Source organism: Tenacibaculum caenipelagi, assembly GCF_004363005.1.
Lineage (GTDB): Bacteria > Bacteroidota > Bacteroidia > Flavobacteriales > Flavobacteriaceae > Polaribacter > Polaribacter caenipelagi.
This window is the reverse complement of sequence record NZ_SNYH01000002.1, coordinates 519,044-576,714: the sequence shown is the minus strand read 5'-3', so window position 1 is coordinate 576,714 and position 57,671 is coordinate 519,044. Positions and strand designations below refer to the sequence as shown.

Annotated in this window: 52 protein-coding genes and 1 tRNA gene (1 of these 53 cut by a window edge); 15 read left to right on the top strand and 38 right to left on the bottom strand. The window is 31.1% G+C overall.

All coding sequences use genetic code 11. The features are described 5' to 3' along the window. A protein-coding gene (gene ruvA, locus DFQ07_RS06110; protein WP_133535378.1) for a Holliday junction branch migration protein RuvA crosses the window boundary here: on the bottom strand, positions 1–169 show its start. 413 nt of this gene lie to the left of the window's left edge; only the first 169 of its 582 coding nucleotides appear in the window; its start codon is at positions 167–169; its stop codon lies beyond the left edge, outside the window. Between the two features lie 72 nt (positions 170–241). Beyond that, a complete protein-coding gene (locus DFQ07_RS06105; RefSeq protein WP_133535377.1) occupies positions 242–2,530 on the bottom strand; it encodes an NADP-dependent malic enzyme in 2,289 nt (762 codons plus the stop codon). Between the two features lie 134 nt (positions 2,531–2,664). Between DFQ07_RS06105 and DFQ07_RS06100 the strand changes: the two genes are divergently transcribed. Both DFQ07_RS06100 and DFQ07_RS06095 read left to right on the top strand, forming a co-directional pair. Next, the gene (locus DFQ07_RS06100; RefSeq protein WP_133535376.1) at positions 2,665–3,282 is read left to right on the top strand and encodes a PAS domain-containing protein; all 618 of its coding nucleotides are present in this window, start codon (positions 2,665–2,667) and stop codon (positions 3,280–3,282) included. Between the two features lie 268 nt (positions 3,283–3,550). Further along, on the top strand, positions 3,551–4,189 hold the full coding sequence (locus tag DFQ07_RS06095) for a PAS domain-containing protein (protein WP_133535375.1): 639 nt from the start codon (positions 3,551–3,553) through the stop codon (positions 4,187–4,189). Positions 4,190–4,220: 31 nt separating this feature from the next. On the opposite strand, the gene queG is transcribed toward DFQ07_RS06095, so the two are convergent. Next, positions 4,221–5,147: a tRNA epoxyqueuosine(34) reductase QueG gene (gene queG, locus DFQ07_RS06090; protein WP_133535374.1), complete on the bottom strand. Its 927-nt coding sequence runs from the start codon at positions 5,145–5,147 to the stop codon at positions 4,221–4,223. A gap of 119 nt (positions 5,148–5,266) precedes the next feature. Between queG and DFQ07_RS06085 the strand changes: the two genes are divergently transcribed. Further along, complete coding sequence (locus tag DFQ07_RS06085) at positions 5,267–7,867, top strand: AsmA-like C-terminal region-containing protein (protein WP_133535373.1); 2,601 nt, start codon at positions 5,267–5,269, stop codon at positions 7,865–7,867. On the opposite strand, the gene DFQ07_RS06080 is transcribed toward DFQ07_RS06085, so the two are convergent. The 24 genes from DFQ07_RS06080 to DFQ07_RS05965 all read right to left on the bottom strand — a co-directional run bounded on the left by DFQ07_RS06080 (position 7,860) and on the right by DFQ07_RS05965 (position 31,967). After that, positions 7,860–9,158 carry a phenylacetate--CoA ligase family protein gene (locus DFQ07_RS06080; protein ID WP_133535372.1) on the bottom strand — a complete coding sequence of 433 codons (1,299 nt, stop codon included), beginning with the start codon at positions 9,156–9,158 and terminating at the stop codon, positions 7,860–7,862. The two genes, DFQ07_RS06085 and DFQ07_RS06080, sit on opposite strands and share 8 nt — an antisense overlap. After that, positions 9,155–10,819, bottom strand: coding sequence for a C45 family autoproteolytic acyltransferase/hydolase (locus DFQ07_RS06075; RefSeq protein WP_133535371.1), 1,665 nt, complete (start codon positions 10,817–10,819; stop codon positions 9,155–9,157). The genes DFQ07_RS06080 and DFQ07_RS06075 overlap by 4 nt, the downstream gene beginning before the upstream one ends. Next, positions 10,819–11,688: a cupin-like domain-containing protein gene (locus tag DFQ07_RS06070; protein WP_133535370.1), complete on the bottom strand. Its 870-nt coding sequence runs from the start codon at positions 11,686–11,688 to the stop codon at positions 10,819–10,821. Before DFQ07_RS06070 ends, DFQ07_RS06075 begins: the two co-directional genes overlap by 1 nt. Before the next feature lie 16 nt (positions 11,689–11,704). Next, positions 11,705–13,231, bottom strand: coding sequence for a phytoene desaturase family protein (locus DFQ07_RS06065; protein ID WP_133535369.1), 1,527 nt, complete (start codon positions 13,229–13,231; stop codon positions 11,705–11,707). A 1-nt stretch (position 13,232) separates the two neighbouring features. Further along, positions 13,233–16,880: an MMPL family transporter gene (locus DFQ07_RS06060; protein ID WP_243743942.1), complete on the bottom strand. Its 3,648-nt coding sequence runs from the start codon at positions 16,878–16,880 to the stop codon at positions 13,233–13,235. Continuing rightward, positions 16,873–18,054 (bottom strand): DUF2062 domain-containing protein, encoded by a 1,182-nt coding sequence (locus DFQ07_RS06055; protein ID WP_133535368.1) that lies wholly within the window; start codon positions 18,052–18,054, stop codon positions 16,873–16,875. The genes DFQ07_RS06060 and DFQ07_RS06055 overlap by 8 nt, the downstream gene beginning before the upstream one ends. A 14-nt stretch (positions 18,055–18,068) precedes the next feature. After that, the gene (locus tag DFQ07_RS06050) at positions 18,069–18,437 is read right to left on the bottom strand and encodes a 3-hydroxyacyl-ACP dehydratase (RefSeq protein WP_133535367.1); all 369 of its coding nucleotides are present in this window, start codon (positions 18,435–18,437) and stop codon (positions 18,069–18,071) included. Then, positions 18,437–19,048 (bottom strand): porin family protein, encoded by a 612-nt coding sequence (locus DFQ07_RS06045; protein WP_133535366.1) that lies wholly within the window; start codon positions 19,046–19,048, stop codon positions 18,437–18,439. The genes DFQ07_RS06050 and DFQ07_RS06045 overlap by 1 nt, the downstream gene beginning before the upstream one ends. 66 nt (positions 19,049–19,114) lie before the next feature. Beyond that, entirely contained in the window at positions 19,115–19,666 is a 552-nt protein-coding gene (locus tag DFQ07_RS06040) for a hypothetical protein (RefSeq protein WP_133535365.1), read from the bottom strand. 34 nt (positions 19,667–19,700) lie between these two features. After that, complete coding sequence (locus DFQ07_RS06035) at positions 19,701–20,321, bottom strand: LolA family protein (RefSeq protein ID WP_133535364.1); 621 nt, start codon at positions 20,319–20,321, stop codon at positions 19,701–19,703. Continuing rightward, on the bottom strand, positions 20,314–21,090 hold the full coding sequence (locus DFQ07_RS06030; protein WP_133535363.1) for a polysaccharide deacetylase family protein: 777 nt from the start codon (positions 21,088–21,090) through the stop codon (positions 20,314–20,316). The genes DFQ07_RS06035 and DFQ07_RS06030 overlap by 8 nt, the downstream gene beginning before the upstream one ends. Beyond that, positions 21,084–22,097: a beta-ketoacyl synthase chain length factor gene (locus tag DFQ07_RS06025; RefSeq protein ID WP_133535362.1), complete on the bottom strand. Its 1,014-nt coding sequence runs from the start codon at positions 22,095–22,097 to the stop codon at positions 21,084–21,086. Before DFQ07_RS06025 ends, DFQ07_RS06030 begins: the two co-directional genes overlap by 7 nt. After that, entirely contained in the window at positions 22,097–23,290 is a 1,194-nt protein-coding gene (locus tag DFQ07_RS06020; RefSeq protein WP_133535361.1) for a beta-ketoacyl-[acyl-carrier-protein] synthase family protein, read from the bottom strand. Before DFQ07_RS06020 ends, DFQ07_RS06025 begins: the two co-directional genes overlap by 1 nt. Further along, on the bottom strand, positions 23,291–23,548 hold the full coding sequence (locus tag DFQ07_RS06015; protein WP_133535360.1) for a phosphopantetheine-binding protein: 258 nt from the start codon (positions 23,546–23,548) through the stop codon (positions 23,291–23,293). A 2-nt stretch (positions 23,549–23,550) separates the two neighbouring features. Beyond that, complete coding sequence (locus DFQ07_RS06010) at positions 23,551–24,174, bottom strand: 3-oxoacyl-ACP synthase (RefSeq protein ID WP_133535359.1); 624 nt, start codon at positions 24,172–24,174, stop codon at positions 23,551–23,553. 5 nt (positions 24,175–24,179) lie between these two features. Further along, positions 24,180–25,313, bottom strand: a complete 1,134-nt coding sequence (locus tag DFQ07_RS06005) for a beta-ketoacyl-[acyl-carrier-protein] synthase family protein (RefSeq protein ID WP_133535358.1) — start codon at positions 25,311–25,313, stop codon at positions 24,180–24,182. Next, on the bottom strand, positions 25,314–25,754 hold the full coding sequence (locus DFQ07_RS06000) for an acyl-CoA thioesterase (protein ID WP_133535357.1): 441 nt from the start codon (positions 25,752–25,754) through the stop codon (positions 25,314–25,316). It lies immediately after the preceding gene. A 4-nt stretch (positions 25,755–25,758) separates the two neighbouring features. After that, positions 25,759–26,196 (bottom strand): hypothetical protein, encoded by a 438-nt coding sequence (locus DFQ07_RS05995; RefSeq protein ID WP_133535356.1) that lies wholly within the window; start codon positions 26,194–26,196, stop codon positions 25,759–25,761. A gap of 6 nt (positions 26,197–26,202) precedes the next feature. After that, positions 26,203–27,084, bottom strand: coding sequence for an LpxL/LpxP family acyltransferase (locus tag DFQ07_RS05990; RefSeq protein WP_133535355.1), 882 nt, complete (start codon positions 27,082–27,084; stop codon positions 26,203–26,205). 10 nt (positions 27,085–27,094) lie between these two features. Further along, positions 27,095–27,337 carry an acyl carrier protein gene (locus DFQ07_RS05985; RefSeq protein WP_133535354.1) on the bottom strand — a complete coding sequence of 81 codons (243 nt, stop codon included), beginning with the start codon at positions 27,335–27,337 and terminating at the stop codon, positions 27,095–27,097. Further along, positions 27,330–28,559 (bottom strand): beta-ketoacyl-[acyl-carrier-protein] synthase family protein, encoded by a 1,230-nt coding sequence (locus tag DFQ07_RS05980; protein ID WP_133535353.1) that lies wholly within the window; start codon positions 28,557–28,559, stop codon positions 27,330–27,332. Before DFQ07_RS05980 ends, DFQ07_RS05985 begins: the two co-directional genes overlap by 8 nt. Before the next feature lie 5 nt (positions 28,560–28,564). Beyond that, complete coding sequence (fabG, locus tag DFQ07_RS05975) at positions 28,565–29,311, bottom strand: 3-oxoacyl-ACP reductase FabG (RefSeq protein ID WP_133535352.1); 747 nt, start codon at positions 29,309–29,311, stop codon at positions 28,565–28,567. A 2-nt stretch (positions 29,312–29,313) separates the two neighbouring features. Then, complete coding sequence (locus DFQ07_RS05970; RefSeq protein WP_133535351.1) at positions 29,314–30,444, bottom strand: WG repeat-containing protein; 1,131 nt, start codon at positions 30,442–30,444, stop codon at positions 29,314–29,316. A 5-nt stretch (positions 30,445–30,449) separates the two neighbouring features. Continuing rightward, entirely contained in the window at positions 30,450–31,967 is a 1,518-nt protein-coding gene (locus tag DFQ07_RS05965; protein ID WP_133535350.1) for an HAL/PAL/TAL family ammonia-lyase, read from the bottom strand. A gap of 83 nt (positions 31,968–32,050) precedes the next feature. On the opposite strand from DFQ07_RS05965, the gene DFQ07_RS05960 reads away from it, so the two are divergent. After that, the gene (locus DFQ07_RS05960) at positions 32,051–33,301 is read left to right on the top strand and encodes an NAD(P)/FAD-dependent oxidoreductase (protein ID WP_133535349.1); all 1,251 of its coding nucleotides are present in this window, start codon (positions 32,051–32,053) and stop codon (positions 33,299–33,301) included. Between the two features lie 21 nt (positions 33,302–33,322). On the opposite strand, the gene DFQ07_RS05955 is transcribed toward DFQ07_RS05960, so the two are convergent. Then, positions 33,323–33,934, bottom strand: a complete 612-nt coding sequence (locus tag DFQ07_RS05955; RefSeq protein ID WP_133535348.1) for a hypothetical protein — start codon at positions 33,932–33,934, stop codon at positions 33,323–33,325. A 128-nt stretch (positions 33,935–34,062) separates the two neighbouring features. Between DFQ07_RS05955 and DFQ07_RS05950 the strand changes: the two genes are divergently transcribed. Beyond that, positions 34,063–36,528, top strand: coding sequence for a DUF5686 family protein (locus DFQ07_RS05950; protein WP_133535347.1), 2,466 nt, complete (start codon positions 34,063–34,065; stop codon positions 36,526–36,528). A gap of 22 nt (positions 36,529–36,550) precedes the next feature. After that, positions 36,551–36,793 (top strand): molybdopterin converting factor subunit 1, encoded by a 243-nt coding sequence (moaD, locus tag DFQ07_RS05945; protein WP_133535346.1) that lies wholly within the window; start codon positions 36,551–36,553, stop codon positions 36,791–36,793. Positions 36,794–36,877: 84 nt separating this feature from the next. Here moaD and DFQ07_RS05940 read toward each other — a convergent pair whose 3' ends face one another. The 3 genes from DFQ07_RS05940 to recO are packed head-to-tail and all read right to left on the bottom strand — an operon-like array spanning position 36,878 to position 40,400. Then, positions 36,878–37,171, bottom strand: coding sequence for a DUF3817 domain-containing protein (locus DFQ07_RS05940; RefSeq protein WP_133535345.1), 294 nt, complete (start codon positions 37,169–37,171; stop codon positions 36,878–36,880). Positions 37,172–37,181: 10 nt separating this feature from the next. Beyond that, positions 37,182–39,674, bottom strand: a complete 2,493-nt coding sequence (locus DFQ07_RS05935; protein WP_133535344.1) for a TonB-dependent receptor — start codon at positions 39,672–39,674, stop codon at positions 37,182–37,184. Between the two features lie 3 nt (positions 39,675–39,677). Then, positions 39,678–40,400: a DNA repair protein RecO gene (gene recO / locus DFQ07_RS05930; RefSeq protein WP_133535343.1), complete on the bottom strand. Its 723-nt coding sequence runs from the start codon at positions 40,398–40,400 to the stop codon at positions 39,678–39,680. Positions 40,401–40,492: 92 nt separating this feature from the next. Between recO and DFQ07_RS05925 the strand changes: the two genes are divergently transcribed. Continuing rightward, the gene (locus tag DFQ07_RS05925; protein ID WP_133535342.1) at positions 40,493–40,963 is read left to right on the top strand and encodes a CYTH domain-containing protein; all 471 of its coding nucleotides are present in this window, start codon (positions 40,493–40,495) and stop codon (positions 40,961–40,963) included. 54 nt (positions 40,964–41,017) lie between these two features. On the opposite strand, the gene DFQ07_RS05920 is transcribed toward DFQ07_RS05925, so the two are convergent. From DFQ07_RS05920 to DFQ07_RS05910, 3 genes are all read right to left on the bottom strand, one after another. Then, complete coding sequence (locus DFQ07_RS05920) at positions 41,018–44,161, bottom strand: M43 family zinc metalloprotease (RefSeq protein WP_133535341.1); 3,144 nt, start codon at positions 44,159–44,161, stop codon at positions 41,018–41,020. A gap of 168 nt (positions 44,162–44,329) precedes the next feature. After that, the gene (trhA, locus tag DFQ07_RS05915) at positions 44,330–44,971 is read right to left on the bottom strand and encodes a PAQR family membrane homeostasis protein TrhA (RefSeq protein WP_133535340.1); all 642 of its coding nucleotides are present in this window, start codon (positions 44,969–44,971) and stop codon (positions 44,330–44,332) included. Further along, positions 44,943–45,728, bottom strand: a complete 786-nt coding sequence (locus DFQ07_RS05910) for a lysophospholipid acyltransferase family protein (RefSeq protein WP_166627730.1) — start codon at positions 45,726–45,728, stop codon at positions 44,943–44,945. The genes trhA and DFQ07_RS05910 overlap by 29 nt, the downstream gene beginning before the upstream one ends. Before the next feature lie 195 nt (positions 45,729–45,923). On the opposite strand from DFQ07_RS05910, the gene trpS reads away from it, so the two are divergent. The 4 genes from trpS (at position 45,924) to DFQ07_RS05890 (ending at position 49,766) form a co-directional block, all read left to right on the top strand. Then, complete coding sequence (trpS, locus tag DFQ07_RS05905) at positions 45,924–46,892, top strand: tryptophan--tRNA ligase (protein ID WP_133535339.1); 969 nt, start codon at positions 45,924–45,926, stop codon at positions 46,890–46,892. Between the two features lie 36 nt (positions 46,893–46,928). Then, positions 46,929–47,234, top strand: a complete 306-nt coding sequence (locus DFQ07_RS05900) for a DUF6370 family protein (protein ID WP_133535338.1) — start codon at positions 46,929–46,931, stop codon at positions 47,232–47,234. A gap of 91 nt (positions 47,235–47,325) precedes the next feature. Then, positions 47,326–48,507 carry a hypothetical protein gene (locus DFQ07_RS05895; RefSeq protein WP_133535337.1) on the top strand — a complete coding sequence of 394 codons (1,182 nt, stop codon included), beginning with the start codon at positions 47,326–47,328 and terminating at the stop codon, positions 48,505–48,507. A gap of 29 nt (positions 48,508–48,536) precedes the next feature. Continuing rightward, entirely contained in the window at positions 48,537–49,766 is a 1,230-nt protein-coding gene (locus DFQ07_RS05890; protein WP_208107676.1) for a tRNA modification GTPase, read from the top strand. Between the two features lie 57 nt (positions 49,767–49,823). Here the strand turns inward: DFQ07_RS05890 and DFQ07_RS05885 are convergent, their stop codons facing one another. From DFQ07_RS05885 to DFQ07_RS05875, 3 genes are all read right to left on the bottom strand, one after another. Continuing rightward, complete coding sequence (locus DFQ07_RS05885) at positions 49,824–50,864, bottom strand: NADP(H)-dependent aldo-keto reductase (protein WP_133535336.1); 1,041 nt, start codon at positions 50,862–50,864, stop codon at positions 49,824–49,826. Between the two features lie 119 nt (positions 50,865–50,983). Beyond that, positions 50,984–51,574, bottom strand: coding sequence for a hypothetical protein (locus DFQ07_RS05880; RefSeq protein ID WP_133535335.1), 591 nt, complete (start codon positions 51,572–51,574; stop codon positions 50,984–50,986). Positions 51,575–51,603: 29 nt separating this feature from the next. Then, positions 51,604–52,791 (bottom strand): phosphoglycerate kinase, encoded by a 1,188-nt coding sequence (locus DFQ07_RS05875; protein WP_133535334.1) that lies wholly within the window; start codon positions 52,789–52,791, stop codon positions 51,604–51,606. Between the two features lie 110 nt (positions 52,792–52,901). Between DFQ07_RS05875 and DFQ07_RS05870 the strand changes: the two genes are divergently transcribed. From DFQ07_RS05870 to DFQ07_RS05860, 3 genes are all read left to right on the top strand, one after another. Next, positions 52,902–53,324, top strand: coding sequence for a molybdenum cofactor biosynthesis protein MoaE (locus DFQ07_RS05870; RefSeq protein WP_133535333.1), 423 nt, complete (start codon positions 52,902–52,904; stop codon positions 53,322–53,324). Between the two features lie 109 nt (positions 53,325–53,433). Continuing rightward, a tRNA-Ala gene (locus tag DFQ07_RS05865) sits at positions 53,434–53,507 on the top strand. Between the two features lie 23 nt (positions 53,508–53,530). Beyond that, positions 53,531–54,064, top strand: a complete 534-nt coding sequence (locus DFQ07_RS05860; RefSeq protein ID WP_133535332.1) for a GNAT family N-acetyltransferase — start codon at positions 53,531–53,533, stop codon at positions 54,062–54,064. On the opposite strand, the gene DFQ07_RS05855 is transcribed toward DFQ07_RS05860, so the two are convergent. After that, positions 54,061–56,817, bottom strand: a complete 2,757-nt coding sequence (locus tag DFQ07_RS05855; RefSeq protein ID WP_133535331.1) for a PD-(D/E)XK nuclease family protein — start codon at positions 56,815–56,817, stop codon at positions 54,061–54,063. The two genes, DFQ07_RS05860 and DFQ07_RS05855, sit on opposite strands and share 4 nt — an antisense overlap. A 68-nt stretch (positions 56,818–56,885) precedes the next feature. Here DFQ07_RS05855 and DFQ07_RS05850 point away from each other — a divergent pair, with 68 nt between their 5' ends. Next, on the top strand, positions 56,886–57,671 hold the full coding sequence (locus DFQ07_RS05850) for an amidohydrolase (RefSeq protein ID WP_133535330.1): 786 nt from the start codon (positions 56,886–56,888) through the stop codon (positions 57,669–57,671).

The window sequence follows — 57,671 nt, the reverse complement described above, 5'->3', positions numbered from 1 at the left end:
GTGCATCTTCTCTTATAGATAAGTGGGTATATAACAACACATTTTCATCATTTGGCAATGATGAAAATGTGTTTAAAGAAATATTCATTAAGTATCCTACCCCGTTGCAATCAACTACAGCGTATGTAGGATTTTTCTCCACAAGCTTCCCCCTTATTTGTGTAATCATCCAGCTATTTTTTCTATTTGCCTAAAATAGGCAAAAATTATTTATTTTTTACTTGTCTTTGTTCAACAAGTATTAACTGTTTTTTTTAGCTTTCATTTCTTTATTTTGAGCATCTACCACAGCTACTGCTGCCATATTAACCATTTCATCTACACTTGCCCCTAACTGTAAAATGTGTACTGGTTTGCTCATTCCTAACAAAATTGGACCAATAGTTTCAACTTCATCAACCGCTTTCATTAGTTTATATGTAATGTTAGCTGACTCTAAGTTAGGGAAAATTAGAACATTTGCTCTTTTTCCATTTAATTTAGAAAACGGAAACTCTTTTGCTAATAACTCTGGATTCAACGCAAAATCTGCCTGCAATTCACCATCTACCACAACATTAGGATAATGACGATGGATATAAGACACTGCTTCTCTAATTTTAGTTGAACTTTCAGACTTTGAAGAACCAAAATTGGAAAAACCTAACATTGCTACATTTGGTTTCATTCCAAACATTTTAGCTAGTACGGATGTTAACTGTGTAATTTTAGCCAAATCTTTTGCTGTTGGATTGATGTTTATGGTTGTATCTGCCAAAAACATTGGCCCTTGCTTAGTTAACATCATATTCGTAGCAGCTACTCTTGTTACTCCTTGATCTTTTTCAATCAATTCCAACATTGGTTTCACCACAGAAGGATAAGGTCTTGAATACCCTGTAATTAATGCATCTGCCTCTCCCGAATTCACCATCATAGCTGCAAAATAATTACGCTCACGCATCCATTTTTGTGCTTCTAAAAAAGTAACTCCTTTACGCTGTCTTGTTTTCCAAAAAGCTTCAGCATAACGATTTCTTCTTGCTTCTTCTTCATCCGTTTTAGGATCTATAATTGGCACATCTGCATCAAAACCTAACTCTTCTTTTAATTCTAAGATGATTTCTCTTCTTCCTAATAAAATCGGTTTTCCAATTTTTTCCTCATACACTCTTTGTGCTGCTTTTAACACATCTAAATGATCTGCTTCGGCAAATACCAATCGCTTAGGATTTTTCTTAGCTCGGTTGTGTAATAATCGTACTTCTTTACTTCCCGTACCTGAGCGATCCATCAATTCTTCACGATACTTATCCCAGTCATCAATAGGCTCTTGGGCTACGCCAGAATCCATCGCTGCTTTCGCAATTGCTGGTGGAATTTCATAAATTAACCTTGGATCAAACGGCTTAGGGATAATATATTCTTTTCCGAAAGAAAGACTCACCTCATCGTATACTATGTTCACTTGTTCAGGTACTGATTGCTTAGCTAAATCTGCCAACGCATGTACCGCAGCCATTTTCATTTCTTCGTTAATCTTCTTTGCTCGAACATCTAATGCTCCACGAAAAATAAATGGAAAACCTAATACATTGTTTACTTGGTTAGGATGATCCGATCTTCCTGTAGCCATGATAATATCATCTCTTGTTGCGATTGCTAAATCGTATTCAATCTCTGGTTCTGGATTTGCCATTGCAAAAACAATAGGATTCTTTGCCATAGCTAACAACATTTCTGGTGTTACCACATTTCCTTTTGACAACCCTATAAATACATCTGCATTTAACATCGCCTCTTCTAAGGTATGCACATCTTGACTTGTAGCAAACTCAGCTTTTTGAGACGTTAAGTTATCTCTATCTTGTCTAATAACGCCTTTACTATCACACATAATTACGTTTTCACGTTTAGCTCCTAGGGCTAAATACAAACGTGTACATGAAATAGCTGCTGCTCCTGCTCCGTTCACAACTATTTTAACATCTTCTATGTTTTTCTCATTAATCTCTAATGCATTTTTTAGCGCTGCTGCAGAGATAATTGCTGTACCATGTTGATCATCGTGCATAACAGGAATATCTAATTCCTCTTTTAATCTTCTTTCTATCTCAAAAGCTTCAGGAGCTTTGATATCTTCTAAATTAATTCCTCCAAAAGTAGGAGCAATTGCTTTTACAGTTTCTACAAATTTATCTACATCTGTAGTATCAACTTCAATATCAAAAACATCAATATCAGCAAAAATCTTAAACAACAATCCTTTTCCTTCCATTACAGGTTTAGACGCTTCTGGACCAATATCACCCAGCCCTAAAACTGCTGTCCCATTCGATATAACTGCTACTAAATTACCTTTTGAGGTATACTTATAAACGTTGTTTTTGTCTTTCGCTATCTCTAAACAAGGCTCTGCTACTCCTGGTGAATATGCTAAAGATAAATCGTGTTGTGTTGCATATTTTTTTGTAGGTACTACTGCTATTTTTCCTGGCTTCGGTTTAGCATGATAAAGTAAAGCTTCATGCCTCTTTCTAGAATCTTTCATAGGTTCGTTCTTGTTTGTTTGAACTTACAAATATACATTTTGTTTATGAAGTAAAAATATTTTGTAACCTGATAAAAGTCATATTTGGTCTTTAAAATTCTCCTGACTTTTGCGCCAACCTTAAACCAAATAAAATGGAAACTACACAAAGACACATTATTGATGAAGAAGTACAATGGGACAAAACAAAAACCATTGTAAGCAAAACAGATGTTTACGGAACAATACTATACGCAAACGATGTTTTTTCTAAAACTTGTGAATACAGTACTATTGAATTAGTAGGTGAGCCGCATAACATTATTCGTCACCCAGACATGCCAAAAGTAGCTTTTAAAGTATTATGGGATGCCTTAAAAAAAGGTGAAAATTTTCATGCTATTGTTAAAAACCTGACTAGAACAGGCAGATACTACTGGGTAATTACCGATTTCACAATAGATAAAGATGAAAGTGGCAACATTGTTGGATATACAGCAAGAAGAAAATCAGTGCCAAGTGGTGTTGTAAAAAAAATAGAACCTATTTACAAAACACTTCTAGAAATTGAAAAATTAAAAGGTGAAAAAGCAAGCGAAATGTATTTTGAAGCTTACTTAAAAGAAGAGGCTGGTAAAACCTATAATGAATTTGTTGTTGATTTATTTAACGAAGAACTTTCTAAGGAAGAAGCAGAAAAAATTAAGAGCGAAACAAGCTCTCTTAAAAAGGGGTTAAATTGGTTTTTCTTCGGAGAAACTGATCCGAAATAAATGACTTAACACCCCTACAATTTCCCTTAACCAAATACTTCAAAGGATAGAGTTCTTAAGAGCTCTATCCTTTTTTATTTAAGACACTTTCTCTTATTTCATAATTCATAACATAAAGAGAAGAGAAAATACTTTTTTGTTTTTTAATCATAATTTTAACTTTTTTTAACCTTTTTAAAAAAAAATGCTGTTCTCTCTTGAGATAAAAAAGCTTTACATTTGCTGACTTTTAAAAAAAAGCTACCCGAAAACTATTAAAAACACATAAATGAACACAAATGATGCTCTTAGACCTTCCAAAGTCATAGACGAGGAAGTTAAATGGGACAAATCGAAAACAATTATTAGTAAAACTGACTCAGTCGGAACTATTTTATACATGAACGACACTTTTGAAGAAGCTTCAGAGTATAATAAAATAGAACTTATTGGAGAACCTCATAATATTATTAGGCATCCAGATATGCCTAAAGTTGTATTTAAGGTATTATGGGACAACCTTAAGCAAGGGAACAATTTTCATGCTATTGTTAAAAACCTAACAAGAACAGGTAGATATTACTGGGTAATTACTGATTTTGATGTAGAAAAAGATGAAACAGGAAAAATTACAGGTTATACAGGAAGAAGAAAAGCTTTACCTGAAAAAGTTGTAAAAAAAATAGAACCTTTATACAAGACTTTACTAGAAATTGAGAAAATTAAAGGAGAAAAAGCAAGTGAGTTGTATTTTAACTCTTACCTTCAAGAAGAAGTAAATTCATCTTATGAAGATTTTGTAGTAAACTTATTTGAAAAAGAAACTTCTAACTCAAAAGAAAACAACGGAGAAGCTCCATCTAAAGAAAGCGGAATAATCAAAAAAGGGATTAACTGGTTTTTCTTTGGAGAAACAGACCCTAAATAACACTAAAAATAAAACAGGCTTCAAAGCCTGTTTATTTTTTTAAAAAGTCTATATTTCTTGAAAGCCCAGAAAATTTCGTTCTCTTCACTGCCGATTTTTTAAATACTTTACTAAACGTTTCTTGAGTTAACTCTTGCCAATCGCGTTTTGTCATATCTAATAAACTTTCTTGCGGTGTAAACAAAGATTCTTCATGTGGTTTTGAAAAACGATTCCAAGGACATACATCTTGACACACATCGCACCCAAACATCCAATCTTGCAGTTGTCCTTCAAACCCAGATGGAATTGCATCTTTTAACTCAATCGTTAAATATGAAATACATTTACTCCCATCTACTGTATTATTAGGTAAAATTGCTTGTGTTGGGCACGCATCAATACAACGAGTACAACTACCACAATGGTCTGTTTTAAAAGGCGCATCGTATTCGAGTTCTAAATCAATAATCAATTCAGCTAAAAAGAAAAAGGACCCTTGTTGCTTTTGAATTAATAACGAGTGTTTTCCGTTCCAACCTAACCCTGATTTTGCTGCCCAAGCACGTTCTAACACAGGAGCAGAATCGACAAAACAACGTCCTGAAACTTCTCCAATTTCATCATTAATCAATTGCAATAATTCTCGCAATTTATCTTTGATGATATGATGATAATCTTGTCCGTAAGCATATTTAGAAATCTTATAACTTCCTTCTTGCTGAACTTCCGAAGGAAAATAATTATATGACAAAGAAATCACCGATTTTGCCCCCTCTACCAACAACCTTGGATCTAAGCGTTTATCAAAATGGTTTTCCATATAATGCATCTCTCCATGATATCCATTTTGCAACCATTTTTCTAATCTCGGAGCTTCTTCTTCTAAAAAATCAGCTTTTGCAATACCGCACCCCAAAAAACCCAAGCGTTTTGCCTGTGTTTTAATAAAGTTTGAATATTGCTGTTTCTGATTCAAAATACGTGATTTTATCAGCGCAAAATTACCAAAAGAAAATTTATCATTTCATTGACTTTCTATTTACAAATAATTGTTGAACTTTGTTCGTTAGTATTACATGACAAACTTTATTCACCATGAAAAAGATTTATAAAATAGTATTAGGCATTATTATTTTTTTCTTTATCCTTTTAATTAGCATTCCCCTGTTATTCCAAGATAAAGTAATGAACTTGGTAAAAACTACCATTAACAACAATGTAAATGCACAAGTTGACTTTAGCGACTCGAGTTTAAGTTTACTTAGAAATTTCCCAAATGCATCAGTACAGTTATCGAACTTAACTGTTATTAATCATGCTCCTTTTGAAGGCGATACTTTAGTATATGCTAAAGAAGTAAACTTAGCTATAAAACTTACCGAACTTTTTAAAGCTTCTTCTGAACAGCTAAATATCAAATCATTTACTATTGACGAAGCTTTGGTAAATGTAATGGTTGATGAAAAAGGAAATGCAAATTACGATATCGCAAAACCCTCAAAAACAGAAGAAACTACAGATAAAGAACCATCTTCTTTCGGATTATCTATCAATTCATACGCAATTAATAATTCAACCATAAAGTACAACGACAAACAAGGAAAATTGGCTCTTGAGCTAACAGACTTTAACCATAGCGGAAGTGGTGACTTTTCACAATCAAATACCGAGTTAGATACACAAACATCTACCTTAATTTCATTCGGAATGGATGGAAACACCTATGCTAAAAATCAAAAAATACAATTGGATGCTGTTTTAGGAATGGACTTAACTAACAAAAAGTTTTCCTTCCTAAAAAATGAAGCCAAATTGAATAACTTGCCTTTAATTTTTGACGGATATCTTCAAATGAATGAGAATAATCAGGAAGTTGACATCAACTTTAAAACTCCTTCGTCAGATTTTAAAAACTTTTTAGGGTTAATTCCTGAAGCTTATACTAAAAGTATCGCAAACGTTTCCACTACCGGTAACTTCAGTTTAAATGGTAAAGTAAATGGAATCATTGATGATAATCATATTCCGAAATTAGATATTTCTATGAAGTCTAATAATGCTTCATTTAAATATCCTGATTTACCTAAAAGTGTTCAAAACATTAATATAGATGCGCAAATAAAAAACACTACTGGTAAAACTGAAAACACCTTTGTTTCCATCAATAACTTATCTTTTAAAATTGATGAAGATACTTTTTCTGGAAAAGGAAATATATACAATTTAACAACAAACCCTAAAGTTAATGCTACGGTAAAAGGAACATTGAATCTTGCTAATTTAAACCAAGCTTACCCTATTGACTTACAAAATGAATTAAGCGGAATTTTAAAAGCAGATTTGCTTACCGAATTTGACATGAAAGCTATTGAAAACAGTATTGTAAGTCGTATTAAAAATAGCGGAAAAATGGAAGTAATTAATTTTGTCTTTTCTTCAGAAGACTTAGTGAATCCAATTTATATTAAAAACACCGTTATTAATTTTACACCAGGTACTGTTTCATTAACTAAGTTTGACGCAATTACTGGAAAAAGTGACTTAAATGCTACTGGAACTCTTAAAAACTTATTAGGTTTTTTACTTGCTGACAAAAAGCTACAAGGAAACTTCTCATTAAACTCAAATGCATTTTATGTAAGTGATTTTATGCAAGAAAATCCAGAAGCATCTGAAAAGAAAGAGGAAACTTCTGATGAAAATGCTCCAAAAGAGTCTTTAAAAATCCCTGCATTTTTAGACTGTTCCGTAACGGCTAATGCAAAAACGGTACACTACGACAACTTAACACTTAAAAATGTTAAAGGAACATTACTTTTAAAGGATGAAAAAGCCATTCTTCAAAATGTTGACGCTAATATTTTTAATGGTCAACTTGCACTAAACGGAGAGGTTAATACCCAACAAAAACACCCTACCTTCGACATGAAGTTAGGAATTAAATCATTCGACATTGCACAATCTTTTACTGGTTTAGATTTATTACAATCATTAGGCCCTATTGCTGGTGCCATGAGTGGTAAATTAAATTCTGACGTTGATTTAGCAGGGAGTTTAAATAATGATTTTACTCCAAATTTAGCTTCTGTTTCGGGTAATGCATTGGCAGAATTATTAACCACTAGTATCAATCCACAAAAAACAAAAGCTTTAAGTTTATTAAATGATAAATTATCATTTATTGATTTAACAAAACTAGACTTATCAGACATTAAAACCCATCTATCTTTTAGCAATGGTAATGTGGTGGTAAAACCTTTTGATTTGAAGTATAATGATATCGGAATTACTGTTGGTGGTAGTCACAGTTTCGACAAAACAATGAGCTATAATGTTACTCTTAATGTTCCTGCTAAATATTTAGGTAACGAAGCTCAAGGGTTACTTTCAAAATTAAGCGCTAAAGAACAGCAAAATATTACGGTTCCTATTACTGCTAACATAACAGGTAATATGACAAATCCATCGGTTACGACAGATTTATCTTCATCTGTTACTAAATTGACTCAGAAATTGATTCAACAGCAAAAAGATAACCTAGTAAATAATGCTTTAGGCGGATTATTAGGAGACAAAAAGAAAGACAGTACTTCTACAACCAACAAAAAAGGCGAAACTGTTAAAAAAGTAACAGACGTTTTAGGTGGTTTATTTGGAAAAAAGAAGAAAGCTCAACAAAAAGATACTGTTAAGTAATACAGTTTCTTTCATCGATAACATCTATAGGTTTTCGACCTAATTTAGGAAACATAAGTGCGTGTATCTCTCTTTTACTCACAAATTCAATAAAAGGAGTTACACGTATTTTTGTTTTACATTTTTGTTGTAAGGTTTTTCTTAATATTTCCTGATCAGTATCCGCTTCAACCTTAATGGTTACTTTATCGTTTAAAAAATCATCTTTTGATATTTTTATCACGTAGTTGTTAACTTCATCTACCTCATTTAAAACACTTTTAATCGCTTGCGGAAAAATGGTAGTTCCTTTTAATTTTATCATCTGTTTTTTTCTTCCCAAAACAGGACCTACTCTAAGTGTGTTTCTTCCACATTTACACAAATCTTGATGTAATTCTACAATATCTCCTGTTTTATATTTCAATAAAGGCATTGCTTCAACCCCTAGAGTAGTAATAGTTAGCTCTCCTTTTCCTCCTTCTTTAACAGCTTTATCATGCTCATCTAATACTTCCACAATAATGAGTTCTGGATGATGATGTCCTCCCTTTTGCTCTTCACACTCTGTAAATGCTGTACTTTTTTCTGTAGAAGCATACGTTGAGTACAACTCAACGTTCCAATCCTCTTGAATTTTTTTAGCTAAAATATTGGGTGAAAAATCTGACTCTTTTATCGGCTCTCCAATACAAATTACTTTCTTTACACTTGTTGTGTCTAGCGCAATGTTATTCGCTTTTGCAAAAGCTATTAATTTTATTAAAAAAGAAGGAACAGCTACTAAACATGTTGGTTTTAATTTTAAAATTGAGTCCCATTGTAACTCTGGACTTCCAACACCAACTCTTATAATAGAAGCCCCTAATTTACGCGCTCCTAAAAAGTAGGCGAGTCCCGCCATAAATCGCTTATCTAAAGTGGTAGTCAACTGTATTCTGTCATCCTTTGTTATTCCCGCACATGCAAAAGAAAGGTATTCGTTATACGCTAGTCTGTCTAAATCTTTGTCGGATAAAACAAAGGTTATAGGTTCGCCTAAAGTACCTGAAGTTGTAACCACATCAATAATTTGATGATCTTCTACACAAATAAAATCATCATTATACAATTGTAAATCTTCTTTTGTAGTTACAGGTATTTTTTCTAAACTTTCTAATGTTTTAATTTCAGAAATATCAATGTTATGCTTCTGAAATACTCTTTGGTAATACTTAGAGTTCTCTTTTACATAGCTTAAAAGTTCTACTAGTTTTTGTTCTTGAAACTTTTTTATATCTCGTAACGAAGCGCCTTCTATTTCTGGAATCATCTTGTCAGTTTTCGTGTTGATTTTTTGATGTACTTCTCTATAGTTCGTACATCTTGTTTTGTGGTAACCTCTTTGGATTTTGCTTTTAAAAACATCTCTAAAGCGGCCTTGTAATATCCTTTTAGATAATAATATTTCCCCGTTAGAAAATACACTTTCCAAAAATCACTATTATCATCAATATAATTTTTCAGTGTTTTAGAGTCTATCTGTTCTTTATCCGCTATTTTACGCTCAATCTGCCTTTCTAAAACTCTGTATTTTTCATACTTTTTATATTGCTCTGTATATAAAAACTCATCCTCTTCAATTAACAAATCATCATTAGACAAGTTATACTTACTTGTTTTACCATTAAAAATATCGTCTAAATCATAGGCTACAAACTTACCTAATTGATATGGATTTGAAGAAACCCAAACCAGTTTATCGTATGGTTGAAAAACTATTCCATGATGCGCTAAAAGTTGATTCAGCGCTTTCTCATTTCCATAACCGATAGATTTCCCTTCTAAACCTTCTTTATTTCTTAAAATGGCTACCGCTTTTTTCGGAGTTATTTTCTCATCTTCTTCCAATAGCTCTTCCATCTTTAAATATCGGTATTTTGAATGGCTTTCTTCTATATGTTTTTGGTTATTCTTATCGTTCTTATATGCTTCACTTTGAAAGTGATTAGAACAGATAAGTTTTGAAGTATTTTCAACTTCATACACTCCAAAATTTTCAGGTGATACTTCTATAATAACTGCTTTGTTATCTTTTGCACTTCCTACCATTATCGATTCTGAAACAAAAACTTGTCTCTTTTTGGCTATTTCTATTGCTTCTTCAATAGTAGAGGCATATTGCAATATTTCTCTTGTAACAATTGAAATAGGCGTTTTTGCTACCAGCGGGATTTTAGATTTCCCAGCATTAATGGTTACTGTTAGTCCTTGTTCATTCATTCCTGAAACAACACCAATCATTCCTGCCCATGTAACCGACATAAATTTGTATCCTTTTTCAGGAGTAATAAAAGCTATAATTTTATTCTTCGCAAACTCATCACCTGCATAAAAATCAAAGTTTCGTGCGATTAATAATTTACCGTCTTCTGTTTTATCTCCCCAAACAGCAAACGATGAGCAACCTACCAAAGCTAAATCTTTTAATGCATGACCTATATCGTGTGCACCATGCAAATACAGAACCCGCAAATACTCATTGGCGATATGATTGTATTCTTTTGAAGCGTATTTAGACAAACCATAAATTTCTGTTTTATATTCCTCTGGAACATGTAAATACATTTTACGGTTATACCAAGCCAAAAAACGTTTTAGCAGATACTGTTTAAACTTTGATGGAACCAAATCGTTAACCTTTGAAAGAAAAACAGCTTCTTGATTTACAAACAACTCTTGTGTAAGGCTTCCTGTTTTATCTCCCAACTCTAAAGGATTTCCAGAAACAAATAACTCCCAAGAACCCACCTTATTTTTTGATAAAAAATCATTGTTTATCACAAAAACAGTATCAGTTATTTGTTCTCTTTTAAACTGCGGTTTAACATATTGAGAAACGTTTGGAACATCTTTTAACGATTTTGAAACACCACAAGAAAAGCAAATAAAAAAGCTTATCAGTACTACAATATGTTTTATTCTAATTTGCATTAGTTATTCTCTCTTTTATGCGTTCTTTTTATGGCTTTTTTATCTTTAAAAACCAACCATTTTTGCCCTAAAAACCTTCTCATTAGGTTATCGAAATTACGCATAATAAACACGTTATATAACATATTTAAAATTCGTGAAGGTTTTCTTGGCAAAGCCCTTAAGGTCATTGAAAAACCTCCGTTTAAATACTTAATATAATGCCAATAACCACTTGGCATATACAAGGCATCTCCATGCTTCATTTCTACTTTAATTCCTTGAGCATTTTTTAATGCTGGATACTTTTCAAAATCAGGGTTATCCATATCTATACTTTCTAAGTTGTGGATAGAAAAAGGCACCCTGTATAAGTGTCTTGTTTGATCTGGAGCAAATAATAAAATGTCTTTATTTCCATGAAAATGGAAATGCATGCTATCAGGTAAATCTATATCATAATGCATAAAAACCTTTGAATTTCCTCCTCCAAAGAATAATGCAGGCAAGCGCTTAAAAAACTTTAACCCTATTGTAGGGTACTCAAAATCTTTTAAAAGCTCAGGCATAGAATCGAGAATGTTATAAAAGAAAATACGTAAATCTGTAGGTTTGGTTTTTAGTATCTCTATATACTCAGAAAGCTTCATTTTTTTTACGGGAGCATATACACTTTCTTTTCCTTTAGCAGGATTGTTATTGTATAATGGCACTTCTTGATTTCCTGCTCTTTCTTGGATATAATCTAATGACCATTTTTGATAGGCTTGCCAGTTTTTAGTTAAATTTTCAATTAATACAGGACGTTGCGGTTTATAGTAATGTTCAATAAATTCTTCTCTGGTTATTGAACTAACCTTAGTAATTGGTATTGTTTTAAACTGTCCCATATACTATACTGTTTCCTTATTTATTGGCTTCTATAATTTTATTTAACAAATACTCTCTACCTAAAACAATTGAACTGGTAATAACTGCACTAATAGTTACTCCTAAAATACCATGCATATTTAAGCTTTGACCTGTAAATAATAAATTCTTGATTTTGGTTTGAGGTGCTATAAATGATTTTAGTGGATTACTAATATCTTTTACATACCCATAAGAAGCTCCTTCTGCGTTTCCTATATAATCTCTATAAGACAACGGTGTTGATGTATATACTTCTTGGATACACTCTCTTATATTTGAAAATTTCTTTTCAATTTCGCTTATTAAAATTTCTGCCTTTTCTGCTTTAAATTCCTCATAGGTTTGTCCTCTCTCATTTTTTTCTGCAACTGTATTACGTGTATCAATCCATGGTTTCATTTCATCAAAATGCATATAAGTCATAGCGGTTATGCTCTCTCCCCATTCATCCATGTTTTTTTTGACACCCATAGATAGCATATAGGCTTTTGGCCAATTACTTTCATTATAATCTTGAGCACTCCATACTGCATCTTCATTTTTAAAATGATAGTAGTTTTTATTTAAGTACTTAAATGTTTTAGGTTTTAACACCAAGTACAAACTAAACATAGAAATAGCATTTTCTATTTTATTAATTCGATTTGTATATGATTTCCTTAAAACATTTTCTCCTACAAACTTTAATGTTTGCTTAGGGTCTATGTTTGAAATAAATAAATCGCCAACAACAGTTGTTCCGTCTTTAGTTACAACAGAAATTATTTCCTTATTTTCATTAAAATTGAACTTACAAACTTCTTTATATTTGTAGGTGTCGCCTCCAAATTCTTTGATTTTTTTAATTAACGCTTTTGAAATTTGGCTTCCTCCGTTTGCACATCGATAGGCACTTTCTATGTATGAATTTACTGATAACGCATGTACATAAAGTGGTGTTCTATCTTCATCCCCGGCGTACAGTAAATTGGACCCAGATAATACTGCCTTTAGCTTCTTATTGCTTGTTAGGCTTTCTATATAATCTTTAGCTCCTTGTTCAAATACTTCTAAATTTTCATAAAAAGGTGCTCCATGCTTTAAATAATACAACGGAAAATCATTACATGTTTTTCTAATTTTGTTTATGTATTTATTTATAGCCTCTGCTTCTTCAGGAAACTCGTTTATTAATTGATTTGCAAAATTATCATATCCTTGAGCATGTTTATATTCTTTTTCATCATCATCGAAGGTTATAATATCAAAACCGTCTTCGTCCATTTGATGAAGCGTAAGTTGATCAATAATATCTAAATACTTAAAATACTGATAAAGGTTCTGCCCTTCTGACAAACCTCCTATATAATGCACACCAGTATCAAAAATAGTTTTATCACGAACAAAGGTTTGTAAATTACCTCCAAACTGATTATTCTTTTCTAGTACACAAACACTTTTACCTTCTCTTGCTAAAATATTTGCACATACCAATCCTCCTAAACCACTACCTATAATTACAACATCGTATTTTTCTTTCATTCTATCTCTTTAAAATAACTGGTAACTCTCCTTCTTTTGTGTACTTGTTAAAATTTTCAAGAATCACATCTTTCTGTAAAATAACAATTGTTGAGAAGTCTTGATCTTCGATTAATTTATATTCCTCTTTTTCAAGATTTCTATTAATAATTAGCACATTACTTTTTAATGCCAAAGCCTTATGAAAATCATTAACCAGCGTAATTTTTTTATGCTTTACTAAATAATTACTTTTTATAAGTTCTTGATTTTTTTCAGAATTATTATGAATGATAATTTTTCTATCTAGAGAGTCTAAGGTTAATAAAAAATCTAATTGCCCATAATCTTCTGACAAGTGTGTAATTGATTCTTTTTCGTTTAACTTTAGCAATAAGTTACTATACAACTCTCTTTTATTCTTTAAATCTAGTTTCACTTGATTATAAACCTTTTTACCTCTATACAAATAGCTATTTACTATTGTTTTATAAAAATAACTAGAGGTTTCTAACTCTCTTCTTAACACTAAGTGTTCTTCTTTAAAGTATCTTCCTATCTGTTTGGTCTTTTCTGAATATGTACTACCAAAAGTAGCTTCTTTAAAAGCTATTCTAGGTAATATTTTTGCTGTAATGGTACCTTTTTTAATAATAAAATTACCTTTTGGAAGCACTTCTGAGGCTCCGTGTATTAATACCGGAACAATATCTAACTTAAATGTTTCTGCTAAATAGAAAGCCCCTTTATGAAAGCGTCTTATTTTATTTGTTTCAGAACGTGTTCCTTCAGGAAAAACCATTACGCTATACCCTTGCTTTATTTTTTCTTCTATATGGTTTAAACCCTCATCTATTCCTTTTGATACTGGGTAAAAACCTGCTAACTGAACAGCTTTTCCAAAAATAGGAGAATTATATACCCAATCGTTCACCAAAAATATCATTTTAGGATGCAGTTTCCCTATGGTTAAAATATCTAAAAAAGAATTGTGATTGGCTATAATTAAAGCTTGTTTAGAAAAATCTTCATTGGTGTTATTAATCACTTTATTTCTTAAAAAAGGATACGACCATAAAACAGAACTCATAAACTTAGATACCGTTTTATGAAACCACTTCATTTTTACTTTTTTACTTACAGGTATGATTTTCATTACACTTACACTAAAAAGTGATAATAAAAGTCCGCCCAACCCAAAAAAGGCAAATGATATTGTTGAAAATATTAAATGATGAAGCTTTAGAGACTCTCTTGTTTTAGTTCCTATAAAAAGCTTAAATAATAGTGGTTGAATGGTAAAAGACAATAATAAAGCTGATAAAACCCCAATAATTGAAACTACCGAAATTGAATACAATGCTGGGTGTTTCGCGAAAATTAACACCCCAACCCCTAAAATAGTTGTAATGACCGATAGTATAATTGCTGATTTGTAATTCGGTAAATATTTTTTACCTGTTGCATATTCCTTTTGTAAAGCACTTGTTATAAAAATGCTATAATCTATACCTAAACCAAAAATAAAACTTGAAATAATGATGTTGAAAATATTAAAATCAATATGCAACACCCCCATTAAACCAACTGTTATTACCCATGTTAACAATACAGGAAGCACTGTTATTACAGTTAAATAAATGTTTTTATAGAATAAGATTAATAATACTAAAACTACCAGAAAAGATCCTTTCATTAAAAAATTGAAGTTATTCTTTAATCCTCCTAAGAAAACCTCATTCATTTCTTTTCTGTCTATTATATAGACACCAGGTATTTTTCCTAAATTTCTTTTAACTTCATCAACAAAACCTTCTTTAATTTTAACAATATTTGTTACTGTTATAAAGCTATTTTTATTGCTTACATAATCGTTTATTGGCAATAGTGAACTATCATTTTTATCGTTAAAATCAATAGGATTGTAGTTCTTATTCAATTTTTCAATGAAGCTATTAAAAGTATCAGGTTTAAATCCTATTGCGGTTCCAAAAAGGTTTAAATTACTTTTAAGTGAGTCTTGTTTTTCTTTGGTCCAAAAAGAATTCCACTCAACAATTTTCTTCTCCTGTTTTTTCTTTGATGAAATTAGCTCACTAACACTCTTAATCTCTATAATTTGGTCTTTATTTTTGAGTGATTTTAGCTTATCTAATATTGTTTCATTTGTTCTTAAAACCGAATCTAAATTCGATCCGTAAGCCACTAGGTAAACAGATTTCTCTGAAATATTGGTCAGTTTGTTTAAGCTATTTTCTACTTCTTGTAAATGCTCCGATTTATAATTTAACTTTGATAAATCTTTATTGAATTTGACCTTTTCATAATTAAAAGCTCCAACAATTATAAGCGTAACCACTACCAGTACCCACCATTTATTCCTGTGAATTGGGTATTGTAAAAATCGTTCAATACCTACTGCTTTTTCTTTCGTCTTTCTTTTAGGGTTATATACATGCGGAATGAATAATAAAGCAACTATTGAAGCTCCTACGACACTGACAGAAGCAAAAACTCCTAAATCTTGCAGTGCTTGAGATTTTAAAAACAATAAACATAAAAAAGCACTCGCAGTGGTTAAACTACTTATTAAGATAGGTTTGCTTATTTCTTGATATAGTTTTTCAATATTGTCTTCTTTTTTGATGTAAGACAAAATATGCAAGGAATAATCCAGAGTAATTCCTAATAAAACAGCTCCTATACCTAATGAAATTGCCGAAACGTTTTCTCTAAAAAAATATAAAAAACTGATGGCTAAAACTCCTCCAAAAAGTGTTGGTACAAACAAAATAAGCGGAGTTGCTATCTTTTTATAATACACAATTAGAATAATAAATAGCACTGTTAAGGCTATACTTACTGTTAATTGAATATCACTTTTTATCTGTGAAGCATTTTCTACAGCAACTACAGCTGCTCCAAAAAATGTGGCATCAATATTTTTATATGTTTGGTGTAAGTCTTTTACAATTGCATCAATATCGCTTACTAACACACTGTTTTTTTCTGTTTCGCTGGGTGGAAATTTGGTATCAACAAACAGGATGATACTTTTTTCATCACTACTCATTAAAAATCCGTCTTTCAATATCAAATCATTTCCAACCCCTAACTTTTGAAGTTTTTTTAAAGCTATAAAACTCAACCCTAAAGGATCTTTTAATATTTGCTTTTTTACAAAACTCCCTGTTGGAGAGATTAATGTGTGATAATTTTTTTCGATCAGGCTTTCTAGATTATCACTCTCTATTTTAGAATTTATCGCTTGGTAATCTTCTTTATCTAAGAATAAGGGTAAGTTTTCGTAAATAAAGTCAGTAATTTTAAAAACATCATCTCCGTTTACTACTCCACTTACTTTAGTTATCAGTTTATTTTTTTGCAAACTATCAATTAAAACTGTGGCAAATTTTGTCAAATCTTCTCTTGCTACAGAATCTTTTCGCTGAATTTTAAAAATAATTTTATCAGAAAAATTTGTGTTTTCTAGTACTTTTTTTGCTTCTGAAGACTGGTTAGTTTGAGGCACTAATTTTAAAATATCTTCTTCAAATTTTATATTCGAAGCAATGTATAAAAGGCCACTAAACAAACCTATAATAACTACCAGCGAAACTATTTTTCGCTGATTAAAAAACTTAAATATTGAATACAATAAATTACTCATTATTTTTAGGCTTAAAAATATTAAAAAGCGCCAGTGAAATTATTCCTAAAAGCACTGCTGAAAAGCCTGCTAAAACTAAACTACCAACTACATATACTTTTATGTGCGTTAGCATTTTGATATTTTCAATAGTACGAAAATCAAACTCAATTTTTTCTCCCAATAAAAACTCACCTACTTTGACACTTGCCAATACAACGAAAGGAATTAATGGAGGTAAACTAATATTAGAAAACAAAAATGAGATTGTTTTATTTAGCTTTAAAAGAATAGAAAAACCAATTGCTAAAAAACCTTGTAACCCCCAAAAAGGAGACAATCCAAAAAAAACTCCTAAGGCTATTGAGACTGACTTTTTTATACTAGAATCGCTACTTACAAGTACATCGTCTATTAAAAATTTTTTAACCCCTTTTTTTTTTAGACTTCTTAAAAAGTCTCTTGGTTTTATAAACAAAAACGTTACTAATACCAACCAAGTGTTTAAAACACTTATTCTTGTAAAATCTTTAAATGGTCTAAAATGAGAAACTCTTTCGGTTTCATCATATAGCACTTTTACAGGCACATTTTCAACCGCTACACCTCTCCAAGCAGCTTTTACAATAACTTCAATTTCAAATTCGAATTTGGTAGTGTAAAATCTAATTTTATCAAGAACTTTTAGTGGGTAAAGTCTGTAACCTGACTGGGTATCTTGTAATTGTGTTCCTGTTTCAACCCAAAACCAAAAATTAGAAAACTTATTTCCAAAGCTACTTTTTTTAGGCACAGAATCTTGATTCATATTTCTTGCACCAATCAGTAACAACTCCTTATTTTGTTCTTTTTGAGATAGTTTTTTCAAAAAAACAGGAATATCTTCTGGAAAATGTTGTCCATCAGAATCTATAGTGATTGCATACTCATAACCTTGTTCGTACGCAAACTTAAATCCATTTCTTAATGCAGAACCTTTTCCTTTATTACGCTTGTGATGCAGTTGTTTTAAAAAAGAATACTCTTTTAAAATAGTACTTGTAGCATCAGTAGAACCATCATTAACTACAATAATATTCTGAGTAAACTTAAGCGTATTATCAATTACCCTTTGCAAAGTTTTCTCATTATTATATGTTGGTATAATAACGCAACATTTATAAGAATCTAAGTTATATTGAAGCTGGTTGCTCAACTTTTAAATATCATTTATTTAACAAGAAATGTTGCATTACATTTTAATGCAACAGTACTATCGGTAAATGTACATACATTTTTAATTTTCAACAATGTATCTTCTTTATTTACTTGTGTACTTATTAGTAATTCTTGATTTACATTAGGATTGATTAACGCTGTAAATTTTACATTAGAAATTTTACTTAACTGTAAGTTATACTGATACGTTTTTTCCAAAATTTCTTTTACAAGTTGTATCATGCAAACACCAGGTGTAACTGGATTTTCTGGAAAATGCCCTTCAAAGATTTGATGGTTTTTATTTAAAAGTATCTTAGAACTAATAGTATCTTCCTTTATTTCAGAAGATACTATTGTATAAAAATCGTTTTCTAACATTATTTAAAATCGAATTCGTACCCTAAACTAACTTGAAATACTTGATTTAAAGTTAAATCGGATATATCTGTTGTCTCAGGATATGTACCTACGTTTCTACCAAATAAATCGGTTAACCCTTGCTTAAATCTAACATCAATATTTAATCCATTAGGAAAATTATATCCAATACCACCAGCTAAACCAAAATCAAATATTTCTGGGTCGTTCACATTTTCATGACTTACTAAAATATCTAAAACAGGAGCTACTTGTAAGTTAAAGTTTCCACCTCCTAAAAAGAATTTATTATTTACATGAAAAGATAAGTAATTCAGCTTAGTATTTATATAAGTTCTCTCTATATACGAACCTCCATTAGACACTAAATCAAACCCAACTTTAGCTCCTTGTTTTGAATAAAGAACTTCAGGTTGTAATGTGTAAAAGTCTGCAAACTTAAAAGAAACTGAACCTCCAATATGAAATGACGTATTCCATTTAGTGTCATTTCCTGCGTTTGTTAAACCTGAATAGTTTAACCCTCCTTTTACTCCTGGTTTAATTACAACTTGTGCAGACGTTATTGCAGTGGTAAACACAGCAATTAATAGCAATTTAATTTTTTTCATTTTATCCCCTTTTTTAATTAAGGTGCAAACTTAAACATTCGCTAATAAATACACAAAGCTTATTAGTTAATCAAATGCTCTGAGGGCTATTTGTAATGGAAATTTTTTATGCAATATTTGTATTTCTTTCCCGTCTCTCTTAAACTCAAAAATTGTTAACTCTCTACTTTTATTTGTATGAACAATCTTTTCAAGAGTGTTTTTGTTACCCTCAACAAAAAAGTAATTAAACTTATTATTTAACCTTGTTTTATATACTTTTTTTCCCGTCTCTTTGTAAACAGCTAATACTTTATTTTTCTCTTTTATCAGCGTTAAAAAGTCACTTTGTAAAATTTTTACAAAAGTTTTTCTATTAAACGCTTCTAAGATAAAGTGAGTTGTGAATTGATTGTTGTTTAATTCAAAGTCGAAAAATTTGTTACCAAACTCAGAAGTAAAGACAATTCTGAAATTATTTTCTTTAATTTTTTTGATGATTAGTATCCCGCCAACATTATTACTAAAAGCCTTTATTTTTGCCTTATAAACAAAGTCTTTGTTTTGTGAAAAATACATGTTGTATATAAACGTTTGTTCAATCTCTCTTTCTTTAACAAGCCCTCTTGTTGTGGGCAAAGAACAGGAAGTTAACAGAACTAAAATGAAACAACTAATTAGAAAACGCATCATTAGAAACGGGCTGATTTAGTTTTTTATTTAAAAAAGAGATTTTTGTATAATCTGTATTGCTTTCATTCATTTTAATCTCAACTACATCAAACGTTTTTTTATCAAAAAGTAATTCAAAAGACTTGATCATCTTTTTAAAAGATTCATTTTTAGGTTCAAATTTTACCAAATAGTTCTCTTTATCCTTAAAATAGTTAATTATAAAATCGGATTCGCTAAATAAATCTCCTTTAATACTACTCACAATAAGTTTGTTGAAGTGCTTAAAACTTTTATTGGAACTTAAATCAAAACTATTTTTGTCTCCATTATCGTTAATATAAATCGCATTTTCTTTGAATATGGCTATGTAACTATAAGGCTTTTTATATTCCCATTTTATTAAGTTAGGTGCTTTAAAAATAAGATTTCCTTCTGTTTTAATATCGTTTGTAAGAAAATCTAAATGCTTTTTTTGCACAAAATCGCTAACTATTGTTTTCGTATTTTTAGCATTTGCTTTTACACTTTCATTCAACAAATTAATTTCTTCTTGGGTTAATTTTGTTTGCCCCAAAACAACCTGCCCTATAAACAACAGTAAAAGTAAAATTCTATTCATATGCTTTTATATTCGTTAATGTTTCTAATGAAACTGCTTTATATTTTTGTTCTTTTAAAATTCTCAACAATTGTTCCAAAACAGGAATACTATTTTCTTGAACATCGTGCAATAAAATAATTGCCCCTGGTTTTATGTTAGGAATAATTCTTTTCAGTACTTTTTTTTCTTCTTTTAACACTGTATCTAATGAGCGTATATTCCACCCAAAAGTTGTAATTTTTAAGTTCTCTACCGCTTTTTTAATTGAGGGGTTCGTAACCCCAAATGGAGGCCTAAAAAACTTTGGTTTTTTCCCTATAATGTCCTCAATAACATTAGTTGTTTTTGAAATTTCTTTTTCTACTTGATTGCTATTTAAAAAACCAAACGAACTAGGATGGGTGTAGGTATGATTCGCTATAATATGATTTTCACTATCTATTCTTTTTAGAATGTCTGGATGTTGCTCGCAATTTTTTCCAATGCAAAAAAATGTAGCTTCTGCATTGTACTGTCTCAACAAATCTAATATCTTTTCTGTATAATTAGGGTTGGGGCCGTCATCAAAAGTAAGTGCTATTACTTTTTCTTCAGTCTCTTCATAATTGATAGCATCAATATGATAATTTAACAAGATATTAAAGGATCCAATACTTGTAAAAAACAACCAAATAATACCTAACACCAAGAACCAATACAAAGAAAATTGCGCCACAAAAAAATAAAACAATAACATTAACATGAATATTATTGCTGTGAAATAACTTACTTTTTTATGCTTTAACATGATGTTAGTAATACTAAACTGTGCTGTTTACCTAAATATTGATTGTACAACAAAACTGTTTTATAGTCTTCTTTCTTAACAGAATTAAAAAAACAATTTGTAGGGAGTTCTTGTTTATTTAAAAGTTCAGTAGCTACATAAAATCCAAAAGCAGATGCTGTAAAAAACTCTCCACTTAGGTTTTTATATTTCAACTGGGTAGTATCAGTAAACAACTCTGATTGTATTTTTTGATAATACGAATCGTATGCATCACCATTAATACCTAATATAACAGCATCAATATCTGACACTTTTAAGGAATTCTCTTCTAAAAATGACGCTATTTTCTTTAGTAAATTATCTTCATCAATCTCTTGAAAAACTTCTACGTTTAACAATTGAGCTATAGAGTTTTCTTTTTTACGAGCTCCTAATGTAAAAAAATTGGCACCTTCACTAAATGAAACGTCTTGCTGGTAGATTTTTTCGTAATCGTTAATAAACCTCTTTCCTAGTTCATCAACCCCACCCACTAATACCGTTTCATTTTCTTCATTCAGTAATAACATGCCATCCAATAAAGCAGCTTCAAAAGAATTTGCTCCGTTTACATAGGTCATATTATACCCTTTATTTTTTATTGAGAGTGCTATTTGTGCCGCAACTGTATTGTGTGTAGATTGAATAAAAGATGTTGGTGTTAAAAACTGTTCATCATTATCAATAACGGCATTTAAAAACTTTTCTGAATCTTCAACACAACCTAAACCTGTTCCTGTAATAATAGCATCTACAGTATCTTCTCCTGCCTTTTGTATCACTTTTTTTGCAGCTACCACTCCCATTTTCACACCCGTTGCCATTCGTCTACTCGCTATAGGTGATAAAAATTCTTTGTAATTTATTTTAAAAGCTTTTACTTGAGAATTTTCTGTAAACTTTAATTCTTCAACCTCTTTAATTCCTTCTTCAAAAGTATTTTGAGCAGAAATAGAAACACCGCTATGTATGTAAACTGAATTCATTATACTTTGGAAAATATTAATGTTGAACAATTACCTCCAAATCCAAATGAATTTGATAGCACATGTTTTATTTCTTTTTCTACTGTTTTTGTCGTTGGCTTCAACTGAGTTTTTTCAATTTCATCAGCAAAATTTAAGTTTGCAAATGCTTTTTGTTCTTTCAATGCTAAAATTGAAAACACTGCTTCAATTCCACCTGCTGCCGCAAGTGTATGTCCTGTATATGCTTTTGTTGAACTAAATATTGGCACTTCTTCAAAAATTCTTTTTAACGCTTCACTTTCTGAGGCATCGTTATTAGGAGTTCCTGTACCATGAGCATTTATATAATCTATCACTGAAGTTTCCAAATCAGCTAACTTCAACGCTTTTTTCATTGCTAAAAATGCACCTTCTCCTTCTTCTGAAGAAGCTGTTTGATGGTGTGCATCGTTAGCATTTGCATATCCCGATAAAAAGGCTAAGACTTTTTTATTTTCTTTTGCTACCACTTCTTCTGATTCTAACACTAAATAAGCTGCTCCCTCACCAAGGTTTAGTCCTTTACGGTTTTTATCAAAGGGTTGACTTTTTTTGTCAGATAAAATCATCAAGGTTTTAAATCCGTTTAATGTGAATTTTGACAATCCGTCTGTACCTCCAACAATTACTCTATCGAGCTTTTTAGCTTTGATTAAACGGGCACCTAACATAATTGCATTAGCTGCCGAAGAACAAGCAGTACTTATGGTTGTCACAAAATCAGTAAGCCCAATAAAACTTGCTATTTGTTGCGTGCTCTCTGAGGCATTGTGGCTATTTATAAATTGCTCGTTACGTGGTGCATCAAAAAACGTATTACAGTATTTTTCAGTTAAGTCCATTCCTCCAACACTAGTAGACGATATAAATCCAGTTTTATACTGATTTACGTCGTTAATATTGGCACTTTCAATAGCTTGTTTTGCAGCAATAGCACCTAAAAGTGTGGTTCTTGAGTACTTTTCAAAATTATCTAGAGCGAGTAGTTTTGCTAGCTCTTCATTAGATAACTTTATTTCACCAACTTTTATGTTGTTTGCATGTCGTGTAGCAATATTTTCAATGGTAGATATTCCATCACTTTCAGAAAGTAATGACTGTAAGTTTTCTTCAACAGTATTCCCTATTGAAGAAATGATTCCCATACCTGTTATTGCTACTCCGTTTGCCATTTATTTAGTTCTGTTTTCAGTAATGTATGTTGCTAAAACTTCTACTGATTTGAAGATTTCTCTTCCTTCGCTTGGATCCGTTAATTTGATACCGTAATCTTTATCTAACATAACGATTAATTCTAGAGCATCAATAGAATCTAATCCTAAACCATCTCCAAATAACGCATCATCATCATTAACATCTTCAATTGTTAAGTCTTCTAAATTTAATACCTCAATGATATTTTCTTTTAACTCTTTTTTTAACGCTTCCATTTCTATATTGATTGATATATTTCGTTTATATTTTTTTCTGAATACAATTCTCCTTCAGTATTTGACAATAGGTAAAAAAACGACGAGCATTTGCCTTTCTCTACCTCTACCCAACCACAAAGAACATTATTCGTTTTGTTAGTGTTTAATAATGTTTGTGCATAAGTGCTAAGTAAATTAGCATCAAACTTTTCAGTTATATAAAAAGCATTTTCACCATACGATTTATGACGAATACATATTTCGCCAATTCCTATATTAGGTAACGTATACACAAATATAGCAGGACTTGGGTAAAAATTATTTTTGTCTTGAATAGAGTTTTGATAGTCTCTATCGGTATTTAAACTTGCACTTTTGTTTGATAAAATAATTGCTAAATCTTCTTTTTCATTCTCTGTCATACTCGTGTTTTTTAACAAAACTTCTGCTGTTAAAAACGCTAGTTTACTCGCCTCATCCATTTTAAAAAACTTAGGATAAGACACCTCGCAATAATTTTTATAAATACTTTTTAAAAAGGACTTATAATCTAGTTCATTTTCTTCACATAAAACCTCATCATTACAAACCATTTTGGTATTTGTAATGGCACAATATGCTTTTATGTAAACTGTATTTTTCAAACTATTTATTTTTTAAAAATAACTGCTGTATTACAACCTCCAAAACCAGAGGCTGTTTTTATAAATGCTGAAATGTCTTTATGTGTATTTTCTCTTATTACATTTAAAGCATAAGATGTTCCTGACGTTTCAAAACCTATTGAAGGAAATAATACGCTTCTTTTCATTGATTCTATTCCTAAAATAGATTCTAACAATCCCGAAGAACCTAGTGTATGCCCATAATACCCTTTATAACTATTCACAGGAACATTACTCAATGCTGCTCTATGAAAAGCTATTGATTCCATTTCATCATTAAATAAAGTAGCTGTGCCATGTGCAGAAATATAATCAAGCTTTTTTAGTTTTTCTCCCGCTTCTTGTGTTGCTTTTTTTATACTTCTATATAATCCTTCACCCGTTCTTGAAGGACCTGAAATATGATTAGCGTCGTTACACGAAGCTTCTCCTATTATTTCTACACCTTCTTTGTTTTCTTTTGTTTTGATTAACATAGAACAAGCAGCTTCTCCTAACGTAATTCCTGTTCTGTTTTTATCAAAAGGTTTACAAGGCGCTTCACTTATTGCTTTAAAAGAATTAAAACCTGATAGTACAAATTTTGTAAGCACATCTCCACTTACAACAAAAATTTTATCATACTTCTTTGCTTGTAAAAAGCGTTTCGCTACCGCAATAGCTAAAACTCCCGACACACAAGCATTGGACACAATAATAGGAGTGGTTTTTAAAGAAAAAAAGTGTTGGATTGTTTCTCCTAAACTAGTTAAATATGCCTTTTCTTCTAAAAACGGACTTTCTTTATCTAAAGCTTCTATATTCCCTTTAGTACTTGATATAATGAGTCCTGTTTTATCATCTAATTTTTCTCCTGATGCTTGAATTGTTTTGTGTAATGATAGTATCATCATTTTTTCAAGCTTTGTATATTTTTCAGATGTAGTATTGATTGCCGAAAATGCTTGATTTAGCTTTTCGTCTTGTATTATTGAAGCATAAAAAGGCACATCCGAAAGCTTAGTATCTTTTTGTAATTCTATACCCGATTTTCCTTCTAAAATATTTTGAACATTTTCTGATGTTGAAAAGCCTAATGAAGAAATTATAGTATTATATGTAGCATAAACATTTATCATTTAACCAATTTTATGCTCCTTTTTCCATTCTTCATAAAAAATTGGAGAGTTTAAAGATAACTCTCCTTTCATATCTACAAAAACCTGAGTAGTTTCTCCAATGCAAACAACTTGACCTTTCTCATTTTTAATTTCATATTGAAAAATCATTTTTGCTGCTGCCGTATTTATATAGGTTACTTCGACAATTGCTTTTTCTCCATATTTAAGAGGTAATTTGTGCTCGCATTCCGACTTAACAATAGGAGTAACATAACCATAACTATTTACATCTAAGTAGGTAATGTTGTATTTTCTACCAAATGCCTCTCTTCCATCTTCAAAATACTTTATATAATTACCATGCCACACAATTCCTAATGGATCGGTTTCATTAAAACGTACTCGTAGCTCATAACTTGCTTTTAATGACGTTGCATCTATGTTCTTATTCCTTTTCATCGTCTTATTTTTTAAGAACCGTTTTCATTTGCGCCGTCATTATAACTTCATCATTTAAACGTGTAACTCCTTTTACCAAAGTTACTCCCATTATTTCTTGCAAGATATTTACTTCTGTAACTAGTGTATCGCCTACTTTAGGTAATTTGTTAATTTCTACTCCTTTTATAGCGCCAATATATCCTTCAGGAGCTTGCATATTATTTATATAAAAATGATATCCTGTGTATAAAGCCACAGTTTGTGCCATGTGCTCTATTAACCCTGGCTCTTTTAATTCTTCTTCTTTAACAAACAGTGTTTCATTTGATATTTCTAATTCTGAAACTACTGCGTTTTCGGTATATGATGTCAATGCTGAAATCATTACTATAGGATCTCTTTGAGGAATTAATTTTAGTAATGTTTCTTTATCTGCGATTTTACTTTTTAATAAATTCATGCTTTTTTATTTATAATCTCCCCAAAAATCAAAGTAATTGAACCATTGTGTAGGGTATTTTTTGAGCATTATTTCTAAATTTTGAATATAGCTTTTTAATAATCCTTCACTATCTCTATGCTTAACTTCAACTGTTCTGGCGTATAAATGATAATGTTTTTTAGCTTCTTTCATAACATATACAAAGACAACAGGTACTTTTAGTCTGGATGCTATTAAAAATGGTCCGGCTGGAAACTTTGCTTCTTTTCCTAAAAATAGAGCTGACAAATATTTGGTTCCTTCAACATACCTATCACCTGTCATACACACTAATTCATTTCTGGCTAAAGCAGCGTTGATTTCAAAAATGTGAGAAAGATCTTCTTTAAGAATAATAAACTTTATACTCGATTTTAAAGTTATAGACTCTAAGTAATCTTTAATAGCTCTGTGTTCAAAATCGGTGGTAAGTAAATTGATTTGAGCCTTTTCGTCCAAGTCGTCTAAAAAAAACTCTGCTATTTCAAAATTTCCCACATGTGCGCTAATTAGCACACCTCCTTTTTGCTCTTGCAGTAATTTTTTTAACTCATTAATACCATCAAACTCGTAGGTAAACCTATTACGTAACCCGGAAGATATTGCTATTTTATCTATAATGGTTTGCCCAAACTTATAATAACTTTGATATAAGCTAACAAAACTTTTTGTTTTGGTGTATTGATGTCTTTTTCTAAAGTATGTATAAATAACTTTAGAACTTTTTTTAGAAAACAGTAAAAAATAGGTGGCTACAAAATACAGCAAAGAATATGCGGCAGAAACACCTAGCTTTTTTATTGCGTAAACAAAAATTTTGTACCCTAGAACTGTACCTCTTGATTTACCACTCCAAGTTTCTGCCATAGCAAGGCTATTAGCTTATTTTATTCTCTATTAAATCGTAAAAGTCTTGTAATGTTGTTATTCCAACAAAATCTTCTCCTACTAATTTAACCCCAAAATTAGCCTCAATAGCTACTACTAAATCAACAAAATCTAAACTATCTAATTCTAACGTGTCTTTTAAGTTAGCCTCAGGTTGTATATCTTCTGCTTCTACTTCAAACTCATCAATTAAAAAATCATTAATTTTCTCAATAATTTCTTCTTTACCCATCTTTGTTAGTCTTTTTAATAATTAAAGCTGAATTTGTCCCCCCAAATCCAAAAGAATTCGACAAAAATACATTTATTTTTTTATCAATTGTTTTGGTCACTAAATTTAATTTAGACGCTGCTTCATCTGGTGTTTCTAAATTTATATTTGGCGCTACAAAAGAATGTTGCATCATTAACATTGAGTAAATTACTTCACTTGCACCTGCCATCCAACACTCATGTCCTGTCATAGATTTTGTTGAACTTACACAAGGTCCTTTTTCTCCAAATACCTCAACAATGGCTTTAGCTTCATTAGCATCTCCTACTGGAGTGGAAGTAGCATGAGCATTAACATAATCTATTTCTTCTGCTTTAAGATCTGCTTGCTCTAATGCCTTCTTCATTGCTCTAGAAGGTCCTTGAACATTTGGAGTAGAAATATGTTCTCCGTTTGAAGAAAATCCATATCCCAAAATTTCACCTAAAATAGGAGCTCCTCTTTTTACTGCAGATTCATAACTTTCTACAACTAAAGTTGCGGCTCCTCCGCTAGGAACTAATCCATCTCTACTTGAATCAAAAGGTCTCGATGCTTTTTCTGGTGTGTCTGCTAATGTTGAAAAAACCCCTAAACCATCAAAGCTTCCCATGGTTAATTCATTAATTTCTTGAGCCCCCCCACAAATAATACAGTCTTGAAGTCCGCTTTTAATTAACTGAAAAGCCATACCTATAGAATGTGAACCACTAGCACAAGCTGCACTTACAGTAAAGTTTATTCCTGTAAGTTTAAAAATCGTTGATAGGTTCATCGTTACCGAAGAATTCATCCCTTTAAAAATGGCTCCTGAACCTACTAAAGTAGTATCTCTTTTTTCTCTAATTTTATCTACAGATTCTATAACAGATTTTGCTGTACTATCGTTTCCATACAGAATTCCAACTTCATTATTAGCTAAAAATGCTTCATCTATTTTAGCGTTTTCTAAAGCTTCTATAGTTGCTAAATATGCATATTCTCCCTCTTGACCAAGACTTACTCTTTGTCTTCTAGATAACATTTTTTTTAAGTTAGGTTCTTCTACCATACCCGTTAAGCAAGATCGGTAACCTAGCTCTTCTCTCTTCTTGTCGTACACAATACCCGACTTTCCTTGATATAAAGATTCCTTAACTTCTTGTAAATTTTTACCTATACAAGAGTATATACCCATACCTGTTATTACAACTCTTCTCATGTTATTTATGAATAAATACCTCCGTTTATATTTATTACCTCACCTGTTATATAAGATGATTTATCAGATGCTAGGAACGACACTAAATGTGCTACTTCTTCAGCTTCTCCAAATCTATTAGACGGAATTAATTTTTTGAGTTGCTTTTCATCCAACTCACCCGTCATATCTGTTTTTATAAACCCTGGAGCAACAGCATTTACTGTTACATTTCTTTTAGCTACTTCTTGTGCTAATGCTTTTGTGGCTCCAATAACAGCTCCTTTAGCTGCTGAATAATTTGTTTGTCCTGGTGTACCTTTTAATCCTGATACTGAAACCAAATTAATTACTCTACCGTACTTATTAACCAATAATTTCTGAATTAAGTGATTCGTTACATTGAAAAAACCTTGCAAACTAGTATCAATAACTGGTGCCCAGTCCTTTTGAGTCATCCACATGAAAAGCATATCTTTAGTAATACCTGCATTATTAACTATTACCTCGATAACAACACCCTCATTATTAGCATGCCAATCATCTAACTTTTGTTTTACATCAGATTCATTAACTACATCAAATTGCATGATTTCTCCTGAACCACCTATTTCTTCAACCAACTTTAATGTTTCTTCTGCTGCTGCTTTATTTCCTTTATAATTTATGATTAGATGATACGATAAATCTTTTGCCAATTGCAAACAGATTGCTCTCCCTATACCCCTAGAACCTCCAGTAATTAAGGCACATTTTTTTGTGTTTTCACTCATACCTATTCTTTTATTATTACAAACAATTCAGCATTTTGATATGTTTTATCTCCTAACAAGCTTCCATCTTCTTTTATAAACCCCCACTTTTCATTAATCTTAACCCTTGCTAAACCGTTTATAAATCCTTTAATATGTTTTTTGAAAGATAATCCTGGAGTTATTTCGTATTTGAATTGAGTTACCATTGCTCCATTCTTATTTATAAATCCCCATTTCAATTTTTTCACAGGTGCTAAGCCATTTTCAGAAAACACTTCTGCATCTGCAAATTGGCAGTTAATTGTTAGCTCTCCTTTCGTATTTATATACCCCCACTTACCTTTGTTATACACTGGTGCTAAACCGTTATTAAACGCTTTTGCTTTTTTAAATTGTGGAGCAATAACCCATTCCCCATCAACATTAATAAATCCTACTTTACCCTTACTTTCTGCGTAAGTAAATTCTGATTTATTAGTAAAATCCCATATACGAGAAACACCTTCAAGAGCTTTAAAATTTCCTTCTTTAATAAGACCCGTTTTTTTATTTAAAACTCCCCAAGTTACTTTATTTTTATTGTAGTCTCCTATTTTATCATATAAAGGTTTAACAAGCTCTTCTCCCTTTACATTTATAATTCCCCATTTTTTATTTTTAAGAATCTTGGCATATCCATTTTCGAACCTTCTTATTATTTCATATTTGGGTTTTACTATAACATCCCCTTTTGGGTTTATCAACCCAACTAACTTACCTGTTCTAATAAAAGCTACTCCATTATTAAAATCGTAAAATTTATCGGTAGCAGTTTTTATTTCTAAGACTTCTCCTTTTTTGTTAATGTAATGCCAAACTCTATTTTTAAAAACTAAAGCTAAACCAGAATTGAAACTTTTTACATTGTCATATTGAGGTTCAATTACCCATTTTCCTTCAGCATTAATAAATCCCCATTTTCCATCTTTAAAAGCTGCTGCATATCCTTCAGAAAAACTTTTAGCATGTTTGAATTGAGGAGCTATTACTTCTTCTCCCTGAGTATTTATATAACCAAATCGTTTTGCTTCTCGTATTAAAGCTAGACTCTGTGCTTTAATAGAAGTAATAATTGAAAGTAGTAAAATAATAAAAGTAATTTTTCTTATCATATAGTCTATTTTTTCAAAAACTCTTTCACTTCTTGTATGTATGGATACATTATTTCGTCTTCAACTAAAACAGGAACTAACGTTCTTAATTCTTCATATAGTTTTTTGGTTGATGATGATAATTTATCTTGAATTTTTAGATATTCAATCGCTTGAATTATGGTAATCAACTGGATACTCAATACCTCAAATGCATTGTCAACAATTTTTTTAGTAATTAATGCCGCATTGGTACCCATGCTAACAATATCTTGATTATCGTTATTATTAGGAATACTATGAACATACATAGGGTTAGAAAGTGTTTGACTCTCTGCAGTAGTTGAAGTTGCTGTAAACTGCGCTCCTTGCATACCGAAATTCAACCCTAGCTTTCCTAAATTTACGAAAGGAGTTAAGATATCATTTAACCTTGAATTTAAAAGATAATTTAATTGTCTTTCAACTAACATGGTCATTTTCGTTATCGCAATTTTAAGCTTGTCCATTTCTAACGACACATAGTCTCCATGAAAATTTCCTCCATGATACACATTTTTAGATTCTACATCAACTATAGGATTATCATTTGCGGAATTTACTTCATCGATTAACACGCTTTCTACATTATTAATAGTGTCGTAAACTGGTCCTAAAATTTGAGGCACACATCTTAACGAATAATATTCTTGTACTTTTTCTTTAAATACCTCTTCTTTATTTCCTCCGTTGTATAAATGCTCCTCGCGCTTTTTAATAAGATTACTATCACTAAGTAATTCCCTCATTTTTTCTGCTACTTTTATTTGACCTTTATGTCTTTTAGCATTATTCAACTCAACAGAAAAATGATCATTATAAGCACTAACAATTTCGTTAATTGCACACGAAGCTTTAACAGACCAATCAAAAGCTTTTTTAGCATAAATGGTATTTACAATACCAATACCAGTCATTACAGAAGTTCCATTCATTAAAGCCAATCCTTCTCGTAGCTTAACCTCAATAGGCTGAATATTTTCAAGCTCAAAAACTTCTTTTGTAGCTTTTCTTTCTCCCTTATAAAAAACTTCTCCTTCTCCAATCAGTACTAAAGCTAAATGTGCCAACTGTACTAAATCACCACTTGCTCCAACACCTCCGTGTTCATATATTAAAGGAATAATGTCTTTGTTAATTAAATCGGACATTACTCTAATTACTGAAGGATGCACTCCTGAACGACCTAAACTTAAAGTATTTAACCTTGCTAAAATAGCTGCTTTAGTACTTTTAGCATCAAGAGGAGTTCCTGTTCCTGAAGAATGACTTCTTATTAAATTATATTGTAATTGAATTCTATCTGAATCTTCTATTTTGTACTGAGCCATCGGTCCAAAACCTGTGTTAACCCCGTATATAACCTTATCTTCAGAAAAACTTTTTAGAAATTTATAACTCTCTTCAACTCTTTCTACAACTTGTTCGTCAACTTTCACTGAATTTTTATCAAAAACAATAGAATAAAAATCCTCTAGCTTCAATTCGTTCTTTAATGCCAGCATTTACAATTTATTATTTTATGCAGATATTGTTTTAATAACTAAAAGTATTATAGTTATTTTGACTGCAAATATATAATATTACCATGAACAACATAGATGTTGATGTTTTAATTATTGGGTCAGGACCATCTGGGTGTGTTTCAGCAGCTTACCTACATAAAAAAGGAATAAATGTAAAAATTGTTGAGAAAGCAATTTTCCCAAGATTTGTTATTGGAGAAAGCCTACTTCCAAAATGTATGGAGCATTTTGAAGAAGTGGGGTTATTAGAAACGCTAAAAAAGCAAAATTTTGAAATAAAAAGAGGTGCAAGGTTTATTAAAAATAATCAGGTATGTAATTTCGATTTTAGCAAGAAATTTACAGAGGGATGGAACTGGACTTGGCAAGTACCTAGAGCTGATTTTGACAAGACTCTAACAGATGAATTAGAAAAAAAGGGAGTAGATATTTCTTTTAATACTGAAGTTATAAACGTTTCTTTTTACGACGAACATACCGAAACCACACTCGTAAAAGAAGGAAAAACTCATACAGTAAAAGCAAAATATATAATTGATGCCAGTGGCTATGGTAAAGTACTGCCTAGATTGTTAAAATTACAAACACCTTCAAAACTCTCAAATCATTCGGCAATCTTTACACATATTAAAGAAACTAACAGACCTAAAGGAGAAGAAGGCACCATTATTACTTTTGATATTTTAGATACTAAAACATGGTTTTGGGTAATCCCTTTTTCTAATGGAGTTACCAGTATTGGTTTTGTAGGAACAACAGAGTATATAAATTCTATAGAAGGCGAAACAGGAGAAGAAAAAATGAAAAACCTTCTAAAAACCTCTAAGTATTACCATGATAGATTTAAAAACGAGCAATTTTTATTCCCGCCAAAAACTATAAACAACTATGCTTCTTCTATTACAAAAATGTATGGAGACAAGTTTGTTATAACAGGAAACAGTGCCGAATTTCTTGATCCTGTTTTTTCCTCTGGAGTTACTTTTGCTACTGAATCAGGTTTATTAGCAGCTAAGCTTGTATATAAAGAATTATCTAACACAACGGTAGATTGGGATACAGAATATGTAGCTTATATGAAAAATGGTATTAATGTGTTTTCTACTTATGTGAAAGAATGGTATAATGGAAACCTACAAAAACTATTTTTTCACGAACCAGAAAACCCAGAAATTAAACGACAAATTTGTGCTGTTTTAGCGGGGTATGTGTGGGACAAAGAAAATCCATTTGTAAAAAAACACAACCGATTAGTTAAAAACTTGGCTTATTTAATTGATATGGAAAATGAACAAAAAAAATCGGAATCTTAAGATTCCGATTTTTTATTCCTATTATTTAAAAGCTTTTTTCAACACTAATTTCGCTAAGCTTTTACCCGTTTTAGCGTATCCTTCTCCTAGTCTATCTTCATTACTAAAAGTCCCTCCAAACTTATTTCCAGGAGCATTTTTACTTGTTATTTCTAACACTACATTGTCTTTATTTGCAGTTTCAACAAACTTTAACAACGTACTTACTTTTGCAGGTTGTCTCATCACAGCTGCATTCCATCCCGGATATACCCATACTGTTTCCACTACCAATGTATATTTTGCGTCTTTTAAGTTTTCAGCAAAATAAACTCCATGATCTTTTTCTAAATACCTATTCATTAACTCTAAAAACTTAGGCGCATAAATAATTTCTCTACTTCCAATCCAACTTTTTTTCCATCTTTCTCCTTTCCCTCTTGAATCCTCTTCTAATTTAGCAGAACGTTCAGCCATATACTCTTCATTCGTTAAATTCTTTTTAAACAACTTCATGTTATCATAAACGAATTCAACATTAATTTCTTTTTGATCTTTAATAAAATCAAAATTTCCGTTAACGACTTTCATTTTTTGAGCATAACCAAATGAAATTGTACATACAGCCAATAACAATAATACTTGCTTTTTCATATTTTATCTATATTAGTTTAAAATTCCGGTGAAAATAATATTTAAAATTTAGTCTAAATACATTTTTTAACACTTCTTAAATACCCTTACTCTTTTTTACTCTATAAATTTGTTTCAAATAACTAACTATGAAAAACATAACTACACTTATACTCTTAGCATACTCTTCAATTACCTTTTCTCAAATTAAAGGAAAGGTTACAAGTAGCAAGAACCAACCAATTTCCCTAGTAAGTGTATATTTAGAAAATACCATTACTGGCACCACTACCAATAATAATGGCGATTACAATTTACCCATTGCTAAAATTGGTAAATACACTATAATTTTTCAGATGTTGGGCTATAAAACTGTTAAAAAAAGTGTGAATGTTGAATCTCTTCCATACACTCTAAATATAATATTAGATGAAGAGGAAGTTACTTTAGATGAAGTCGTTGTTAATTCAGAAGAAAATCCCGCCAATAAAATTATCAGAAATGCCATTGCTAACAAAGCAAAAAACACCGATAAATTTGCAGAATTTACCGCCGATTTCTACTCTCGAGGATTATTTAAAGTTAAAGATCTTCCAAAGAAATTTTTAGGGCAAGATATTGGCGATATGGGAGGAGGACTAGATTCAACCAGAAGTGGGGTTGTATATCTTTCTGAAACAGTATCAAAAATTGCTTTTCAAAAAAAGCCCCAAAACTTTAAGGAACATATCATTGCATCAAAAGTTAGTGGACAAGACAATGGAATTAGTTTTAATCAAGCAGAAGACGTAAATTTTAACTTTTACGAAAATTCCTTTGATTTGGCTGATGTTAAAGTAATTTCCCCTATTGCTAATGGTGCTTTTGGCTATTACAACTACAAGCTAACAGGTGTTTTTTATGATAAAAACGGAAAGCTAATTAACAAAATTCAGCTGCTTCCTAAAAGAAAGAACGATCGTGTTTTTAGCGGTTTTATATATATAGTTGAAGATGATTGGGCTATTTATGGTGCCGATGTTATCGTTACTGGAGCACAAATAAGTTTACCAATGGTAGATACTTTGCATATTAAACAAAATTATAATTTCTCTACCAATAATAAAGCTTGGGTACCTGTAACTCAAACCATCGACTTTAAAGCAGGAATGTTTGGTTTTAATTTTAATGGTCGATTTTCTGCTGCCTATTCCAATTATAATTTCACTCCGAACTTTAATAAGCAAACTTTTAGTAATGAAATACTTTCATTTGCTGAAAATGCCACTGAAAAAGATTCGGTATACTGGAAAACTATTCGTCCCGTTACTTTAACTTCTGAAGAGATATTAGATTACAAACTAAAAGATAGTATTAAAACCATTCGAACATCTGAAAAATATTTAGATTCTATTGATAGGAAGAATAACAAGTTTAAACCATTAGATGTACTTTTTGGATACACCTACGAAGATTCTTTTAATAAATGGTCACTAAGCACTTCTTCTCCTATTGAAAACCTTAACTTTAATACTGTACAAGGTTGGAATTCTACTATAGGCATTAACTATCGTAAATTACTAAACAAAAAAGGAAAACGATTTAGTATCGGTGCCGATATAAATTATGGTTTTTCTGAGAAGAAAGTACGTCCTACAACTAATTTTAGTTACCAATGGAACAATACCAGCAAACCTGTTTTAACTATTTCTGGAGGAATCGCTACACCACAATTCAACGAAAAACAACCTATTTCTGAATTTTGGAATACGGTAAGCTCAGTGTTTTTTGAAAGGAATTACCTTAAAATATATGAAAAAACTTTTGCTAAAGTTTCATTTTCACGAGAAGTAACCAATGGAATACGTATGTTCTCTTCTTTAGAATTTGCAGACAGAAAACCATTATTTAATACTACTAATTATGTAATGTTTCCGAAAGATGATGTAAATTATACTTCTAACAATCCACAAGAACCTTCCAATTTCACCACTGGATTTACACCACACCATATGTGGACTTTTTCTCTTGGAGCAAACATAAATTTTGGACAAAAATATTTATCATATCCTAACGGAAAATACAATATCTCTAGTCATAAATATCCATCATTATTTATTGGATATAAAAAGAACTTTGGCTCTGGAAATACAGAATGGAATTCAGATCTTGTGTTTTCTGAATTACGTCAAAAAATCAATTTAAGTAACTGGGGAGAATTTAAATACAAAGCTAAAGGAGGACTGTTTTTAGAACAAAAAGATATTCCGTTTATGGATTACAACCATTTTAATGGAAACCGATTACTAATAGCTCCTAAAAGTAATTATTTAGATAATTTTTATATGCTTCCTTACTACCAATTAAGTACTAACAATAAATTTGTTGAATTACATGGAGAATACAATTTTAAAGGTGCTTTATTGAGTAAAATCCCTTTAATAAACAAACTTAACTTCCATTTAGTTACCAGTGCTAAGGCATTATTTACACCAGACAACAAACCATACTCTGAACTTGCTGTTGGATTAGATAATGTTGGTTTTGGAAAATGGCGTTTATTCCGAGTGGATTTTGCTCGTTCTACCTTTGATGGAAAGCATGAAAACAGAGTTGTTTTGGGGATAAAATTGTAGATTTGTATCATATCCGTTTTACATGAAAACAACCCTATTACTTTTTGGTATTGCTGCAGACTTAGCAGGTAATTCTTCACTAACAATAGAGCTTCCTAACAAAAGCACTATCGCTAGTTTTAAAGAATTTCTTTCAGCTGAATTTCCAGAGTTCCAAAAAATGAGTTCTTATGCCGTAGCCATTAATGAGAGCTATGCTACCGATGAAGCTTTAATACAAGAAAATGATGTAATTGCTATTATCCCACCAGTAAGCGGAGGATAAATTATAGTTATTTATATAGAGTAATCTTTTAATTAGAAAACTTAGATTAAAAGATTACTCTATAATTTACATATTAAGTCTGTCTTAAGATTTTTTATAATCTCCTTCTTGTTTAAGATATTTTCCAACGAAAAATGTTCCGAAAGGTAATATAGATAACAAACAAACGATTCCGAAGTTTTTAGTGTTCCAGTTTAAATCGTACTTCAACATAATTGCTAATACGATATATCCTACAAATAGTAATCCATGGGGCATTCCTAGCATTTTTACATACTCAGGATTTCCTTGAGTATATTTAATTGGCACTGCTATAAAAAGTAATAAAATATAAGATATTCCTTCTAATAAACTTACTAATCTAAAAAAATTAATCATTTGCTTTTGCTTAAAAATTTGTTTGCAAAGATACTGAAATATTGCGTCCTGCTGCAGAAACTCCTGAGGCAAACTCTTTATAATGCTCATCAAATAAATTAGATAACTGAGCCTGTACAGCAATACTCTTATTAAGCTGATATTTTCCGTATAAACCAACTGTCATCCAACTAGGTGTTCCATAATACTTATCAATATCTTCAGTAGCATCAGGGTTTACAATCGGTGTTTGTTGAGGGTTATCAATCCCTTCAACCAAATTATAATCTGAAATATTCTTTTTAGCATTAAAAACAAGGTTAGCTCCTCCTTCAAACTTCTTACGAACATAGTTTAAATCAAAACGACCAAATAACGGAGGAATAGACGATAGAGGTCCACTTGATGGTAAATCGTCTCTATATGTATGCCCTTTTGTATAAGTAACAGAACCCGAAGTTTTCCAATGTTCAAACAATTTACCTTCATAACTTGCTGTGAAACCAGTTATATAAGCTCTTCCCATATTTAAATTCGTTAAGATTTCTCCGTCTGCTGTGTTGTATTCATCCCCATCATAAGATACTGTACTTTGCCCAAAAAATGAATAAGGAGCTCTCGTTATATTTTTATCTAAAATTGTGTAATATGCATTCAACCCAATTCTAAATTTTCTATTGTTAAAATATTTTTGAAGTCCAACCTCAAAGTTATAAGCATACTCAGGACCTAACTCTGTATTGGGAACTGTTAACTTACCACTCTTCTCTCTAATTTTCCCTACATCATCAATATTTGGAGAGCGAAACCCTGAAGAGATTACCCCGTTAATTTGCCAACTTCTAGTTGGTTTATATACATAGCCTATAGTTGCGGTTAATGATTGACTATCTAATCTAATATCACTTTGCGGTATTTCAATAAATGTTTCATCTATCCATTTTGCTTTTAACACAGTATGTGTACCTCTAACTCCTGTATTTAAGGTAGATTTACTATTAATATCTTGACGATAATCTACATAAAAAGCAGAACTTAAATAACTACTTCCGCCGTCTGGATAACGAGACTGCACTGTAAAATCTCCATCAAAACCTACAATTTTATTACCATCAACACGTAACGTTTTTCCATATGAATTTGATGCGACATCGTTATACGCAACTTCCACTCCGTAACCCAAATTTCTATGCTTTGCCAATGGCACTATAAAATCTCCATTCAAACTAAAAACATCTACATTTTCTTTTCTATACGACCTATCTAGACTTCCAAATTTTCGCTGAATTCGACTTTCTTTTATATTTTGATATGCCAGGGTAATTGTACCATTATCCAGCCACTTTTTCTTTGGATTGATAATCAGTTGTGGTGATATTAACAAGCGATTTTGTGGACCATAATACCATTCAGCAAATTTTAAACTTTCTTTTTTTAATTCCGTTAACTTGTCAAAACGTGGAATGTTTGAAGATGTTGAATATTGGAAGTTTAATTTGAAGTCAGTATTTTTTGAAAAAGGAATATAGAATTTTTGCAATACATCCGTTTGGTTATAACCTGTATTTCTTTGTGAATTTTTATCAGAATTTACAACTGGTGTATCGTTATAATAAATACTGGAATTATCAGAATAAAAAGGCACTTTTCCCCAATCGTCGAAACCATGAGAACGGTTTTTACCCATTTTTAAATCTCCAAAATTACTGTGTGACACACTTGTAAATGATGCCCACTTTTTAAATCGAAGTTCGGCAGATACCACATTAGTCACTTCATTGTTTGCAGAACTATATCGCAAAAAAGTACCCCCTTTAATTTCACTACCTTTTTCTGATAATTTTGGCGTCTTGGTATAGTAGTGAATAACTCCCCCCAAAGCATCTGAACCATAAATTACTGATGATGGACCGAAAACAATTTCTGTTCTATCTAATAAATTAGGGGCTACTGTAATCGAATTTTGTAAGTGCCCTTTTCGATAAATCGCATTATTCATTCGTACTCCATCTACTACCAACAATACTCGATTACTTTCCATACCTCTCATAACAGGGCTACCACCTCCAAATTGTGACTTTTGAATTTTTATTCCTGGTACACTCGCTAGCAAATCTGCTGATGTTTGTGGTGATAATTTTTCTATTTCTTCCGATGACACTACTGCTATTTGTTCAGCAATACGATTGGTTTTTTCTCTATTTTTAAACACTGAAACCACCACCTCATCTAACTGTTCAGAATTTTTAGATAAATACAAACGGTAATTATTCTTTTTTAATACTGATTTTTTTTCTCGATACTCAGAATACGATACATGTGAAAAAATTAGTGTTTCATTTTTTTGAAAATCTGAAATATCAACTTTCCCCATTTCATCACTTACAGCCGATATCGTTCTACTTTTATTAAACACAGCAACAGCATCAATCGGCTTTCCTGTCTCAACATCAATTATGGTAATATTCTGAGAAAAAACTGAAGTAACAAGTAATAAAAAAAATAGAGTAATTTTTTGTTTCATAAATTAACTAAAAACGGTTTCTAAAACGTCTAATGATTTAGGTTTTCTAAATCCTTCCAAATGCAATTCATAATACTGAATTATAATTCGAAGAATAATTTGTCTTTCCTTTTTTGAATAGGAAACTGAATGTATTGCATCAAAATTTATGCCTAACAAGCTTTTAAAAAGAATCATTTCTTTACTTGATAAGTTTCCTTTCTCATAAACCATATCTGTAAACCTTCCTTCTTGTAAATTGAATGCTTTTTTCTCTGCTTCTGATGCATCTGGATAAAAACCTAAATACTTAGATAAATTCAACAAAAACAACAAATGAAAGTTGGCAATTGTATCGTGTGTATCTAACCAAATTAAAGATGTTTCTACATATTGATATAAGGATAAATTTTCTTCTTCTTCTTGAATTATTGTTGATAACACTTCAGACAAAAACATTACGATTGTTTGCTTTACCACAGAAGCATAAATGGTTTCATACGAATGAATCACTTGTACTTCTTTAATAGAATGTAATGAACTTTTATTACTGTGACTCGCTACGATTTGTAATTGTGTTAACGGTTGAAAGTGTGCCGGTTTTAATTTTCCTTTTTTTGCCTTTAACACTCCTTTTATCATATATGATTTCACCCCTTCTTGTAAAGTAAAGCATTTTACAATCAAGCTAGTATCACCATACTTAAGAGAACTTAAAACAATAGCTTTGGTAGTAACAACCGCCATTTAATTGAATTTATCTGTTAAAATCATCGATCAAAGATATTCAATAATCCCAACAAAAATGGTACATTCGTACAAATTTGATTTGATTTCATATGGCAGTAGAAATAGAGCGAAAATTCTTAGTAAAATCTTCAGATTTTAAACAAGGTGCTTTCCAAAAAAACTACATTAAACAAGGTTTTTTAAATTCTAACAAAGAGCGTGTTGTACGCGTTCGAATTAAAGATGATAAAGGTTTTTTAACCATCAAAGGTCCTTCAAGCACTAATGGAACAACCCGTTTCGAATGGGAAAAGAAAATTGACAAAAACGAAGCCGAAAACCTTTTCAGTTTATGTGAAAAAGGAATTATTGAAAAATACCGATACCTCATAAAAATAGAAAATCACACTTTTGAAGTAGATGAATTTTTAGGTGAAAATACTGGTTTATTAATTGCTGAAGTAGAATTAGAAAACGAAAATGAGCATTTTATCAAACCCCAATGGTTAGGTAAAGAAGTAACTGGAATTACCAAATATTACAACTCAAACTTAAGCAAAACACCTTACAATAAATGGTAAAAAGCCTGCTTGAAAACTCAAACAGGCTTAAAATTTATATTAAGAAGTAAATTCTTATTCTTTTATTACACTCATTGTTTTTACATCTTTTCCTGTATATATTTTTAATAAATATATTCCACTTTTTTTAATCATGGTATCGTCCACTATAACTGATGTTGATGACGAAGGAATTGCTCTTCCGTAAATATACCTTCCTGATAAATCATATACCTCTAATTTCATTCCGCTCTTATTCTCTATACTTGATATGTCAATTTTAGCTTTCATCTTAAATGGATTAGGAGTCACTGATACTAAATTTGTATCAAAAGTATTTTTATCATTATTTGGACCTACAGTTCCTCTTGTTTCAGTATAAATTGTTCCATTGGCCATTTTATTGTAAGCATAATCTGTAATTGAATATGATTTTCCATCATTTGCTACGATTATGTGAAACCATCCATAATGTATGTTTCCATTTATTTTAAATGTAAACCCTATAAATCCATTCTTTCCATTCGAACTAGAGTAATCATCAGAACTAACCACATAGCTATTAGACTCTGCTACAAAATTACTTGATGAACCTACTGCTACATTTTCTCCCAAAAGTGATACGTTTCTAGTATTTCCTTCACAAACAATATCTTTATTGTAAGTAACAAGTCTTACTGAACCACTACTGTACCACGCACCATAACCAGTATCATCTCCTGTTTCTATTCTAAAAAACTCCCACGTATTACTAGCACTCACGGTTAGGTCTGGAATATCTACATATACTATTTCATCATTGCCACTACATGGTGTACAGCTACCTCCACAGTCAACCCCAGTTTCATCTCCATTCTGAATTCCGTCATCACAAGTTGGTAGTGAATCTTCTTTTATTGTTATTTTGTAATCTTCAACTTCACCATAATTAAACGATTCACAAGACGTAGGTATACCATTATATTTCATAGAAACTCTCATCCTTGTACTTCCCAATTTAGCAGTACCAGGAACTGAAAACTGTCCTGTTACCGAAGTATCTTTTGAAGCTGTTTTAGTCCAAACTTGTTCACCTGCATCTGTAAAATCTCCATCTTGATTGTAATCAATCCAAACGCTATATCCTTCCGAATAAACAGTACTGCTCCAACTAGGAGTAATTCTTATTGAATAATCACTATCTATTGATAGTGTTGTAGATATACTTTCTGTATAATCTTCATATCCTCCACTTGATCCTGACGAACTATTGCTAATTGTATTTAATTCAACTTTACTAATAAATTCATCATTTACACTCTTTCCGTTGGAATCACAATATATTACTGTACAAGGTTCGCATGAACCACCACAATCCACACCAGTTTCATCTCCATTTTGGATTCCATCATTACAAGTAGCTCCAGTATCTCCATCCCAAACCTTGCTTCCTGCTTTGATAGTCCCAAAAGGTTCAGTACTATACGCATAATCTAATAAAGTATAAGAAGTACCACTATTGTTAACACTAACTCTAAACCAACCATAATTAGTTTTTCCTGGGTATAGTTCTAATTGAAAACCTATATAAGCCGTTTTACCATCCCAAGAAGTATAACTCGATTTTCTAATTACATGTAAATCAGGATATCCTCCACCATCTACCCAAGAACTTTGCTGATCAATTACTGTATTCAGTTCAATTGGTTTCACATTTCTAGTCCCTGATTGACATACCAATGCTTTTTTATAGGTCTCTAATATCAATGAATTATTCTCATAAAAAGTTCCAAACCTATTGTTAGTAGCACCATCTATTGTAAAAAACGTCCAGGTATTTCCTGAATTTGCGGTGTAATCTTGGTTATCAAAATACACTACTTTATAAGGATCATAAAAAGAAAAATTAAACGTCACTTTATTAGAGTTTAAAGAGGAAATCCCTCCTGAAACTGCGGCATCTTTAAATGTAACTGAACCTGTAGTATTATTTAATTTAGAATGGTTTGTTGCTTTTCCTACAAATTTTACACTCAGCGTTTTATTATTAAGTGCTGTTATTTGAACTGACAACCCTTGAGGAAGATTGGCATCAAAATGAGTTCCTGAAGTTAAATTTCCCGAAGAAACTGAGAAAGTTGCTCCTTCTATCGATATATTTTTAGCCTCATTAACTATTGAACCATCATTTGACAGTGTTTCTTCTACTGTAGTAGAATCAACTATTAGAGACGCCCCATTTAAATTAACTCCTGTAGCCGTTAAGTTTGCAGGTTGCCACAGAGGTTTACGAGCTGGATGCTCTAATGCTGCTATCATTCTATCAATCTGACCTACAGTAAACATTTTTCCACATCCAGCAGCAGCATCATACCCCATATAATTTTCGTAGTTTATCAAATTACCACAATCACTAGCACCAATGGTACAACCATCGTCTCCAGAATTAGAGTCTTCTTTTGGTGTATCGTCCACATAATCTCCATTCGGATCATTACATCCACCTTCAAACGTGTGAATTAAATTTAACCAATGACCAAATTCATGTGTTAATACAGAAGCAAACTCTTTGTCTGTATTTCCATAAATATATCGTCCATTATAAACAACTCTCGCTGTATTATTATCCGACATCGCTGTATTGGGATACCATGCAACTCCAGAGTTTGTTGCACTTCCGTCTGCATACAAATCTCCCATAATATACACATTCATATACTTATAATTATCCCAGGCATCTGCAGCTATTTGATTGTCATAACCGCCACCATTACCGTAACCTGATTTTTCAGCATGAAAAACAACTCCGTTGGTACTTCCTCCATTAGGATCAATTTTTGCCAATGCAAAACGTATACTTAGTGTTGCTTTTCTACCATCAAAAACAGGATCGATAGAGTTAAAGTCGTCATTTAAGCCATTAAAATCTTCATTTAATTTATCTAATGCTGTCTTTACCTTATCGTATGTGACTGTTTTCCCGTGTTGAACATCTCCATAAACATGCACAACCACAGGAATTGTATATGTTTCTCCAGACTTATTTAGCTTAGTCTGTTTTTTTTCTCTAATTATTCTTTTTGTAAGAACATTAAAATTATCGTATTCTACCTTAGATTTCGGGTATTTTAAAAATACCTTTTGATTTTCGCTGGTTACCCTGCAATCTTGAGCTGTAAGTGGTGTTGAAAATAAAATTAAAAAGCTTAAGAAGGGTAACAAAATAGTTTTTTGCTTCATAATTGATTGATTTTTAAATAATTAAATCTACAACTATAAAACACGTTAGATTAATACAATACTAACTAATACAAGTAAAAAAATAACCATTTACAATAAATTAACATTTAAACTACTTTTTATTTATTTTTTTAACAGATAGAAGAACTTAAAATGAAAATTTAAATACTAGATATATAAATATATAGTCATAAAATGACTAAAGCTTCCTAAGAGAACAAAAGCATGAAATATTGCGTGGTTATATTTTAGCTTATTAATGGAATAAAAAATAGCACCAGCGGTATAAAAAACTCCACCAAAAAAAAGATATAGTAAGCCATTATTTGAAAAATTATCTATCAAAGGTTTGATTAAAAATATAATTTGCCAACCCATTAACAAATATATAGCTGTTGATAACTTATCAAACTTCCCAGTAAAAAAAAGCTTTAGAATAACACCTGTTAAAGCAAAAATCCAAACTACTATAAACAAATACCATCCCATTTTTGAAGGTAATACTAATAAGCAAAAAGGAGTGTAGGTTCCTGCAATAAGTACATAAATTGCAGCATGATCAAAAATATTTAGCTTTCTTCTAAGCTTTGGTTCTTTTGCTGCATGATAAAAGGTAGATGCAGCATAAAGAATTATCATGCTTATTCCATAAATATAAAAACTAGATATTTTCCAAAAACCAGTATACACAAACGATTTTTGTATTAAAAATGGTAGAGCAATTATACTTAGCAACAATCCGAAACCATGTGTAAGTATATTCAGTTTTTCTTCTTTATCGTTATAATGGTGATTTAAATTCTCGCTCATTATTTGGTCTATAAGTATCTTCCATATAAAACTCGTCATTTATCAATTCATTGTATATCAAATCGTACGTTTTAGTTTTTAACTGTTCTTTTAAACTTAATTCATCACACTCAATAAATTTACATTGTTTAACCCTGAGAGATCCTGGGCGTCCTTTAAAAAAATCCCACGAAAATAATCGTTTCCCATCATAATATACTTGGGGTACTATGGGTATCTGATGCTCTATAGCTAAACTAAACGCTCCATTTTTAAAAGGCGCTAATACAATATTTTCAGTAGGTACTAATCCCTCAGGAAAAATAGCTACACTCGTTCCATTTTTAAGCCTGTTCTTAGCTCTTCCGTATACATTCTTCCTACTTTTAGCATCATTCCTATCAACCATCACAACTACTTTTTTGTAGAAAAACCCAAAAATTGGCAACTTTACTAATTCTTTTTTCCCAACAAAAACAATTGGATTTTTACTTGTAGCAATTAGCACCCATGGATCTATTAATGATGCATGATTTGCACAAAACATATAGCTTTTATTTCGATCTATTTCTTGCTCTCTTTCTATCTTTAATCTAAAGCCCATTCCATAGATCAAAAAAAATGACCATCCCCTCATTACTTTCCAAAAAATAGGATAGTATTTTTCATCTGAGGTAAGTATTAACATAAATGGCGCCATGATTAATATGGAAATAATAATGAGTACATAAAACCAAATGCGCCAGATAAGTCTAAAAGGAATATATATATATTTCAAATCTTTAAATTATAATTAACCCAATGTCGTTTAACCCTTCCTTTTGTAGAATAACTATATTTTATCATAGCAAATCTCTTCAGCAGAGTTTAACTGTATGTGCGAATGTAGTAATTTCTTTTGTTTGATAAATTTTAAGCTTATTTTTGCTTGCTTAAGTAATAACTTAGAATACAAATATTACAAAACAGACCTATGTCAAGAATTTTAACAGGCGTACAAAGTACAGGAACCCCACATTTAGGAAATTTATTAGGAGCAATTTTACCAGCTATCGAAATGGCAAATGATTCTAAGAACGAATCATTTATTTTCATTGCTGATATGCACTCTTTAACTCAAATTAAAGACGGAAACGAATTGCGAGAAAACACCTATAGTGTAGCGGCAACTTGGCTTGCCTGTGGTATTGATATTAGCAAAACAGTATTTTACCGTCAAAGTGATATTCCTGAAGTTACAGAATTAACTTGGTATTTAAGCTGTTTCTTTCCATACCAACGTTTAACCTTAGCACACGGTTTTAAAGATAAAGCCGATCGTTTAGCAGATGTAAACGCTGGTTTATTTACCTACCCGATGTTAATGGCGGCAGACATCTTATTGTACGATGCAGAAATTGTTCCTGTTGGAAAAGATCAGTTACAGCACTTAGAAATGACTCGTGATGTGGCTAACAGGTTTAACAATATTGTAGGTGAAACTTTAGTTCCACCTCAAGAAAAAATAAGTGAAAACACCAAATTAGTTCCTGGAACTGATGGTGAAAAAATGAGTAAATCACGAAACAATTTCATTAATATTTTCTTACCAGACAAGAAATTACGTAAGCAAATTATGGGAATTCAAACAGATAGCAAAGCTTTAGAAGACCCTAAAGACCCAGATACTGATAATGTTTTTGCTTTGTATAAATTATTGGCTTCTGAAGAGCAAATAGCTGAAATGCGTGCAAATTACGAAGGTGGAAACTATGGTTATGGTCATGCTAAACAAGCATTGTACGAATTGATTATAGAAGAGTTCGCTGATATTCGTACCAAGTACAACCATTACATGGAAAACCGCCATGAGATTGATGAGGCATTAGCTGTAGGTGCAGAAAAAGCTCGTGTAATAGCAAAAGATGTTTTACAAAGAGTTCGTAAGAAGATAGGATATTAATTTTTAGTAATTTTAGTGACTTAAAACCTTAATAATATGAAAAAATTTATTGTTCTTATTTTCTTCGGAATATTAGCTTGCGCAAATCCTAAAGAAAAAACCCAGATCGTCGAAGCTTCGTGCGGACAATGTCAATTCGGATTGAAAAATCAAAATGGATGTGATTTAGCTATAAAAGTTGATGGACAAGCCTATTTTGTTGATGGTGCTCACATAGACGATTATGGGGACTCTCATGATGAAAATACTGGTTTTTGTAATGTTGTTAGAAAAGCTGAAGTTTCCGGGAAAGTAGAAGACGGTCGATTTAAATCTTCTTCATTTAAAATAGTTGAGAAGTAAAATTTAAAACTTCAATAAGAAAATAAAAAAACCGATGGATTTCTTCATTGGTTTTTTTTTATGTTAATTTGCCAAAAATTAAAAAAATTCAATGAAAAACACTTTATTAAACCTAGCAATGTTTATTGCTACAGTTACTTGCTATGCACAAATTACCTTTGAAAAAGGATATTTTATTAACAACTCTGGAGAAAAAACAGAATGTCTAATCAAGAATCTTGATTGGAAAGACAATCCAACTAAATTTACTTATAAACTTAATAGTAACTCTACTGCTGAAATAACTAATATTAGATCTATTCAAGAGTTTGGTATTTATAATACTTCAAAATATGTTCGATCTACAGTTGAAATAGACGAATCTAGTGATAATGTTAATTATTTGTCTGATATAAAGGAGCCTATTTTTAACACCGAAGAGTTATTTTTAAAAGTTTTAGTAGAAGGTAAAGCAAATTTATTTTCCTATGAAAAAGGAAATATAAAAAGATTCTTTTTTTCTTCTGAAAATACACCTATAAAACCACTAGTATATAAAAGATATAAGGTTTCAAGTTACCAGTTAGGTAAAAATGAAAGATATAAGCAACAATTATTTACCCATTTAAAATGTAAAAAACTATCAATTAATGATGTTAAAATATTGAAATATAACAATAAGAGTTTATCAAAATATTTTATTAAGTATAATAATTGCATTACCCCTAGTAGCACTAAACCCTCTTCTAACAATAATAAGCCAAAAAGAAACGCTTATAAATTTACAATAAAAGCAGGAATGAATTCTTCATATTTTGAATCAGGTAATTCGCCTTCATTTTATTTTGGTACTATTGAAAACAGTAGTTTTAATGAGTTTAAAGGTTTTAATTTGGGTATGGAAATTGAGTATATTTTACCTTTTAACAATGATAAATGGACTCTATTTATAGAACCTAGCTATCATCTATATAAAAACAGTTTTAATGCCACTGATTTCAGCAGTTCATCAATTCTTCTCCCTTTAGGAGTAAAACACTATTTTTTCTTAAATAAAAATCTTAGCTTATATCTATCTGGAGCCTTTAATGCTGAATACGTGCTTGATAATAATTTTACAATTGGAAACCTCAATTTAAGTCCAGATGTAAATTTAAAAACTAGCATTATATATGGTATTGGTTTTAGGTATAAAAAAATGAAAATCGAAACTAATTATTCAAGAAAGAAAGTTTACGAAAGTTTGAACCCTCTTAATGTTCTAAACATTAATATAGGTTACACTATAAATTAAAAACATCTTATCCTTAATAAAAAAAATCAATGAAAACTATTTTATCTTATGTTGTAATTTTAATTACGACTATTAATTGCTATGCCCAAATTACTTTTGAAAAAGGATATTTTATTAACAATTCTGGAGAAAAAGTAGAATGCTTAATTAAGAATCTTGATTGGAAAGACAATCCGACTGAATTCACCTATAAATTAACCTCTGATTCCTCTGAAAAAATAAGCTCTATAAGCTCAGTCGAAGAGTTTGGAATTTATAATCTCTCGAAGTACATTCGAGCAAATGTAGATATAGATAAATCTAGTGATATTACAGGAAAACTTTCAGACAATCGTAATCCAATATTTACTAAAGAGATATTATTTTTAAAGGTATTAATTGAAGGTGACGCAAATTTATTTTCTTATGAAAACAGTAACTTAAAAAGGTTTTTCTTCAAAAAAGATACTGATACCATAAAGCAATTAATTTACAAAAGATATCTATCCCATACTCCTTCTAATGGAAGGATAAATATAAATGAGAGATACAAACAGCAACTATTAAAATCTCTTAAATGTGAGACTATTTCAATAAAAAAAATTAAATCTTTATCTTACAAAGAAAATAGTCTAAGTAATTTTTTTATTAAGTACAATCAGTGTAAAAACTCTAAAACTAAACAGTTTAACAAAACTAACAACGTAGGTTCTTTTAGGTTAACTGCTAAAATTGGAGTGAATAATTCTTCTTTAAAAATTCACAATGAAAATTTTAATGACAGTAGAAATACTGATTTCGGAGGAAAGTCAGGAATCCGTTTTGGCTTAGAAGGTGAATTTATTTTGCCTTTTAACAAAAACAAATGGAGTATTCTTTTAGAAGCTAATTATCAATCGTTCAAAACTCAAAAAACTACCGAAAACAATTCAATTTCTGGAGGAATACTAGTTTCTAAAGTTGATTATAGCTCTGTAGAAGCTATATTAGGTATTAAACATAATTTCTTCTTAAATAAAAAATCTAAAATATTCATATCTGTAGGTTATTTACATGATTTTCCTAACAACTCTTCTATTCTTTTTGAAAGAGGAGATGGGTCTTTATATAATACTCTAGACATTAAGGCTGGTGGTAGTTTAGTTATAGGTACAGGCTATAAGTATGATAAATACAGTTTTGAATTAAGATACAATAACAGAGATTTATTAGGAAATTATTCTTATTGGTCATCTGACTACAAATCACTTAGCTTAAATATTGGTTACACTATATTCTAAATAAAAAAGCCGAAGTAAATTTACTTCGGCTTTTTTATGCATTATATTTTAATCTAATTAAGGCGCTGGATTCGGAATTGCTTTGTGCACTTCTTCTATTTCTGCTAAAATGTCTTCTGACAATTCAATATTAATAGAATTGATATTCTCTTTTAATTGACTCATTTTAGTAGCTCCAATAATATTACTCGTTACAAATGGTAACTGGTTGATATACGCCAATGACAGTTCCGTTAATGTTAACCCGTGTTTATTTGCTATTTTTTGATACTCTAAAACCGCTTTTTCTGAACCTTCATTTTTATATCTAGCGATAAACCTTGGAAATAAGGTTCCTCTTGCTCCTTCTGGAGTTTTTCCATCAATATATTTTCCTGTTAACACTCCCTGTGCTAAAGGAGAATAAGCTAACAACCCAATATTTTCTCTCATAGAAACCTCAGACATTCCCACTTCATATCCTCTATGAATTAACGAGTATGAGTTTTGAATAGTAACCATTCTTGGTAAGCCATGTTCCTCTGCTGTTTGCAGATATTTCATCGTTCCCCAAGGCGTTTCATTAGATAAACCTACATGTTTTATTTTTCCTTGTTTTACAAAGTCATTCAAGGTTTCTAAAATTTCTAAGTGCTTTTCAGCTTCTTTTGTAGAAGTTTTATATGGATAATCACGTACTCCAAAACAGTTCACCCCGCGATCTGGCCAGTGTAATTGATACAAGTCAATATAATCTGTTTGTAGACGTTTTAAGCTACCTTCAATCGCTTCAGTTATATTTTTTCTATTGAACCCTCCTGTTCTAATATGCGCGGTATAATCACCACCTCCTGCTATTTTAGATGCCAACACTACTTTATCTCTGTTTCCTGTTTTTTTGAACCAAGAACCTATGATTTTTTCTGTAGCTCCATATGTTTCTGGTGTAGCAGGCACAGAATACAATTCTGCAGTATCAAAAAAGTTTACACATTGTTCTAAGGCGTAATCCATTTGTTTGTGACCTTCGGCTTCTGTATTTTGTCGTCCCCACGTCATCGTTCCTAAACAAATTTTTGAAACTTTTACATCAGTATTGGGTAGTGTTGTGTACTTCATAAATTAATTATCAATTATTATCCTTGTAAAAATACAAGGTTTTTAGAGTTTCTACTTCTTAAAATTTACACAAAATGAATCCCGATTATAGCGGGATTAAATACTCATTTAACAGGTATTTATCTTATTAAAAACTCTGTTAAGGTTCTTTTTTTTAGTCTTCTTGTTAATGCCATTATTGCTATTGATAAAACTATAAAGTATCCTAATAAAACCTTGATAGTTCCAAATTGAGCTAACCCCAAGACCAATCCACTCAAGCCTTGTCGACCTCCAACAACCTCATATTGGTAACCTTTCTCAATTTCTCTAGCTAAATAAAATACCCATAAAAATATTCCAGTGGAAAATAATATGGCAAAAATCTGAGGTTTTATAAACTTAATTACTTTTGGTTTATCTTTGAAGTAATTAAAGCTTGATAAATTTTCTTTTAAATAAAGAAAAAATTGATTCTTAATTTCTTTACTGTTTATAATAATTCCCTCCTCTGAATCATCTCCGTAAAAAACAACTATTTTACTTGCTCCTTCTGGGTTTTCAACACTTTTTATATATGAGAAAGGAATACTAAAAACATCCTTAGGAATATTTCCTTTTTCAAATCCTGAAATTAATTCAGCCTTTATATATTTCTTTGTTTTCCCTACATATATAGACTCATCTGTAACAACAATAAAGTCATTACCATTATAAAACCAATATTTCATTCTATTTTCTTTTTCTACTAGCAGTTTCCTTATTTTAATATAGCTTCAATGCCAGGTAAAGTTTGCCCTTCTAACATTTCTAACATCGCTCCTCCTCCTGTCGACACATAACTTACTTTATCAGCAAATCCGAATTGTTTTACCGCAGCAACCGAATCTCCACCACCGACTAACGAGAAAGCTCCATTTTTAGTTGCTTCTTCAATAGCATTTCCTAAACCAATCGTTCCTTGTGCAAATTTTTCCATTTCAAAAACTCCTAAAGGACCATTCCATAAAATCGTTTTTGACTTTGCAATAACTTCAGCAAATTTTTCAACCGTTTTAGGTCCGCAATCTAATCCCATCCATCCATCAGGAATTTCATTAGTATCTACCACTTGCGTATTAGCATCATTTGAAAAAGCATCTGCAATAACAGCATCTACTGGTAAATGAATTTCAGTATTATTCTCTTTTGCTTTCGCTAAAATTTCTAACGCTAACTCTAATTTATCCTCTTCAACTAATGAGTTTCCAATCTTACCTCCTAAAGCCTTGATAAACGTAAATGTCATACCTCCACCTACAATAATGTGATCTACTTTCTCAATAATATTTTCAATCACTCCAATTTTAGACGACACTTTTGCTCCTCCTAAAATAGCAGTTACTGGTTTTTTTGAATTGTTTAATACTTTATCAATACTTTCAATCTCAGTTGCTAATAAATTTCCAAAACATTTATTTTCTGGAAAAAATTGTGCGATAATTGCAGTAGATGCATGTGCTCTGTGTGCAGTACCAAAAGCGTCATTTACATATACATCACCCCATTTAGATAATTGTTCAGTAAAAACAATATCTCCTGCTTTTTCTTCTGGATAAAAACGTAAGTTTTCTAACAATAAAACTTCTCCACTCTTTAAGTTTGCTACTGCCTCTTTAACAGTTGAGCCTATACAATCATCAACAAATTTCACCTGTACACCTAATACTTCTGTTACTTTGCTAACAATATGACGTAACGAAAACTGATCTTCTTTACCTTTCGGACGTCCTAAATGTGACATTAACACACAGCTACCTCCATCTTCTAATATTTTTATAATCGTTGGTTTTGCTGCTTGAATTCTTGTATCATCTGTTACTTCAAAAGTACCATTTAAAGGCACATTAAAATCCACACGGATTAATGCTTTTTTATTTTCGAAATTGAAATCGTTCAATGTTTTCATTTTAAGTTGTGTTCTTTGTTTTCGCAAACAAAAATAATTATTTAAATCTGATTGGTTTCTATTCTTTTTGAGCTTTCAATCTTATATCTTTGTTAAACTTACATACAGATATGAACACAACATCTATAAAAATAACTTCAGAAAAACTCAATTTACAAGAATGTTACGATTTTGTAGCTGATCCTTCTTGTGGTGGAATTGCTGTTTTTGTAGGTACTGTTAGAAACGCAACACAAAATAAAGAAGTAACTCAACTAGATTTTTCTACCTATAAGCCCATGGCAATTAAAGAAATGCAAAAAATTGCAGATGCTGCCTTGGACAAATTTGGAGTAAAAAAGATTGCCATTCACCATGCGGAAGGTTTGTTAACTATTGGTGATATTCCTGTAATTATTACGGTTTCTTCTCCACACAGAAAAGCGGCTTTTGATGCTTGTCAGTATGCCATTGACACCTTAAAAGAAACGGTGCCTATTTGGAAAAAAGAATTTTTTGAAGATGGTGAAGTTTGGGTAAATGCACATCCTTAAAAATGCTATATTTGAAAATGGCATCATTTCAAACAAAGTAAACGAGTGTAAGAAATTTTGAGAATAAAATCTCTCCTCGAACTTCCGTTTAGAATGACGATTTTAATTTGGGGCATTAGCTCAGTTGGCTAGAGCGTTTGACTGGCAGTCAAAAGGTCATCGGTTCGACTCCGATATGCTCCACTTTTTAATTTTACTTTCAAATTATGATTGAATTCACTACCGCAACCAACCCAACAGAATTGCTTCAAATATTAGAGTTGCAACAACAAAATTTGCCTGAAAAATTATCAGAAATAGACAAAAAAGAACAGGGGTTTGTTACCGTTCGTCATGATTTTGAATTATTGAAAAAAATGAACGATGTGCACCCACATATCATTGCAAAAAATAATAGCACTGTTGTTGGTTATGCTTTATCAATGTCTAAAATTTTCAGAAATGATATTCCTATTCTCATTCCTATGTTTGATGAAATAGACACAACTTCAAAAGGTGCTAAACCCTATATTTTAATGGGACAGATTTGTATTGACAAACACTACAGAGGAAAGGGTGTTTTTAGGGGTTTGTATACAAAAATGAAAGAAGAATTCTCTGGAATATACGACTCTATTATTACTGAATTTGACGAAAAGAATACTCGGTCTGTCAACGCGCATAAAGCCATTGGTTTTAAAACTTTAAAAACCTACACAAGTCACAACCAAGATTGGGAAATTGTTTATTTAGCTATTTAATACGGCAAATTAACAGGCTCAACAAAACCAATTGCTGGGTTATACAACTCTGTTAATACGGACTTTATTTCAGTCATAAATTCTTCTAACCTTTCTTTTGTAATAGCATTATCTGGTGTTCGGTAATTAGATGAGAAATTCATCTGTAAAAAGCCATTTTTTAAGTTTTTAAATGAGATAATTCCTGCTGCTAATGATTTTTCAAAATTAAATTGCGTGTGTTGAGTATACAAAAACGCATACAACATTACCTGAATGGCTTTATGGTATTTTAAATCATGTATCGCTTCAAAGTCGAGTACTTTTAAGTTTGTACTATCAACCATTCCAGTTTTATAGTCGATAATTCTGGTAACACCGTTTAATTCATCAATTCGATCGACAATTCCTTTTATTTTTATTGGAAAGTCAATTCCTTCGACCCTTATTTCTGAACATAACTCTTGCTCGGTAGCAATTATTTTTAATTGGTTGTTCTCATCCTTCAACAATTGTTTCTCTTTCAATAAAAAATTCTCTACAAAACGATTGGCTACTTCAAAAATTAGTCGGTTTTTCCCTGTACTTAAGTCTCCATTTTTAAAATGCTTCGAAAAGTAAAAAGTGATGAGTTCTTTAGTTTTTTGCTGCATTCCTTCTAAATCTTGCATTCGTATAAACTTTCCTATAAAAGGCTTATATAACTCTTCTAACGTATCATGTACTACTGTTCCCATCGTATTTGCAGCAACTGTTTCTTCTACATCCTCTAGCTCATTTATTTTTAATATTTTCTGCTTATAAAATGCAATCGGATTGTATAAATAATTGGTCAATGCCGATGGAGAAATTCCTTTTTGAGCCAATTCTTGTAAACGTTCTAAAACTTTTTCATCCTTTTGAATTTCTTTTAATTGAATAGGAGACGTTACTACTTTCGGACTAATAATCTTTTCAGTAATGTCATCTCTCATCATTTCTAGCTGAGTTACAAAACGGCTTTTTTCTCCACTTCCAAATACATCGTGTTCGGTATTGTACAAAATGTAAATATTTTTGGCACGTTGCAGCAATCGGAAAAAGTGGTAGGAGAACAGCGCGTCTTTTTCCCTATAAGTAGGTAAACCAAACTCTATTTTTACATCAAAAGGAATAAACGTGTTCTGTTGATGGTTTCCTGGTAAAACTCCTTCATTCACTGAAGTGATAATTACATTTTCAAAATCTAACACACGCGTTTCTAACACTCCCATTAATTGCAATCCTTGTAAGGGTTCTCCTTGAAATGATAGACTCTCCGATTGTATTAATTGTCTAAAAAATTGATGCAACGTTTTTAAATCTTGTACATAACCAAACTCATTATGCAAATTTTGTAACTGTGTAAATGCGGTATAAAATCGGAATAAGTACTCTTTTTCTAACTCATTAGTATTTTCTTTCAATAAGTTTATCAACTCTATAATTCTGTTTAAAAACTCACTAATTGATACAAACGGATTAAAAATAGTCGTTATAGTTTTCTTTACCTCTTCACTAACAGGAGAAAGAAATATTATGATTTCTTCTTGACTGATAAAGGTATTATTTTCTTTAACTACTGCTTCTGAAAGTGTATCTGCTATATTGGTTTGCTCATCAACCTGTAATAATCGATAAATAGTAGCATCTTTTACCAAGCGAACTACATCTTTGTGGTAAAAAAGATTACTTTCCTTTTTTTCTAACTTTTCTTGATTGAGAAATAATTGAAAAATAGCAAAGATTAAACTTGTCGTTGGAATATCTTTTAAAGGGTACCCCATCGTAATATTAATAGCATCTACAGTTGCAGGCAATGAGTTCAAAGTAATTGGCAATAATGTTTCATCAGCCAAAACCAACGCTGTATTATTATAATTAGGAAGTTTTTCTAAAATCTCTCCCGCATATTTTATCTGTGTGATATTTTTAGAAGCTCCAATTACCTCAATATGTTTACTTTCTGAAAAGTATTCTTTAATCGTTTGAATTGGATGCTGCTGATAATACTTCCATCGAGTTTTATACTTTCTTAAAAAGCTTCCTGCTTGATGTTGACTTTCATAAAACGTTTTATCAATATCCCAAAAAGCTTCTGCATTTCCATTCAACAGAAATTGTTCAAACAACATTTCTTCCGCAGCATTTAATGCATTGAACCCTATAAAAAAGTATTTTCTCTGTTGGTTTTTACGGATGAAATCCGCCACTTTTTTTGTTGACTCTCGATATAAAACCCCTTGGTATCCGATATTATTTTCAACCAAAAACTGATAAAACGCATCGTAGTATTTTTTCAACTTTTCCATAAAAGAAAAGTGATCTTTCATCAATTCAGTTTCTTTAAATTCTCCTTTTACCGACCATTTTCGTAAACGATGTATATCTCGCAAATACACAAAGATTTCTCTCGAATTAATTAAATGCTGATCGATTTCATTAAAATCTTGCAAAAGTGTAAATGCCCATGATGAAAACACATCAAACGAATCTGGGGTTTCTTCTTGCTCTTTGTAAATCGTATAAAAATGAAAAAGGAGTTGAACTGCATCAATCTTTTTCATTTCAGAAATTTCTTCAACAAAATCACCAATATTGATAATCTCTGGTAAAAAACCTGCCGTAATTTTCTTTTTAAACGTTTCTTTTACGAAAACTCCTGCCCTTTGTGAAGGTAATATAAACACAACATTTTCAAACGATTTGGTGTTTTGTAAAATAGTATCTAACGTTTCTGATATAAAAGACTGCATACCTTGTTTTTATTGTAAGCAAAGTACAATTTTTATCCTATTTTTGATAGTACAGACAATATATGATTATGAACACAACGAATACTTTAAAAGTAGCTTTGATTCAATCGGATTTAGTTTGGGAGAATCCAACAGAAAACAGAAAACGATTTGAAGAAAAAATCAATGGTTTGTTAGATGAAATTGATTTAGTCGTTTTACCTGAAATGTTTACTACAGGATTTACCATGAATGCCTCAGCTGTTGCTGAAACTATGGGAGGTGATACAGTACAATGGTTACAAAATTTAGCTCAAAGAAAATCTACAGCTATTACAGGAAGTATTGTTATTCGCGAAAATAATCATTTTTACAATCGCTTACTATTTGTGCACCCTTCTGGGAAAATAGACTCGTATAACAAAAAACACACCTTTACACTGGCAGGCGAACACGAAGTGTTTTCTGCAGGAACTGAAAGAATTATAGTTGATTACAAAGGATGGAAAATTTGTCCGCTAATATGTTATGATTTACGTTTTCCTGTATGGGCTAGAAATACCGAAAATTATGATTTATTGCTGTATGTAGCCAGTTGGCCTAAACCTCGTATTGAAGCATGGGATACTTTATTAAAAGCACGTGCTATTGAAAATATGACCTATACAATTGGTGTGAATAGAGTAGGTGTTGATGCTAACGAATATATGTACACAGGAAATACGGCATGTTATGATACCTTGGGGAATTGTTTGGTTAAAAACAACCAAGGAACTGAGGAAATACTGATTGTTGATTTAAATAAAGAAGCACAAATAAAAACACGTAACCGTTTTCGTTTTTTGGATGACCAAGACAAGTTTATATTACAATAA

What these genes read in the sequence shown, in the direction of transcription:
- DFQ07_RS06095 (WP_133535375.1), top strand. Translation starts at nt 3,551, where the DNA reads ATGAACACAAATGATGCTCTTAGACCTTCCAAAGTCATAGACGAGGAA.
- DFQ07_RS05895 (WP_133535337.1), top strand. Translation starts at nt 47,326, where the DNA reads ATGAAAAACACTTTATTAAACCTAGCAATGTTTATTGCTACAGTTACT.
- DFQ07_RS06025 (WP_133535362.1), bottom strand. Translation starts at nt 22,097, where the DNA reads ATGAATTCAGTTTACATACATAGCGGTGTTTCTATTTCTGCTCAAAAT.
- DFQ07_RS06065 (WP_133535369.1), bottom strand. Translation starts at nt 13,231, where the DNA reads ATGAAAGAAAAATACGATGTTGTAATTATAGGTAGTGGTTTAGGAGGA.
- DFQ07_RS05900 (WP_133535338.1), top strand. Translation starts at nt 46,929, where the DNA reads ATGAAAAAATTTATTGTTCTTATTTTCTTCGGAATATTAGCTTGCGCA.
- DFQ07_RS05985 (WP_133535354.1), bottom strand. Translation starts at nt 27,337, where the DNA reads ATGGGTAAAGAAGAAATTATTGAGAAAATTAATGATTTTTTAATTGAT.
- DFQ07_RS06035 (WP_133535364.1), bottom strand. Translation starts at nt 20,321, where the DNA reads ATGAATAGAATTTTACTTTTACTGTTGTTTATAGGGCAGGTTGTTTTG.
- DFQ07_RS05995 (WP_133535356.1), bottom strand. Translation starts at nt 26,196, where the DNA reads ATGAATTTATTAAAAAGTAAAATCGCAGATAAAGAAACATTACTAAAA.
- DFQ07_RS06005 (WP_133535358.1), bottom strand. Translation starts at nt 25,313, where the DNA reads ATGATAAATGTTTATGCTACATATAATACTATAATTTCTTCATTAGGC.
- moaD (WP_133535346.1), top strand. Translation starts at nt 36,551, where the DNA reads ATGAAAACAACCCTATTACTTTTTGGTATTGCTGCAGACTTAGCAGGT.
- DFQ07_RS06085 (WP_133535373.1), top strand. Translation starts at nt 5,267, where the DNA reads ATGAAAAAGATTTATAAAATAGTATTAGGCATTATTATTTTTTTCTTT.
- DFQ07_RS05880 (WP_133535335.1), bottom strand. Translation starts at nt 51,574, where the DNA reads ATGAAATATTGGTTTTATAATGGTAATGACTTTATTGTTGTTACAGAT.
- DFQ07_RS05855 (WP_133535331.1), bottom strand. Translation starts at nt 56,817, where the DNA reads ATGCAGTCTTTTATATCAGAAACGTTAGATACTATTTTACAAAACACC.
- DFQ07_RS05850 (WP_133535330.1), top strand. Translation starts at nt 56,886, where the DNA reads ATGAACACAACGAATACTTTAAAAGTAGCTTTGATTCAATCGGATTTA.
- DFQ07_RS05955 (WP_133535348.1), bottom strand. Translation starts at nt 33,934, where the DNA reads ATGAAAAAGCAAGTATTATTGTTATTGGCTGTATGTACAATTTCATTT.
- trpS (WP_133535339.1), top strand. Translation starts at nt 45,924, where the DNA reads ATGTCAAGAATTTTAACAGGCGTACAAAGTACAGGAACCCCACATTTA.
- DFQ07_RS05950 (WP_133535347.1), top strand. Translation starts at nt 34,063, where the DNA reads ATGAAAAACATAACTACACTTATACTCTTAGCATACTCTTCAATTACC.
- DFQ07_RS06075 (WP_133535371.1), bottom strand. Translation starts at nt 10,819, where the DNA reads ATGCAAATTAGAATAAAACATATTGTAGTACTGATAAGCTTTTTTATT.
- DFQ07_RS05970 (WP_133535351.1), bottom strand. Translation starts at nt 30,444, where the DNA reads ATGATAAGAAAAATTACTTTTATTATTTTACTACTTTCAATTATTACT.
- DFQ07_RS05890 (WP_208107676.1), top strand. Translation starts at nt 48,537, where the DNA reads ATGAAAACTATTTTATCTTATGTTGTAATTTTAATTACGACTATTAAT.
- DFQ07_RS05940 (WP_133535345.1), bottom strand. Translation starts at nt 37,171, where the DNA reads ATGATTAATTTTTTTAGATTAGTAAGTTTATTAGAAGGAATATCTTAT.
- DFQ07_RS06015 (WP_133535360.1), bottom strand. Translation starts at nt 23,548, where the DNA reads ATGGAAGCGTTAAAAAAAGAGTTAAAAGAAAATATCATTGAGGTATTA.
- DFQ07_RS06030 (WP_133535363.1), bottom strand. Translation starts at nt 21,090, where the DNA reads ATGTTAAAGCATAAAAAAGTAAGTTATTTCACAGCAATAATATTCATG.
- DFQ07_RS06060 (WP_243743942.1), bottom strand. Translation starts at nt 16,880, where the DNA reads ATGAGTAATTTATTGTATTCAATATTTAAGTTTTTTAATCAGCGAAAA.
- DFQ07_RS05935 (WP_133535344.1), bottom strand. Translation starts at nt 39,674, where the DNA reads ATGAAACAAAAAATTACTCTATTTTTTTTATTACTTGTTACTTCAGTT.
- recO (WP_133535343.1), bottom strand. Translation starts at nt 40,400, where the DNA reads ATGGCGGTTGTTACTACCAAAGCTATTGTTTTAAGTTCTCTTAAGTAT.
- DFQ07_RS05925 (WP_133535342.1), top strand. Translation starts at nt 40,493, where the DNA reads ATGGCAGTAGAAATAGAGCGAAAATTCTTAGTAAAATCTTCAGATTTT.
- DFQ07_RS05960 (WP_133535349.1), top strand. Translation starts at nt 32,051, where the DNA reads ATGAACAACATAGATGTTGATGTTTTAATTATTGGGTCAGGACCATCT.
- DFQ07_RS05860 (WP_133535332.1), top strand. Translation starts at nt 53,531, where the DNA reads ATGATTGAATTCACTACCGCAACCAACCCAACAGAATTGCTTCAAATA.
- DFQ07_RS05965 (WP_133535350.1), bottom strand. Translation starts at nt 31,967, where the DNA reads ATGCTGGCATTAAAGAACGAATTGAAGCTAGAGGATTTTTATTCTATT.
- DFQ07_RS05990 (WP_133535355.1), bottom strand. Translation starts at nt 27,084, where the DNA reads ATGGCAGAAACTTGGAGTGGTAAATCAAGAGGTACAGTTCTAGGGTAC.
- fabG (WP_133535352.1), bottom strand. Translation starts at nt 29,311, where the DNA reads ATGAGTGAAAACACAAAAAAATGTGCCTTAATTACTGGAGGTTCTAGG.
- DFQ07_RS05885 (WP_133535336.1), bottom strand. Translation starts at nt 50,864, where the DNA reads ATGAAGTACACAACACTACCCAATACTGATGTAAAAGTTTCAAAAATT.
- DFQ07_RS05980 (WP_133535353.1), bottom strand. Translation starts at nt 28,559, where the DNA reads ATGAGAAGAGTTGTAATAACAGGTATGGGTATATACTCTTGTATAGGT.
- DFQ07_RS06045 (WP_133535366.1), bottom strand. Translation starts at nt 19,048, where the DNA reads ATGAAAAAAATTAAATTGCTATTAATTGCTGTGTTTACCACTGCAATA.
- DFQ07_RS05870 (WP_133535333.1), top strand. Translation starts at nt 52,902, where the DNA reads ATGAACACAACATCTATAAAAATAACTTCAGAAAAACTCAATTTACAA.
- DFQ07_RS06020 (WP_133535361.1), bottom strand. Translation starts at nt 23,290, where the DNA reads ATGGCAAACGGAGTAGCAATAACAGGTATGGGAATCATTTCTTCAATA.
- DFQ07_RS06000 (WP_133535357.1), bottom strand. Translation starts at nt 25,754, where the DNA reads ATGAAAAGGAATAAGAACATAGATGCAACGTCATTAAAAGCAAGTTAT.
- DFQ07_RS06070 (WP_133535370.1), bottom strand. Translation starts at nt 11,688, where the DNA reads ATGGGACAGTTTAAAACAATACCAATTACTAAGGTTAGTTCAATAACC.
- DFQ07_RS06105 (WP_133535377.1), bottom strand. Translation starts at nt 2,530, where the DNA reads ATGAAAGATTCTAGAAAGAGGCATGAAGCTTTACTTTATCATGCTAAA.
- DFQ07_RS06080 (WP_133535372.1), bottom strand. Translation starts at nt 9,158, where the DNA reads ATGATTCCAGAAATAGAAGGCGCTTCGTTACGAGATATAAAAAAGTTT.
- DFQ07_RS06050 (WP_133535367.1), bottom strand. Translation starts at nt 18,437, where the DNA reads ATGTTAGAAAACGATTTTTATACAATAGTATCTTCTGAAATAAAGGAA.
- trhA (WP_133535340.1), bottom strand. Translation starts at nt 44,971, where the DNA reads ATGAGCGAGAATTTAAATCACCATTATAACGATAAAGAAGAAAAACTG.
- DFQ07_RS05875 (WP_133535334.1), bottom strand. Translation starts at nt 52,791, where the DNA reads ATGAAAACATTGAACGATTTCAATTTCGAAAATAAAAAAGCATTAATC.
- DFQ07_RS05920 (WP_133535341.1), bottom strand. Translation starts at nt 44,161, where the DNA reads ATGAAGCAAAAAACTATTTTGTTACCCTTCTTAAGCTTTTTAATTTTA.
- DFQ07_RS06100 (WP_133535376.1), top strand. Translation starts at nt 2,665, where the DNA reads ATGGAAACTACACAAAGACACATTATTGATGAAGAAGTACAATGGGAC.